The following is a 56314-nucleotide window of genomic DNA, read 5'->3' on the forward strand; positions in this document are numbered from 1 at the left end:
CGTTCGCACCCCCCGGAGCCGCCCCCCGGGAACCCGTCCGAACCCGTCTCCAGCCGCCCGAGGCCGGCCACACCCGACCGAGGCCGGCCGCGGGCTGACCGGCGGGCGGACCCCGCTGTCCTACCCGACCGCTACGGTGGCGTCATGGCCACCCGCAAGCCCGCCCCGAAGGACCGTCCCTCCTACCGCTGTACCGAGTGCGGCTGGACCACGGTGAAATGGCTAGGCCGGTGCGGCGAGTGCCAGGCGTGGGGGACGGTCGAGCAGCACGGCGGCATGTCGGCCGTACGGACCACCGCGCCGGGGCGGGTCAGCTCGCCCGCACGGCCGATCGCGCAGGTGGACGGGCGGCAGGCGACCGCGCGCTCGACCGGGGTGCCGGAGCTGGACAGGGTGCTGGGCGGCGGCCTGGTGCCGGGGGCGGTGGCGCTGCTCGCGGGCGAGCCGGGGGTCGGCAAGTCCACGCTCCTGCTGGACGTGGCGGCGAAGGCGTCGAGCGCGGAGCACCCGGTACTGTACGTCACGGGTGAGGAGTCGGCCTCGCAGGTGCGGCTGCGCGCGGACCGTATCGGCGCGCTCGCCGACCACCTCTATCTGGCGGCCGAGACGGACCTGTCGACGGTGCTCGGGCACCTGGACGACGTGAAGCCGTCGCTGCTGGTGCTGGACTCGGTGCAGACGGTGGCCTCGCCGGAGATCGACGGCGCCCCGGGCGGCATGGCGCAGATCCGCGAGGTCGCGGGCGCGCTGATCAGGGCGTCCAAGGAGCGCGGGATGGCCACCCTGCTGGTCGGCCATGTCACCAAGGACGGGACGATCGCCGGGCCGCGGCTGCTGGAGCACCTGGTCGACGTGGTGCTGAGCTTCGAGGGCGACCGGCACGCGCGGCTGCGGCTGATCCGCGGGGTGAAGAACCGCTACGGCGCCACCGACGAGGTCGGCTGCTTCGAGCTGCACGACGAGGGGATCACGGGCCTGGCCGACCCGTCGGGCCTGTTCCTGACCCGGCGTGACGAGCCGGTGCCGGGCACGTGCCTGACGGTGACGCTCGAAGGCAAGCGGCCGCTGGTCGCGGAGGTGCAGGCGCTGACCGTGGACACCCAGATCCCCTCGCCTCGGCGTACGACGTCCGGCCTGGAGAATTCCCGGGTCTCGATGATGCTGGCCGTGCTGGAGCAGCGCGGCCGGATCAAGGCGATCGGCAAGCAGGACATCTACACGGCGACCGTCGGCGGGGTGCGGCTCACCGAGCCGGCCGCCGACCTGGCGGTGGCGCTGGCGCTGGCCAGCGCGGCGATCGACACCCCGCTGCCGAAGAATCTGGTGGCGATCGGCGAGGTGGGGCTGGCCGGCGAGGTGCGCCGGGTCACCGGTGTGCAGCGCCGCCTGTCGGAGGCGGCCCGGCTCGGCTTCACCCACGCGCTGGTGCCGACCGACCCCGGCAAGGTGCCCGCGGGGATGCGGGTGATCGAGGTCGCGGACATCGGTGACGCCCTGCGCGCGCTGCCGTCGAGGGCCTCCCGGGGGTAGCCGGCGGCAGGGGGCGCAGGCCGGTGATCGGCGGCCCGCGGCGCGGACGACGTAAACTCACTCCAAACCGCACCGACCGGAGGAACGCAGTGGCAGCCAACGACCGGGCAGGCGCCGCCCCGGCCCGCAAGGCAGCGGCGGACTCCGCCAGCAGGTCCGGCACCGGCCAGGACGGCGGGCTGATGCGCGCGTCGCTGAGCGCCGTCGCGCCCGGCACGGCCCTGCGCGACGGCCTGGAGCGCATTCTGCGCGGCAATACGGGCGGCTTGATCGTGCTGGGCATGGACAAGACGGTGGAGTCGCTGTGCTCCGGCGGCTTCGTCCTCGACGTGGAATTCACCGCGACCCGGCTGCGTGAGCTGTGCAAGCTGGACGGTGCGCTGATCCTGGACAAGGACATGACCAAGATCATGCGGGCCGGGGTGCAGTTGGTGCCCGACCCGACGATCCCCACCGAGGAGACCGGCACCCGGCACCGCACCGCGGACCGGGTCAGCAAGCAGGTCAACTTCCCCGTGGTCTCGGTCAGTCAGTCGATGCGGCTGATCGCGCTGTACGTGGACGGTCAGCGCCGGGTGCTGGAGGACTCGGCGGCGATCCTGTCCCGGGCCAACCAGGCGCTGGCCACCCTTGAGCGGTACAAACTGCGGCTGGACGAGGTGGCGGGCACCCTGTCGGCGCTGGAGATCGAGGACCTGGTCACGGTCCGCGATGTCACGGCGGTGGCGCAGCGGTTGGAGATGGTCCGCCGGATCGCCACCGAAATCGCCGAGTACGTCGTGGAGTTGGGTACCGACGGGCGGCTGCTGTCGCTCCAGCTGGACGAGCTGATCGCGGGCGTGGAGCCGGAACGCGAGCTGGTGGCCCGGGACTACGTACCGGAGCCGACCGCAAAGCGCAGCCGTACGGTCGGCGAGGCGATGGCCGAGCTGGACGCGCTGCCACAGAGCGAGCTGATCGAACTGACCACGGTGGCGCGGGCGTTGGGCTACACCGGCTCCCCCGAGTCGCTTGACTCGGCCGTGTCGCCGCGGGGTTACCGCCTGCTGGCGAAGGTGCCGCGGCTGCCGAACACGGTGATCGAGCGGCTGGTCGAGCACTTCGGCGGGCTGCAGAAGCTGCTCGCCGCCAGCGTGGACGACCTCCAGGCGGTCGACGGTGTCGGCGAGGCCCGCGCCCGCTCGGTCCGCGAGGGCCTGTCGCGTCTCGCGGAGTCCTCGATCCTCGAACGGTACGTGTAGGCGCACCGCCCGACGCCGGTCCCGCGGCCAGTCCCGCAAGGGCGGCAGCCCGCCCTCTGCCCTGCCGCGGGTCCCGCGGAGGCAGTCCCCGCCGCCGGCCCCCGCCCTCAGTCCTGCGACAGCACGAACGGCACGCTCTTGGCGCCGTAGCCCGGCAGTTGGGCCTGCGCCAGGTAGTTGCCCGGCGCGGCCTGCGCGCCCTTGGGGGCGGCGCACCGCGGGGAGCTGGTCTTGGCGCTCCAGCGCAGCGTGTAGGCGGTGGTGCCGTGCGCGGGCACCTGGAGCAGATACGCCGACGCGTTGGCCGGGCAGTCGTCGGACGCCCACACATGGCTGCTGTCGGGGGTCTTGGTGACGGTGAAGACCGCGCTGCGGGGGCCGAAGTCCAGCTTGCAGGTGACGGCGCCGGAGTTGGTGGCGCGCAGTTGGAAGACCGGGGTCTCGCCGGGCGCATAGGCGTTCTTCGCGCTGGCCAGGGACAGCGAGACCGTGCCGGGTGAGCAGGTGGGCAGCGTCGAGCCGGCCGGGACCTGGTCGTCGGCCGAGCCCGTACCCGCGCTCGCGGCGCCGCCGGCGGTCGTGGTGCCGCCCGCGCCGGCGCCCGCGGACGTACCCGCCGAGGTGCCACCGGTCGTACCGGCGGTGTCGCCGCCGGACGCGCCGGCCGCGGCGCCGGCCGAGCCGCCGTCGGAAGTGCCGTCGCCCGTACCGCCGTTGGAGTCCGTGCCGCCGTTCGCGGGGTCGGTGTCCCGACCGCCGGGGCGCCCGCTGATGTGGGTGCCGCTGGGCACGGGTCCCGCGGTGATGGTCGCCGCCGGGCTGTGCGAACCGGTGGGCGAGGAGGAGCCCTTGCCGTCGCTCCCACCGCCGCCGCCCGATGTCACCGCCCAGATCGCCAGCACGGCGATCAGCGCCACGACGGCGAACATCACTGTCCGCCGCCGCCAGTAGATGGTCGACGGGAGAGGTCCGACGGGATTGCGCAACGAGCCCACACCCGAACTCTAGGGGAGATCACCCGTGTGCCGCCGCAACACCCGCCGCTCGGTGGCCCGTCTTTGCCGATGATCACCTTTACGTCGGCAACCGGTCGCTGTCAGTGGCGTGTGCGAGGATCGCGAGGCGATGAGCACAGACCTCCACCACACCCCCGAGTCCGCGACCGCCACCGACCCGGCCTCCGCCGGCACCCCGCGTGCGGCCGCGCTGCACGACCTGGTCATCGACTGGTTCGGCGATCACGCCCGCGACCTGCCGTGGCGCCGCCCGGACGCGGGCGCCTGGTCGGTCATGGTCAGCGAGTTCATGCTCCAGCAGACCCCGGTGGTCCGGGTGCTGCCGGTGCACGAGCAGTGGCTGGCCCGCTGGCCGCGCCCCGCCGACCTGGCCACCGAGTCACCGGGCGAGGCGGTCAGAGCCTGGGGCAGGCTCGGCTATCCGCGCCGGGCCCTGCGGCTGCATGCCGCGGCCGGCGCGATAGCGCAGCGGCACGGCGGCGAAGTGCCGCGCGAGCACGCGGAATTGCTGGCGCTGCCCGGGGTCGGTGAATATACGGCGGCGGCGGTCGCGTCGTTCGCGTACGGGCGGCGGCACATCGTGCTCGACACGAATGTGCGGCGGGTCTTCGCCCGGGTCGTGACCGGCACGGCGCACCCGCCCAATGCGACGACGGCCGCCGAGCGCCGTACGGCGGCGGGCCTGCTGCCCGCCGACGAGGCGACGGCGGCGCGCTGGGCGGCGGCCACCATGGAGTTGGGCGCACTGGTGTGCACCGCCCGCTCCCCCCAGTGCGGGCAGTGCCCGGTGGCGGCGCTGTGCGCCTGGCGGCTCGCCGGTTCGCCCCCGCACGACGGGCCGCCGCGCCGCGGGCAGTCGTACGCCGGGACCGACCGGCAGGTACGCGGCAGGCTGCTCGCCGTCCTGCGCGCCTCACGGGGGCCCGTACCGCAGGCCGCGCTCGACGCGGTGTGGCACGAGCCGGTGCAGCGGGCCAGGGCACTGGACGGCCTGGTCGAGGACGGCCTGGTCGAACCCCTCGCCAACGGCGTCTACCGCCTCCCGGTCTGACCCCGCCCGCCGCCGACCGCCACCTTCCGCCGACCCGCCCGCGCGGCACCTCCCGCCGGGCGGGCCGCACCGCCAACCCCCTTGGCAGGGCACACAAGCCGCCCATTTATCAGCTACTTCACCCCCTTTGCCCGATTCGCTCGGCTGCCGTTACACAACCGATGGGTTGCTGTGCGTCCGCTGTGCTCTCGTGGTGGCGGAAGCCTGACATCCGGTCCGTAATTTCGAGGGACGCCGGGGGGAAACCTCCGGCTGCGACACGGCGAAACGCCCGGTCGCAGCGGTTTTCTGGGCGGATCGGGGCGGAGAGACATGGCGGCGAGCGGCACGGTATTGGAGTTCGAGGAGTACGTCAGGAGCCGGCAGGACGCCCTGCTGCGCAGCGCCCGCCGCCTCGTACCGGACCCGATCGACGCCCAGGACCTCGTACAGACCGCGCTGGTGCGCACCTACCCCCGCTGGGACGGCATCGCCGACAAGACGCTGGCGGACGCGTACATGCGCCGGGTGATGATCAACACCAGAACCGAGTGGTGGCGCAACCGCAAACTCGACGAGGTGCCGGTCTGCGACCTGCCCGAGCCCAGCGTCGACGACGGCGCCGAGCAGCGCGCCGACCGGGAGATGCTGCGGGACGTGCTGGCCGTGCTGTCCCCCAAGCAGCGGCAGGTCGTCGTGCTGCGCCACTACGGCCAGCTGACGACCGAGGAAACCGCGCAGGCGCTGGGCATGTCCACCGGTACGGTGAAGAGCACGCTGCACCGGGCGCTCGCCCGGCTGCGCCATGAACTGGAACACGGCAGTTACGGCTACACGCGACCGGAGGCGATGTGCGCCGCCTAAGACCCGGAACCGCCGCGATGGGCGCGCTGACCTGCGCGTGCGTCGTGGTGACGGGCTGCGGTACGACCGGAACCGGCGTCCGCAGGGAGGGTCCCGCGCCCTCCCCCACCGTGAAGCGGCCGTCCACCGCCATGGCGCCGGCCATCGCCCGCGATCCGCAGGCGCTGGCCACCATGGTCCGCCGGGACAGCAGCGTCAGCCAGGATGTGCGCGAGGACCTGACACCGTGCGCGGGCAACACCTATCCGATGGCCACCGACACCGGCGACCTCACCGAGGGTGACGGCCCCGACCTGGTGGTCAACGTCACGACCTGCGGAGACGGCCTCGGCGTGGCCGCGTACGTCTACCGTATGGTGAACGGCAAATACCAGAACGTCTTCGCCGACGAGCGCCCGCCGGTGTACGGCAGCGTCGAGGACGGGCAGCTGCAGATCATCCACGAGGTGTACAAGGTGGACGACCCGGTGACGTTTCCGACCGGGCAGGAGTCGGTGCTGTACGCGTGGCGCGGCGGCCGGTTCGTCCAGGTCTCCCGCAGCTACGCCGGCTTCGACGCGCCCACGCCGACCGTGCGGCCCGAGCCGACGTCCACGGATCCGGCGCCGCGGCCCGACTCCGACCCGCTCGACCCGGACCTGCCCGGCGCCTCGGCCTCGCCGTCGGCGGCCGGGCCGGCCGCCGGGCGGCGGTAGTCCATGGCCGCCACCCATGTCCTCTTCGTCGAGGACGACGACGTCATCCGCGAGGCCACCACGCTCTCCCTGGAGCGCGACGGCTTCCAGGTCACCGCCGCGCCCGACGGCCTGACCGGACTCGACGCCTTCCGCGCCCAGCGGCCCGACCTCGCGCTGCTCGACGTGATGGTGCCGGGTCTTGACGGGGTCAGCCTGTGCCGGCGGATCAGGGACGAGTCGACCGTCCCGGTCATCATGGTCTCGGCCCGCGCCGACGCCATCGACATCGTGCTCGGCCTGGAGGCCGGCGCCGACGACTATGTGACCAAGCCCTTCGACGGCGCCGTGCTGGTCGCCCGGATCCGGGCGGTGCTGCGCCGCTTCCGCGCCAGCGCCGCCGACGACCCGCAGGACGCCGGCGCGCTGCTGTCCTTCGGCGACATCGCGATCGACCCGGAGGGCATGGAGGTCACCCGGGCCGGCGAACGCCTCGCGCTGACCCCCACCGAGATGCGGCTGCTGCTGGAATTCGCCGCCACCCCCGGCACCGTGCTGTCCCGCGACCGGCTGCTGACCCGGGTGTGGGACTACGAATGGGGCGGCGACACCCGGGTGGTGGACGTGCACGTCCAGCGGCTGCGGGCCAAGGTCGGCCAGGACCGTATCGAGACCGTACGCGGCTTCGGCTACAAGCTGCGGGCCTGACCAGCGATGGCCCCGCGTTTCCCTCCCACCCTCACGCTGCGCTGGAAGCTCAGTGCCGCCATCGCCGCGGTGTCCGCGCTGGTCGTCGTCGTCCTGAGCCTGGTCGTGCACAACGCGGCCCGGGTCAGCATGATCAACAGTGCCAGGGACGTCCAGGACGAGCGGGTGCAGTCCGCGCTGCGGATCTACGAGACCAACGGCCGGCTGGTCTTCTACGCCACCCTCAACGACCCCGCCCTGCCGCCCGAGTTGAAGGCGTACGCCGCCAAGGGCCAGCGCGCCACCTTCGTCCAGCAGACCCGCTCGGGCCTGGTCGTCTGGGCCGAGACGCCGGCGGGCACCGGGAAGGTGCTGTCGCTCAAGACCGGCTTCACCGACCGCTATTCGGTGCTGGTCGACCTCGACAGGACCCTGGTGCTCGGCTCGGTCACCGTCGTGCTCGGCGGTACGGCCATCGGCGTGTTCGTCGGCGGGCGCATGTCGCGGCGGCTGCGGAAGGCGGCGACCGCCGCGCGCAAGGTCGCCGACGGCGACACGCAGGTCCGGGTGCGCGAGGCCATCGGCGGCCGGGGCCGCGACGAGACCGACGAGCTGGCCAGGGCCGTCGACGCGATGGCCGACGCGCTGCAACTGCGTCTTGAGGCCGAGCGGCGGGTCACCGCTGACATCGCGCACGAACTGCGCACTCCGGTGACCGGCCTGGTCACCGCCGCCGAGCTGCTCCCGCCCGGCCGCCCCTCGGAGCTGGTACGCGACCGGGTGCACGCGCTGCGCACCCTGGTCGAGGACGTCCTGGAGGTCGCCCGCCTGGACGGCGCCGCGGAACAGGCCGACCTCCAGGAGGTGGCCCTCGCGGAATTCGTCCGCCGCCGGGTGCCGGTGCTCGCCCCGCAGGCCACCATCACCGTCGCCGAGGACGCCGTCGTCCAGACCGACCCGCGCCGCCTCGAACGCGTCCTGGGCAATCTGCTGGCCAATGCCGCCCGGCACGGCGGCGCCCCCATCGACGTCCTGGTCGACGGCCCCTTCCTGCGGGTGCGCGACCACGGCCCCGGCTTCCCCCCCGACATGCTCCGCGAGGGGCCGAGCCGCTTCCGTACCGGCTCCACCGACCGCTCCGGCGGCGGCCACGGACTCGGCCTGACCATCGCCACCGGCCAGGCCCGCGTCCTCGGCGCCCGCCTCACCTTCCGCAACGCGCCCCTGACGGACGGCGGCGGCGCGGTGGCGCAGTTGCTGCTGCCGCGCTGAGCGTCACCGCCTGGACCGGGGGCGGGCCGGAGCAGTGCGCCGGCCCGGATCCCGGCCCGGGCTCCCGCTCGGGTCCCGGCTCAGGCCCCCGCCCTGGGCTCGGCTCACCCCTCCCCCGGCACGTCCAGGACGGCCTTGCCCAGGACGCGGCGGGACAGCAGGGCCTCGACCGCTTCCGGGGCGCGGTGCCAGGGGCCGCGCCAGCCGATCCGCGGGGTCAGGGCGCCGGCTTCGAGCAGCCGGACGAGCCGGCCGAGGTCGGGGCCGAAGGTGGGGCCGTAGACGGGGTTGCCGACCATGAAGACCTCCAGGCGTTTGCGGCCGCCCTTGCGGCGCTCCTCCTCGAAGTCGAAGGTGGTCGGTTCGAGGGAGGCCTTGCCGACGCTCTGGAGGACGCCGCCGTCCTCCAGCAGCCCGAAGGCCTCGGCGAGCTGCGGGCCGCCGACGTTGTCGAGGACGCCGAAGACCGGGGCGCCGACCTGGCCCGGGCCGATGACGACCTCGGCGGCGCCCAGTTCGCGCAGCCCTTCCCCGCGGGCCCGGCTGCCGACCGAGGCGATGACGTGGGCGCCGGCCAGGGCGGCGAGCTGCACGGCGAACCGCCCGACGCCCCCGGATGCGCCGGTGACCAGGACGCGGCGGCCGAGGACCGGGCCGAGGTCGCGTACGGCACGCAGCGCGGAGACGCCGGCGGCCGGCAGGGTGCTCGCCGTACCGAGGTCGACGGAGTCGGGCACGACGGCCAGGTGCCCGGTGTCGGCCGCACGCCGCTCGGCCCAGCCGCCGGCCGCCCAGCCGAAGGACACCACCCGGGCGCCGGGCGGCGGCCCGGACCCGTCGGCGGCCGGCTCCAGCACGACGCCTGCCGCGTCCAGGCCCATGACGGTGCCGGCCGGGGTGCGGTCGGCCGCGTAGGCGGCCTCGGCGAAGTTCAGCGACACCGCGTGCACCTCGATCAGGGCCTGCCCGGCCACCGGGACCGGCTCGGGGACCTCGCCCAGCCGGAGGCCGGACGGTGCCGCGGGGTCGTGGATCAGTGCGCGCATGGCGTTCCTTCGCGAGGGGCGTTCAGTGCGGGAGGGCGGCGTGCTGTTCGAGGTGGGCGGCCACCGCCGCCGGGTCCTCCAGCGGCAGCGGGTAGACGATCAGCCGGTCGGTGCCGAGGTCGGCGTAGCGCCGGGCGTTGTCCGCGTCGACCGGCGACATCTGCATGAAGCTGATCTCCAGCGGGCCGAGCCACCCCGGCCGTTCCACCTCGGCGGCGGCCCTGCGCAGCCCGTCGAGGTGCGCGGCCAGGTCGGCGGGGCCCGCCCCGTTGCCGAGCCAGCCGTGGCCGCGGGCGACGGCCCGCCGGAAGGCCGCGGGGCTGTGCCCGCCGACCACGATCCGCGGACCGCCGGGACCCATTGGCCGCGGGTGGGCGTCGACGTGCGCGAAGGACACGTAACGCCCCTGGTAGGAGGGCGCGGGCTCGTTCCACAGCGCACGCATCGCGTCGATGTACTCGTCGGTGCGCCGGCCGCGCTCGGCGTACGGCACGCCCACGGCGGTCATCTCGGGTTCGAGGTATCCGGCGGCGACGCCGAGCAGCAGCCGGCCGCCGCTGAGCACGTCCAGGCTGGCGGCCTGCTTGGCGAGGACCAGCGGATTGCGCTGCGGCAGGATGACGATGCCGGTGCCCAGCTCCAGCCGTTCGGTGACCGCGGCCACGTAGGCCAGGTGCACCAGCGGGTCGAGGATCGGGTCGGTCGGCTCCATCGGCGCGTCGGGGGTACGCGGGCTGGGCAGCACGACATGCTCGCCCGCCCACCACGACCGGTAGCCCAACTCCTCGGCCAGCCGGGCCATTCGTACCGTCTCGGCCGGTCCCAGCGTGGCCTTGGCGTTCAGTCCGTTGACGCCCAGTTCCATCGGCAACCACCTCCACCGATCATCCTGGGTCGGCACCGCGGCCCTGTCCAAGAGCTGCTGTCATAGCCTTCCGCTATGGATGTCCACGTCCGGGATCTGCGGTATTTCGTGGCGGTCGCGGAGGAGTTGAGCTTCACGCGGGCCGCGGCCGAGCGGCTGTCCATCGCGCAGCCGACGCTGAGCCGGCAGATCCGGCAGCTGGAGGCGTCGCTGCGGACACCGCTGTTCGTACGCGACCGGCGCGCGGTCGCGCTGACCGCCGCGGGACGGGAGCTGCTGCCGTACGCCCGCGGGCTGATCGAGCAGTGGGAGGCCGCGCAGGGTGCCGTGGCCGGCGCGGCGGCGGCGCACGGCACGACGCTGACCGTCGGCTTCCAGACCACCATCGGGCGCGGCCTCATCCCCGGCGTGACGGCGGCGATGGAGCGGCGGCTGCCCGGCTGGCGGCTGCGCTTCCGGCAGATCGGCTGGGCCGACCCGACGGCGGGCCTGGCGGGCGGCGAGGTCGATGTCGCCATCGCGTGGCTGCCGGTGCCGGGGGCCGGCCTGTCGGCGCAGGTGATCGCCACGGAGCAGCGCTGGGTGGCGCTGCCGGCCGGCCACCGGCTGGCCGGCCGGCCCAGCGTGCCGTTCGCGGAACTCGCCGACGAGCCGTTCGTCGCCCTGCCCGCGTCAGCGGGTCCGCTGCGTGCCTTCTGGCTGGGCGAGGACCGGCGCACCACCCCGGCCACGGTCGCGGCGACCGCGGAAACCGCCGACGAGGCCTTCGAGGCGGTCGCCTCCGGTCTGGCGGTGGTCCTCCTCTCGGCCGGCAACGCCGAGATCTACCACCGCGACAACGTCATCTGCCGCCCGGTCCCCGACCTCCCCCCGAGCGAACTCGCCGTCCTGTGGCGCACCCCCGACCACCGCGACGCCGTCCGCGTCTTCACGGAGGCGTGCTGCCGCTGCTGCGCGGCACCGTGACGTCACCAGGGGGCGGCCGATGCCGCGCCCTTGCCAACGGCCGGGTGCGTCGAGCGGCAGTGGCGCTCGGCATGTGCGGCCCGCCGGCCGGCCTGGCGTTCGCCACCGGCCGGGCGACGGCACCAGCCCAGGGCTACTCCGGTGACCGACCGGGCTCCGTCACGGAGGAAACCGCGCCGTTCCACATCGGTGTCGCCCGCCTCTCGTGTGTACGGCTCATACGGTTGCGCCGGGACGACAGGTGCCGGCACGCCCGTCGGGACCGCCGTCAGTATCGCCGTCGAGGGGGAGCGGGCCTACGTGCGGACGTACAGCGCCGCCTGGAAGGTCAGGCGGCTGCGGAACGACCCGCGGGTCGAGATCGCGCCGTCCACCGTGAAGGGGAAGCCGACCGGGCCGGCCGTCCGGGCGCGGGCGGTGCTGCTCACGGGTGAGGACGCCGCGCGGGCCGGGCGGGCGCTCGCGCGGAAGTATCCGTTCCTGCACGGCTTCCTCGTCCCCTTCATGCACCGCAGGAAGCACAGGCGACGCTGCACTACGCCCTCACCGTGCCGCCCGCCGAATAGAGCGGGCAGAAAGCCGGCAGCCCCCTCGGGCGGGAACCCGAGGGGGCTGCGGAGCCGGTGTCCGGGCGGGCCGGACCGCAGGTCAGAGCGCGTCGGCCAGCAGCGGCTCGTCCTCGGACTGGGCGGCCGGCTTCGCCGCCGCGCCGCGCAGCGGGCTCTCGATGATGAACCAGGCCGCGAGGAAGCCGAAGACGCTCACCACGGCGCCCCACAGGAAGACCACGTGCGTGCCGGAGGCCACCGCGTGGAAGTACGCGTCCTTGAGCGCCGGCGGGAATTTGGCGATGGTCGCCGGGTCGAGCTGCGCGCCGCCCTTCGTGGCGGCGGCGCCGGCCGCGGTGGAGTCCATACCGTGCTGGACCTTGTGCGAGAACAGCGCGCCGAACAGCGAGACGCCGAAGGAGCCGCCGATCGTACGGAAGAGCGTCGCGGACGACGAGCCGACGCCTATGTCGCGCATCTCGACGCTGTTCTGCGAGATCAGCATGGTGATCTGCATGACGAAGCCCATGCCCGCGCCCAGTACGGCCATGAAGAGGCCGGAGGTGAAGCGGGTGGTGTGGACGTCCATCGTGGACAGCAGGACCAGGCCGACCGTGATCAGCGCGCCGCCGATGATCGGGAAGGCCTTGTAACGGCCGGTGGCGGTGGTGACCCGGCCGGCGACCATGGAGACGGCCATCATCGCGAGCAGCATCGGCAGCAGCAGCAGGCCGGAGTTGGTCGCCGAGGCGCCCTGCACGGTCTGCTGGTAGAGCGGCAGGAAGGTCATCGAGCCGAACATCGTGAAGCCGACGAGGAAGCCGACCAGCGAGATCAGCGAGAAGTTGGAGCTGCGGAAGATCCGCAGCGGCATGATCGGCTCGGGCGCGCGGGTCTCGGCGAAGAGGAAGGCGGCCAGCGAGGCCAGGCCGAGCACCAGCAGGCCGATGATCTGCACGGAGCCCCAGGCGTACTGCGTACCGCCCCAGGTGGTCAGCAGCACCAGCGAGGTGATCGCGACGGTCAGCAGGACGGCGCCGAAGTAGTCGATACGGCCCTTGCTGGGCTTCTTGGGCAGGTGCAGCACGATGGTGACCATCGCGAGGGCGACGACACCGATCGGCAGGTTGATGTAGAAGCTCCAGCGCCAACCCCAGTTGTCGGTGATGGTGCCGCCGACCAGCGGGCCGCCGATCATGGCGATGGCCATGACACCGGCGATCAGGCCCTGGTACTTGCCGCGCTCGCGGGGCGGGATCATCTCGCCGATGATCGCCATCACGCCGACCATCAGACCGCCGGCGCCGAGGCCCTGGAAGGCCCGGAAGGCGATCAGCTGGTCCATCGTCTGCGCCATGCCGGACATCGCGGAGCCGGCCAGGAACAGCACGATCGAGGTGAGGAAGATCCCCTTGCGGCCGTACATGTCGCCGAGCTTGCCCCAGATGGGGGTGGAGGCGGCGGTGGCCAGGGTGTACGCCGTAACGACCCAGGAGAGGTGGTCGAGGCCGCCCAGCTCGCCGACGATGGTCGGCATCGCGGTGCCGACGATCATGTTGTCGAGCATGGCGAGCAGCATCGCGATCAGCAGACCCACCATCACCACACGCACACTGCGCTGGCGCGGCCCGCTCTCGGCCTTGGCGCCGGGCGGCGGCTCCGGCGTGGACGGCTTGGCGGTTTCGGTCTGGGACATGACCGGGTTTCCTCCCCCATGCGAGGGCGGTGTTCCAGTGGTGCTTACTTGCCGCCCGGTTAGTACGTTACGTAGCAGCAAGGTACGTTGTTTACTAGCCGGGCGTCAAGTAAGTGCGTAGCCTCGGAAGAAGGCCCTACCGTGTGGGTTTCGAGCCGGTCGCACTCCCCCCTCGGGAGGCGCGACGAAGTGCAGCAGGAAAGCGACAAGCCAATGGGCACACCGCAGCAGCCGCAGTCACGCAGGGGCGACACGCGCCGCCGTATCCAGCAGGTCGCGCTGGAGCTGTTCGCAGAGCAGGGCTACGAGAAGACCTCGCTGCGGGAGATCGCCGAGCGGCTCGACGTCACGAAGGCGGCGCTCTACTACCACTTCAAGACCAAGGAAGACATCCTCAGCAGCATCGCCGAGGACCTGGCCCGGCCGATGCGCGAGCTGATCACCTGGGCCGAGACCCAGCCGCGCACGCTGGCCACCAAGCAGGAGCTGCTGCGGCGCTACAGCGACATACTGTGGGGTTCGGTCGACCTCTTCCGCTTCTTCCAGGAGAACCAGGCGACCGTGCGCGAGCTGACCATCGGCGAGACCTTCCGCACCAGCGTGAAATCGCTGGGCGGACTGCTCAAGGACCCGGACGCGCCGATCGCCGCGCAGGTGCGCAGCGTCACCGCGCTCTACGCGATGCACGCCGGCATGTTCGTGACGCAGAACGTCGAGGGCGACCCCGAGGAGAAGCGCGCGGCCATCCTCGAAGTCGCCCTCGATCTTGTCGCCCAGTCCGAGGCGAGTCTCCTTACGGGTTGACCCGCCGGCGGCCGGTTGACGCCTCAGCGTCCGTCACGCGTTCACACCGTGGGCGCGCAGGAAGTGCAGCGGCTCGACGGAGGAGCCGTAGTACGGGGTGGTACGGACCTCGAAGTGCAGGTGCGGGCCGGTCGAATTGCCGGTGGAGCCGGACTTGCCGATCTCCTGGCCGGTGATGACCTGCTGGCCGACGTGCACACCGATGTGCGACAGGTGGCCGTACTGCGTGTACAGCTGCGACCCGTGCTTGATCACGATGTTGTTGCCGTACGCGCCGCCCCAGCCCGCCGTCACGACGGTGCCGGTGTGCGCGGCCCGCACCGAGGTGCCGGTCGGCACGACGAAGTCCTGGCCGGAGTGGGTGTTGACCCAGTGCTTGCCGACCTGGTGGTAGCCGGCGCCGAGCACGTAGTGGGCCGCCGGGGTCTCCCAGCCGGCGATCCGCGCCTTGCGGTCGGCGGCGGCCTTCTCGGCCGCCCGCTTCGTGGCGTCGGCAGCCGCCTTCGCCTTGGCCTTGGCCGCCGCGGCGGCGTCCTTCTGGCCGGCCGCCTGCTTCGCCAGCACGTCCGCGACGGTGCTCGGGGCCGAGGCGGCGACGGGCGCCGCCTCGTGCTGCGCACCGGCGGCGAACGCCGCGGTGGAGCCGAGCGCGAGCGCCGCGACCATTCCGCCGGTCACTACGGCCACCCGGCCGCGGTTGACGGACTTCGGGGTGCGGTTCTTCTTCGTCGAGAGCGAGAGCTTACGCATGCAGAAACAACCTCACTGGTGGGGGTACGGGGCCCGGGGTGCGGCCTCGCTCCACCTTGGTAACCCGGGCTGCGACGGCCCGGCAAACACCGGTCCTCCTACCGGGGGTCGTAGGTGCCGCCGGTCCGCGCCGGGGCGGAATCGGGGCCGAAAACCGGTGAATAGTCCGTTTCGCCCACCTGGTGGAGGGGCCTGGCGGCGACTAATCCCGGTAGTACGTGGCGCGCGTCACGTGCGGCACCTCACCCGGCAGGGCTTCCGACGCCCCTCCGGAGTGCCCCTCGCCCCGGTCCCGCGACCTCCCCCGGCGGGCCTGCCCGCGCGGTTTCCCGCGCCCTGGAGGGGTGGCGGACCTCGCCGCCGCGGGAGAGGACGTCCGCCCAGGGGCGCGGGCAGCCGGCCACCGCCGGAAGGTCCGGGGACGGGCCGGCCCGACCGGGCATGCAGAAAGGCCCCGGCCCCGGAGCCCTTGCGGGATCCGGGGCCGAGGCCCGGTGTTCTGTCGGCGCCGGAGGCGCTCAGCCCTCCTTGGAGAGGTTGGGGGTCTCGACCGGCGGGGCGTCCGCCACCGTGACCTTCTCCTCGCCGCGGAAGGTGAACGTCGCCGTCTCACCCTCGCCCTCGACCTCCACCACCACGATGTGGCCGGGGCGCAGCTCGCCGAACAGGATCTTCTCGGACAGCGAGTCCTCGATCTCCCGCTGGATCGTCCGCCGCAGCGGCCTCGCGCCCATGACCGGGTCGTAGCCGCGCTTGGAGAGCAGTTCCTTGGCCTCCAGGCTCAGCTCGATGCCCATGTCGCGGTCGCGCAGCCGCTCGTCCACCGCACCGATCATCAGGTCGACGATCTGGAGGATGTCGTCCTGGCTGAGCTGCGGGAAGACGATGACGTCGTCCACACGGTTGAGGAACTCGGGGCGGAAGTGCTGCTTGAGCTCGTCGCTGACCTTGTTCTTCATCCGCTCGTACCCGGACTTCGTGTCGCCCTGGGCCGCGAAGCCCAGGTTGAAGCCCTTGGAGATGTCGCGGGTGCCGAGGTTGGTGGTCATGATGATCACCGTGTTCTTGAAGTCCACGACCCGGCCCTGGGAGTCGGTCAGCCGACCGTCCTCCAGGATCTGCAACAGGCTGTTGAAGATGTCGGGGTGGGCCTTCTCGACCTCGTCGAAGAGCACCACGGAGAACGGCTTGCGGCGCACCTTCTCGGTGAGCTGGCCGCCCTCCTCGTACCCGACATAGCCGGGCGGGGAGCCGAAGAGCCGCGAGACGGTGTGCTTCTCGCTGAACTCGGACATGTCGAGCGAGATCAGCGCGTCCTCGTCGCCGAAGAGGAACTCGGCGAGCGCCTTGGACAGCTCGGTCTTACCGACACCGGACGGGCCGGCGAAGATGAACGAGCCACCGGGGCGCTTGGGGTCCTTCAGACCCGCGCGGGTGCGGCGGATCGCCTTGGACAGCGCCTTGACGGCGTCCTTCTGCCCGATGATGCGCTTGTGGAGCTCGTCCTCCATGTGCAGCAGCCGGGAGGACTCCTCCTCGGTCAGCTTGAAGACCGGGATGCCGGTGGCGGTGGCGAGGACCTCGGCGATCAGGTCGCCGTCGACCTCGGCGACGACATCCATGTCGCCGGCCTTCCACTCCTTCTCCCGCTTGGCCTTCGCGGCGAGCAGCTGCTTCTCGTTGTCCCGCAGGGACGCGGCCTTCTCGAAGTCCTGCGAATCGATCGCGGACTCCTTCTCCCGGCGCACTTCGGCGATCTTCTCGTCGAACTCGCGCAGGTCCGGCGGCGCCGTCATCCGGCGGATACGCATCCGGGAGCCGGCCTCGTCGATCAGGTCGATGGCCTTGTCCGGCAGGAAGCGGTCCGAGATGTAGCGGTCGGCCAGCGTGGCGGCCTGCACCAGGGCCTCATCGGTGATGGACACCCGGTGGTGGGCCTCGTACCGGTCGCGCAGGCCCTTGAGGATCTCGATGGTGTGCGGCAGCGACGGCTCGGCGACCTGGATGGGCTGGAAGCGGCGTTCGAGGGCCGCGTCCTTCTCCAGGTACTTGCGGTACTCGTCGAGCGTGGTCGCACCGATGGTCTGCAGCTCGCCCCGGGCCAGCATCGGCTTGAGGATCGAGGCCGCGTCGATCGCGCCCTCGGCGGCGCCGGCGCCGACCAGGGTGTGCAGCTCGTCGATGAACAGGATGATGTCGCCGCGGGTGCGGATCTCCTTGAGGACCTTCTTCAGGCGCTCCTCGAAGTCACCGCGGTAGCGCGAGCCGGCCACCAGGGCACCCAGGTCGAGCGTGTAGAGCTGCTTGTCCTTGAGCGTCTCGGGCACCTCGCCCTTGACGATCGCCTGGGCCAGGCCCTCCACGACGGCGGTCTTGCCGACGCCGGGCTCGCCGATGAGGACCGGGTTGTTCTTGGTCCGGCGGGACAGCACCTGCATGACCCGCTCGATTTCCTTCTCGCGCCCGATGACCGGGTCGAGTTTGGTCTCTCTGGCGGCCTGGGTCAGGTTGCGGCCGAACTGGTCGAGAACGAGCGAGGTCGAGGGAGTGCCCTCGGCCGGCCCGCCGGCCGTGGCCGACTCCTTGCCACCCGAATAACCGGAGAGCAGCTGGATGACCTGCTGCCTGACCCGGTTCAGATCGGCGCCCAGCTTCACCAGGACCTGGGCTGCGACGCCCTCGCCCTCGCGGATCAGGCCGAGCAGGATGTGCTCGGTGCCGATGTAGTTGTGGCCCAGCTGAAGAGCCTCGCGGAGCGACAGCTCCAGGACCTTCTTGGCCCGGGGGGTGAAGGGGATGTGGCCGGACGGGGCCTGCTGGCCCTGGCCGATGATCTCCTCCACCTGCTGGCGGACCGCCTCAAGAGAAATCCCGAGGCTCTCCAGGGCCTTAGCGGCGACACCCTCACCCTCGTGGATCAGGCCCAGGAGGATGTGCTCGGTGCCGATGTAGTTGTGGTTGAGCATCCGGGCTTCTTCCTGAGCCAGGACGACAACCCGCCGCGCGCGGTCGGTGAACCTCTCGAACATCGTTAATCGCTCCTCAGAGCGGTCGGGCAGTGAGGGGTCGGTCCCCTCCCTGTCCTTCCGCATGCTAGTCCCGCACAGCGGCGCCGCTCACGTATCCACCCCCGCTGCCGCGGGGAAGCTGCGCTACCGGCTGACGTCACTCCCACAACCTCGATGGTGCGAGACGATGTTCCCGCAGGCCAGGCGAATACCTCTTTATCAACTACGCCCGTGGCGAACGCCTGCCCCGCCTGCCGCCGCATCATCCCTTCCCACTAGGTACTTCTTACCCTCCGCGACCGACAGTCCACACCGGATGTCCGGCAGGTGTGCGCTACGGGCGAACAACCGTGCGCCGGGACGAACACTTCAAGCCGGACGCCCCCTGTCCGGAATCGTACATTCCGCACACCGTACGCGTTCACCCGTGAGCGGTACGTAACCCCGGTGCGCCGCCGCAGTTGCACGGGCATGGACTGGTACGAGCACGAGCTGGGGTGGCCGCTGTCGGGGGCGCTGCCGCCGGGGCTGGTCACCGGGGTGCGGTTCGACGCGCTCGATGTGCCGGTGGCGGTCGGGTACGCGCTGCTGAGCCGCTTCGCGCGGCCCGGCCGGCTGGGGCCGGTGGCGCTCGACGGGCGCCGGGTCCTGCTGCTGGTGGCGGCGGGCGCCGCGGACGAGCTGCCGGGGCTGCTGGAATGGCTGGAGTGGGGCGGCGTCCCGCTGGACGTGGCCGCGCTGGGCGCGGGGCAGGAGATGCGGGCGCCGGCGCACCCCGAGTGGGGCCGCCGGGAGGCCGCATACGACCGGTCGGAGCCGGTATGGCTGCGGCCTCCCCGACCGGGCGTCGAGGTGGAGGCCACGCTGCCCGCGCTGCGGTTCGCCCGAGGAGCCGATGGATCGGGGGTTCCCATCGGTCTTCCGGCGCTTGTCGCCGCGCTGGCGACGGCCTGCCACCGGAGCGCGCTGCGGGCGCACACCCAGGATCAGCCGTGGGCCTTCTCGTACGCCTCGCGGATCGTGGCCGGCACCCGGCCGCGGTCGTTGACCTCGTAGCCCTTCTCCTTCGCCCAGGCGCGGATCTTGGCGGTGTCGGGACCCGACGCTCCGCCGCCGCGTACCGCCTTGGTACGCCCGCGCCCGACGCGGCCACCGGTCCTGCGACCACTGTCCGTGTACGGGTTCAGCAGCCCCCGCAGCTTGTCGGCATTCGCCGTGGTGAGGTCGATCTCGTACGTCACTCCATCGAGGGCGAACGTCACGGTCTCGTCCGCCTCACCACCGTCGAGGTCGTCTACGAGAAGGACCTGAACCTTCTGTGCCACCGGCTTCCCTTTCATCGAAAACGGATTAACGGTAAAAGCAAAGCGCCTTTGCGTGAAAAACACAAACCCCTTGCACGAAGACGTCCGCCCGAGACCGTGCGATCCGGACAAACCGGAACGTCACAGTTGCAGCAGCATGCGGCTGTTGCCCAAGGTGTTCGGTTTCACTCGCTCCAGGTCCAGGAACTCCGCGACTCCCTCGTCATTGGAACGCAGCAGCTCTCCGAAGACATCGCCGTCCACCGGGGTGTCCCCGGTCTCACGGAAGCCGTGCTTCGCGAAGAAGTCCACTTCGAACGTGAGGCAGAAAATTCGGCGCACTCCCAGCCACCGTGCGGTCTGCAGCAACTTCGCCAGCAACTGGTGCCCGACACCCGCACCCCGCAGTGCCGGGTCCACCGCAAGCGTCCTGACCTCGGCCAGGTCCTCCCACATCACATGCAGCGCGCCGCACGCGACGACCGCCGCGTCCTCGTCCCGTTCCGCGACCCAGAACTCCTGGATGTCCTCATAAAGCGTCACCGTCGGCTTGTCGAGCAGGATGCGGTCACGCACATACGAGTCCAGCAAGCTCCGCACCGCGGGGACATCGGCGGTGCGGGCCCTGCGGATGGTGACGTCATTCGACACGAGGGGCATGGACGGACGCTATCGTCCTTCTGCTTCCGTCGGAGCCGAGGGGTCCACGGACTGGATGACGCGCATTGCGTCGCGGACCGCTTCACGCTGTTCCGGCGACATCATGCCGAAGAAGTGCACGAGGGCCGCGGCGGGGTTGTCGCTCGCGGCCCAGGCTTCGTTCATCAGTGCGGCTGAGTATGCGGCTCTTGTCGATACCGCCTCATAGCGATAAGCGCGGCCATCCGCCTCCCTGCGCAGCCACCCCTTCTGGCGCAGGTTGTCCATTACGGTCATCACGGTGGTGTAGGCGATGGTCCTGTCCCGCGCCAGGTCCTCAAGAACCTCACGAACGGTAACCGGACGGTTCCACGCCCACACCCGGGTCATGACGGCGTCTTCGAGGTCTCCCAATGGCCGGGGCACACTCGGAATACTAGGCGCTGGTAAGGCTGAATGCCCGGAATGCGAACCTGCCGGGGATTCGGGCTCAGCGGTCCTCCGCCGGCGCGGCCTGGCGCGCGGCCTCCGCCTGGGCGAAGGCGGCGTCCACTGCGGCGTCCTCCCGGGCCTTGTTGGCGCCGCCCTGGTGCTTGATCATTGTGACGATCACACAGGTGAAGAAGATCGCCATTACCAGCGGCGGCACGATCGCGGAAACATAGTCCATGCGGTCAGGGTAGCCACGCCGTCCCGGCGCCATGCATACGGGTGCCCCGGCAGCGGGGGGAACACCCGTATGGGCGGCGCGAAAGGCGCGGAAGGCGCGGAAGGCCGGTCCCGCGCGCCCCGGCCCCCCTCAGCAGGAGGCGCGGCGCGGGCCCACCAGGGCGGCCAGCGCGGCCATGGCGTCGTCGTCCTCGCGGCGGGGCGCGGGGCGGCGCCCGGGCGGCCAGATCTCGGCGGGGGTCGGCGTACGGCGGCCCGGGTCCGGTTCCGCGGGCTTCGGGGTGCCCGGCGCCGGCGGGGTCGCGGGCTTGGGCGCGGGTTCGGCGTCGGGCCTTTCGTCGGCGGCGGACGGGCCGGGGAGGGCGAGCAGGCGGCGCGGCGCGGGCATATGGGCCTCCAGACGCAGTCGTACGTCGTTGTCTGCCAGGTTTTCGCAGTGGCGCAGCAGTGCGGTACGCCGGTGGTACTCCGGGCTGCCGGTGGCCTGCGCGCGCAGCAGGCGCAGCGCCGCGAGGTCGTCGGCGCCCGGCAGGTATCCGGTGCCCACGGCGGCGGTGAGCCGTTCCAGGAAGCCGGCCGCGGAGCCGGGCAGCGCGTCGCGGTAGCGGCGCAGCTCCGCCAGCAGGAAGGCGCGCAGCCGTCCCGCCTCCTGGACCGCGTCGTCCACCGCCTCGGCGAGCCTGAGGTAGTCCTGGACGTACTCGGCCGGGCGGGGCACGGCGGCTGCGGTCGCCACAGCGCCCGCGGGGGTCCTGCTGGGGTGCAGCACCTCCGCGAGGGCGCGCCGCAGCACTCGCAGCTCGTCCGCGCTGAACGCCATGCCGCCTCGGTTTCCGTGTGGCGTAGGCATGACTGGACTTTAAGTGCTAAGCGGACAAATGCCCCGCAATACCCTCATCCCGGTGTGTTCACCCCGGGGTGAGGACAGCACGAGAGGTCGCGCCGCCGGCAGCCGGTGAGCCGAAGGACGCGCCGGAGGCGGAAAGGCGGCGGAAAAGCAATCAGGTGGTCGAGATATTGCGTTCGTAGACCAGGCGGAGCCCGATCAGGGTCAGCCACGGCTCGTGCGTGTCGATGATCGAGGCCTCGTTCAGCACCAGCGGGGCCAGTCCGCCGGTGGCGATGACCGTGACGTCGTCCGGGTCGGCGGCCAGTTCGCGGGCCATCCGCTCGGCGATTCCGTCGGCCTGGCCCGCGAAGCCGTAGAGGATGCCGGACTGCATGGCCTCGATCGTGTTCTTGCCGATCACGCTGCGCGGCCTGGCCAGCTCGATCTTGCGCAGCTGGGCGCCGCGCACCCCGAGCGCGTCCACCGAGATCTCGATACCCGGCGCAATGGCGCCGCCGATGTATTCGCCGCGCGCCGACACCGCGTCGAAGGTGGTGGCGGTGCCGAAATCCACCACGATGCACGGGCCGCCGTAGAGATGGACAGCGGCCAGCGAATTGATGATCCGGTCGGAGCCCACCTCCTTGGGGTGGTCCACCAGGATCGGCACCCCGGTCTTGACGCCGGGCTCGACCAGCACGGCCGGCACGTCGCCGTAATAGCGCCGGGTGACCTCGCGCAGCTCGTGCAGCACCGACGGCACCGTCGAGCAGATCGCGATGCCGTCGATGCCGTCGCCGAGGTCCCCCAGCAGCGGATGCATGCCCATCAGGCCCTGGAGGAGCACCGCCAGCTCGTCCGCGGTGCGCCGCGCGTCGGTGGAGATCCGCCAGTGCTCGACGATCTCCTCGCCGTCGAAGAGTCCGAGGACGGTGTGGGTGTTGCCGACGTCGATGGTGAGCAGCATCCGCCTCTACGCTTCCGCTCGCAGGTCGAGGCCGATGTCCAGGATCGGCGAGGAGTGCGTCAGCGCGCCCACCGCCAGGAAGTTGACGCCGGTCTCCGCATAGGCGCGGGCGGTCTCCAGGGTGAGCCGTCCCGAGGACTCAAGGAAGGCCCGGCCGCCGACAATGGCGACGGCCTCCGCGGTCTCGGCCGGGGTGAAGTTGTCCAGCAGGATCAGGTCGGCGCCGGCGTCCAGCACCTCGCGCACCTGGTGCAGGGTGTCGACCTCGACCTCGATCGGCACATCGGGGAATTCCTCCCGCACCAGCTTGAAGGCCTGGGCGACACCGCCGGCGGCCACCACGTGGTTGTCCTTGACCAGGGCCGCGTCCGAGAGCGACATGCGGTGGTTGGCGCCGCCGCCGCAGCGCACCGCGTACTTCTCCAGCGCCCGCAGGCCCGGGGTGGTCTTGCGGGTGTCGCGCACCTGCGCCCTGGTGCCCTCCAGCAGGTCCGCCCAGGCGCGGGTGGCGGTCGCGATGCCGGACAGCCGGCACAGCAGGTTGAGCGCGCTGCGCTCGGCGGTCAGCAGGTCGCGGGTCCTGGTGCGTACGGTCAGCAGCTTCTGGCCCGCCGCGACCCGGTCGCCGTCCTCCACGTGCCGCTCGACCTCGAACTCGTCGGTGCAGACGACCGACAGCACCGCCTCCGCGACCCGCAGGCCCGCGACCGTACCGGCCTCGCGGGCGGTGAAGTCGCCGACCGCGAGAGCCTCCTCGGGCACGGTCGCGACCGTGGTGATGTCCACGCCCTGGTCGAGGTCCTCCTCGATGGCCATGTGCGCGATGTCCTCGACCTGGATCGGGTCGAGGCCGGCGTCGGCGATCAGCCCGGCCAGGTCGGGGTCGAGGCCGCACTCCAGCGGGTCGATCCCGTACTCCTCCCCGTACTGCCCGTCCGCGCCGCAGCCGCAGCCCTCCCCGCAGCCGCCACCGCCGCTCGCCTCCTCCGGCGGGCCGAACTGCGGCAGCGGGAGGGCGACGGGCTGCGGGCGGTCGGGGCTGGTCACTGGTGCTCCTTTTGAGGCGGTGCCGGGGCGGTACGGGGTACCGGGCGGGGGCTACGGGCGCGCGGCCCGTACGTCCCCCGCCCCATCATCCCCGACGACGGCCGCCGCCCGCGCGGAGCGGACCGGCGGGAAGTCCGGGCCCTGCGTGGTGCGGACGTCGAGCGTGCGGTGCGGGGTGAGGCGTACGACGAGGTGCCGCCGCCAGCCGTGGTCGTCGCGGTCCGGCCGGTCCTCGCGCCAGTGGCAGCCCCTGGTCTCCTCGCGGCGCCGGGCGGCGGCGACCAGGACGCGGGCGACCAGACTCAGATTGGTGGACTCCCACGTCTCCACGCAAGGCTCGGCCGTCTTGCCTTCCCTGTCGTACGCCTCCACCGCCGCGGTGTGCAGCCGCTCCAGCGCGCCCGCCGCCACCGTCAGGGACTCCGCGCTGCGCAGTACCCCCGCGCCCGCGGTCATGATGCGCTGCACCTCGAAACGGGCCTCGGAGGCCAGCAGCGGGGAGCCGCCCGGCTCGGGGACCACCGGCGCCGCGGGCGGCCCGCTGCGGTCGGCCAGCACGTCGGCGGCGATGCGCTCGGCGTAGACCAGGCCTTCGAGCAGCGAATTGGACGCCAGCCGGTTGGCGCCGTGCACCCCGGTGCAGGCGACCTCGCCGCACGCGTAGAGGCCGGGCACCGTCGTGCGCCCGTACAGGTCGGTGCGGACGCCGCCGGAGGCGTAGTGCGCCGCGGGGGCCACCGGGATCAGCCCGGTCACCGGGTCGATGCCGTGCGCGCGGCAGGCGGCCAGGATGGTCGGGAAGCGCTCGGCCCACATCGCCGGGCCGAAGTGCCGGCCGTCCAGGTACATGTGCTGCGCGCCGGTCTCCTGCATCCGCCGCGTGATGCCCTTGGCGACGATGTCGCGCGGCGCCAGTTCGGCCAGCTCGTGCTGCCCGACCATGAAGCGGACACCGTCGGCGTCGACCAGATGCGCGCCCTCGCCGCGTACCGCCTCCGACACCAGCGGCTGCTGGCCCTCCGCGTCCGGGCCGAGCCACAGCACGGTCGGGTGGAACTGCACGAATTCGATGTCGCTGACCTCGGCGCCCGCCCGCAGCGCCAGGGCCACGCCGTCGCCGGTCGACACCGCGGGATTGGTGGTCGCGGAGAAGACCTGGCCCATGCCGCCGGTGGCCAGCACCACGGCCCGCGCGTGGACCGCGCCGACACCGTCGCGGCGGCCCTGGCCCATCACGTGCAAGGTGACGCCCGCGGTGCGGCCCTCGGCGTCGTTCAGCAGATCGAGGACCAGCGCGTTCTCGATCAGCTCCAGGTTCGGGCCGCCGTCCCGGGCGCTGCCCGCGGCCCTTACCGCGTCGATCAGGGCGCGGGAGACTTCCGCGCCCGTCGCGTCGCCGCCCGCGTGCGCGATACGGCTCCGGTGGTGGCCGCCCTCGCGGGTCAGCAGGATCTCGCCGCTGGCCGGGTCGGTGTCGAAGCGGGCGCCGGTGGCGATCAGCCGCCGCACGGCGTCGGGGCCCTCGACCACCAGGGTGCGGACCGCTTCCACGTCGCACAGTCCCGCGCCCGCGACCAGGGTGTCGTCCAGATGCTGCCCAGGGGTGTCGCCGTCGCCCAGGGCCGCGGCGATACCGCCCTGCGCCCAGCGCGTCGACCCGTCGTCCAGATGCGCCTTGGTCACCACGATGACCTTGGCGCCCGCGGCGGCGCAGCGCAGCGCCACGGTCAGTCCTGCCACGCCCGATCCGACCACGACCACGTCGGCGCTGATCGCCCAGCCGGGCGCGGGGGCGTGCAGGCGTATGCCGGTGCTGCTGCCGGCTCCAGATGCGTTCATTGCGCGGCTCCGAATTCCAGCGGGATGTTGTCGATCAGCCGGGTGGCACCGATCTTCGCGGCCACCGCGAGCACGGCGGGGCCTGTGTGGTCCGGCGCGGCTTCGGTGAAGTCGGCGGGGTCGATCAGGGCGCAGTAGTCGACGGCGACGGGCGGGTCCAGCGAGGCCGCGTGGTCCAGGATCACCCTGGCCGCGCGTACTGCCGCGGCCGGGCCGCGGGGGGCGGCCTCACGGCCGGTGAAGAGGGCCCTGGACAGCTCGCGGGCGGACTCCCGCTCCAGGTCCGACAGATAGCGGTTGCGGCTGGACATCGCCAAGCCGTCCGGCTCTCGCACGGTCGGGGCCGCCACAATGTCCACCGGGAAATTCAGATCCGTCACCATGCGACGGATCAGGGCGAGCTGCTGCGCGTCCTTCTGCCCGAAGACCGCACGCGCGGGGCAGGTCAGATGCAGCAGCTTCGCCACCACCGTCAGCATCCCGTCGAAATGCCCGGGGCGCGAGGCCCCCTCGAACCGCTCCCCCATCGGCCCGGCGGCGATCCGCACCTGGGGTTGGCCGCCGGGGTAGACCTCGTCCACGTCCGGGGCGAAGACCACGTCCGCGCCGGCCCGCGCGGCGATCTCGACGTCCGCGTCGAGGGTGCGCGGGTAGCGGGCCAGGTCCTCGTTCGGTCCGAACTGGAGCGGATTGACGAAGACCGTCACGGTGACCGGACTGGTGCCGGCCTGTGCGCGGGCCTCCCGGATCAGCGAGGCGTGCCCCTCGTGCAGCGCCCCCATCGTCATCACAACCGCCCCGGCCGGTGCCAGGTCCTCGGCGTGATGGACAACCTCGGTCATGCGGTGCCCCCGTCTCGTTGGGTGGGCTCGTCGGACAGCGCGCCGAGCAGCGCCTCCGCGTACTCGGCCTTGAGCATGCCGTTGGCCAGGGCGCGGTCGGCGGTCGCGCGGGCCATCGCCACGTAGGAGGGCACCGTCTCGGGTGCGTGCTCGCGCAGCTCGCGCAGGTGGGCGGCGACCGTGCCCGCGTCGCCGCGGGCCACCGGTCCCGTCAGGGCGCCGTCACCGGCCCGCAGCGCATTGTCCAGGGCCGCGCCCAGCAGCGGGCCGAGCATCCGGCCGGGCTCGGCGACGCCCGCCACCGTCAGCAGGTCCCTGGCCTGGGCCACCAGCGTCACCAGGTGGTTCGCGCCGATCGCCAGCGCCGCGTGGTAGAGCGGGCGGGCCTGCTCCTCCACCCACTCGGGCTCGCCGCCCATCTCGATGACCAGCGCCTCGGCCGCCAGCCGCAGTTCCCCCGGCGCGGTCACCCCGAACGAGCAGCCGGCCAGCCGCTGCACATCCACCGGGCTGCCGGAGAACGTCATCGCCGGGTGCAGCGCCAGCGGCAGCGCGCCCGCGCGCAGCGCCGGGTCCAGCACGGCGGTGCCGTACCGCCCCGAGGTGTGCACGAGCAGCTGCCCCGGGCGTACGGCGCCGGTCTCCGCGAGGCCGGCGACGAGGGCGGGCAGCGCGTCGTCCGGGACGGTGAGCAGGACGAGGTCGGCCACGGCCATCACCTGGCCCGGCTCCATCATCGGTACGCCGGGCAGCAGGACCTCGGCGCGGCGCCTGGACGCCTCCGACACGCCCGAGGCGGCGACGGGGCGGTGCCCGGCCATTCCCAGGGCAGCGGCCAGGGCGGGTCCCACCCGGCCGGCTCCCACGACGCCTACGGTCAGACGGCCGGGCCGTTCCTCCACCATTACGCCTCCCGCTGTGGGGTCACTTCTCGTCAATCGTACGCGAACTCCTTCGCGGTGCGCTCCGGGGTGGGGCCCGGGCCCCTGCGTGCTTGCCCCTCGCGGTGGGCCTTCGCACCTTGCGGTGCGCTTCGGCGCGCCGCGCAGTTTCCCGCGGCCCTGGGTGGGTGCCACTTGCGGCGCGTACGTGTCGGCCGCGGCGTCTCCGCTGAGCGCGCAGTTCCTCGCGCCCCAGCCTGGTGCCACTTGCGGTGGCGCCTCACACATGCGGTGCGTCGTGGTTGCCCGCGCAGTTCCCCGCGCCCCCAGGTGGGTGCCCCTTGCGGCGCGTACGTGTCGGCCGCGGCGTCTCGGCTGGGCGCGCAGTCCGCCCCCCCCCCAGAGCTTCGCCCGGGGGTATCCCTGGCGCCTCCTGACGGGGCGCGGTTCCTCTTCCGAGCGGGCGGGCGTTTCAGGGGCGCGGCCGGCTGGGGTGGGCCGCAACGGGGTCGTTACGACCGGCTCTGAGGGGCGGGCACCCCCAGAGCCGGGAGTGGGTGTCCACCCTGGGGCGTATGGGGAGATCGCTCCCGGGGCTGACCCCGGGACGCGATGCGGTACCTACGCTGGGCTATGTGCAGCGCGTCTACGAGTTCTTCCGCAAGCACCCGACGTGGGTCGACAGCTTCTGGGCCGTCGTCCTGCTCGCGGTGTGCGCGGTATGGATCGCCGCGGACGACTTCCCTTCGGTGGTGACCCGCGCCGCCGTCGTCCCGGTGTCGCTCGCACTCGCCGCCGTCGTGGCGCTGCGGAGGCGCAGCCCGGAGCGGATGCTGCTGCTGGCGATCGGCGCAGGTGTGGCCCAGCTCGCGCTGGACGTGCGGGCGCCCAATCCCGGCGACGCCGCGATGCTGGTGATCATCTACACGTGCGCGTCGAACGGCGCCCGCTGGTCGTCCCGGCTGGCGCTGACCGCCGGGCTGCTGGCGACGCCCGTCGCCATGGTGCGGTGGCCGCCGCACGACCGGTATTCGACGATCTGGACGACGCTGCTCCAGACCTTCTTCCTGACGGTGATCTTCGCGCTGGCGTGGGTGATCGGCGACCGTTTGCGCACCCGGCGGGCGTATTACGCACAGCTGGAGGAGCGGGCGGAACGGCTGCACCGGGAGCGGGAGGCGCAGTCGAAGGCGGCGGTGGCCGCGGAGCGGGCGCGCATCGCGCGGGAGCTGCACGATGTCGTGGCGCACAATGTCTCGGTCATGGTGGTGCAGGCGGACGGCGCCGCATATGTGCTGGATGTCGCGCCCGACCAGGCCAAACAGGCGCTCTCGACGATCTCCAGCACCGGCCGCCAGGCACTCGCCGAGATGCGCCGGCTGCTGGGGCTGCTGCGGGCGGGGGACGACGCGGGCGGGGAGTACGTGCCGCAGCCCGGGGTGGACCAGCTGGCGGATCTGATCGACCAGGTGCGCGGGGCCGGGCTGCCGGTGCGGTTCGAGGTGGCCGGCCAGGCCAGGCCGCTGTCGAGCGGCGTCGAGCTGACGGCGTACCGCATCGTGCAGGAGGCGCTGACGAATGTCCGCAAGCACGGCGGGGACGGGGCGAGCGCCAGCGTCCTGCTGGGGTTCGGGGACGCGGCGCTCGACCTGCTGATCGAGGACGACGGGCGGGGCGGGCCCGAGGAGCTGTACGAGCAGGGCGGCAGGGACGGGCTCGGGCAGGGCCTGATCGGCATGCGGGAGCGGATCGGCATGGTCGGCGGCACGCTGGACGCCGGGCCGCGCCCGGGCGGCGGTTTCCGCATCAGCGCGGTGCTGCCGCTGCGTACCGGCCGCTGACAGCGGCCGGGCAGGACGAAACAGGAGAGGGATCTGATGGCGATCCGCGTCATGCTGGTGGACGACCAGGTGCTGCTGCGTACCGGCTTCCGTATGGTGCTGGCCGCGCAGCCGGACATGGAGGTCGTCGCCGAGGCGGGCGACGGCGCCGAGGCGCTCGATGTGCTGCGCGCCACCCGGGTGGACGTGGTGCTGATGGATGTGCGGATGCCGCGGATGGACGGCGTCGAGGCGACCCGCCGGATCTGCGGCGGTGAGCGCGCCCGGGACGACGGCGGCCCGCGGGTGCTGATACTGACCACCTTCGACCTGGACGAGTACGCGTTCGCCGCGCTGCGGGCGGGGGCGGCCGGTTTCATGCTCAAGGACGTGCCGCCGGACGAACTGCTGGGCGCGATCCGGGCGGTGCACAGCGGTGACGCGGTCGTCGCGCCGAGTACGACCCGGCGGCTGCTCGACCGGTTCACCCCGATGCTGCCGGCCGCGGGCTCCGAGCCGCGGCACCGGGAGCTGGACAAGCTCACCGACCGCGAGCGCGAGGTGCTGCTGCTGGTGGCGCAGGGCCTGTCGAACGGCGAGATCGCCCGCAAGCTGGTGCTGTCCGAGGCCACGGTGAAGACGCACGTGGGCCGGATCCTGACCAAGCTGGATCTGCGCGACCGGGTGCAGGCGGTGGTGCTGGCCTACGAGTCCGGCCTGGTCAGGGCGGGCGGCGGCGGCCTCTGAGCGGGGCCGTTACGGCTCGGGCTCGGGCTCCGGGTCAGGCCGCAGGGCCACATCCAGCAGCCCGGGGAAGCGCGCGTCGAATTCGGCCCTGCGCAGCCGGTTGAGCCGTTTCGGCCCCGCGTCGCGCTGTTCGACCAGGCCCGCGGCCCGCAGCGTGGCGAAATGGTGGCTGAGCGCCGCCTTGCCGACCGGTACGTCGAAGGACCCGCAGGCGCGCTCCCAGTCGGCCGATCCGGCCAACTCGCGTACCAGCAGCAGACGTACGGGGTCGGCGAGAGCACTAAGCGCGGCCAGAAGGGGTACGTGCTCCGGATGGATGTGGTCCGGGGCCGCCCGGCGCGTCCGCGGTGCGGTCATGACGTCCTCCCGTGGGTACGAACGGAATCAGATCCGGGTTGCCGAGTGTTCGACCAGAACCATACACTCACCGGTGTTCGCTTTTCATTGAACAACTAGGGGGAAGCGCCATGCGCGCAATGATCTTCGAGGAGCTCGGCGGACCCGAGGTGCTGCACCTGGTGGACCTGCCGGAGCCCGCACCGGGACCGGGCGAGGTCACCATCGACGTCGCCTACGCGGGCATCAACTTCGCCGATGTCCTGGCCAGAGCCGAGGGCTACCGCGTGGACGCGCTGCCCTTCCGCCCGGGACTCGAGGCCTCCGGGCGGGTCCTGGCGGTCGGCGAGGACGTCACCGCGTTCGTTCCCGGCCAGGAGGTCACCTCCTTCATGCCCGGCGGCGGCTACTCGGAGATAGCCGTGGCCCCCGCCGCCACGACCTTCCCCGTGCCCAGGGGTCTCGACCTGCGCACCGCCGCGACGCTGCCGAGTGTGCTGCCCACGGCCTACGCCCTGCTGCACGACATCGCGCGGCTGCGCGAGGGCGACACCGTCCTCGTGCACAGCGCGGCCGGCGGCGTCGGCACGGTGGCCGGCCAGCTCGCCAGGCTCGGCGGGGCCAGCGCCGTCTACGGTGTCGTCTCCAGCCTCGACAAGGCGCCGCACGCGCTCAAGTCCGGCTACGACCAGGTGTTCCTGGCGGAGAGCTTCGACACCGAGGTGCTGGCCGTCACGGGAGGGCGGGGCGTGGACATCGCGCTGGAGCCCATCGGCGGCGGCAACTTCCGCCGTACGCTCGCCGTCACGGCCCGCTTCGGGCGGCTGGTCTCCTTCGGCAACTCCGGCTCCGCCGCGCCCTGGCAGATCGGCCCCGCCGACGTCTACCCGACCGGGCTCAGCGTCTCCGGCTTCTCCCTGATGGGGCTCGCCGCGGCCGACCCGCGGCGCCTGCGGCAGCTGGCCGGGGCGGCGTTCCAGGCGGTGAGCGAGGGGGGTGTCGAGCTGCCGGTCACCGCGGAATTCGCCCTCGCGGACGCGGCGGCGGCGCACCGGCTGGTGGAGTCCCGGACGACGACCGGCAAGCTTCTCCTCCGGAGGTAAGGGGGTGCCGCTCGCGGTGGCCTCGCCCCTTTCCCGCCGCCCCGGCCCGCGCCCCTTCGGGATTGCTAAGGTGGCCTGTCGCCCGCGGCCAGGCGGGGGCTCGTCTCGCAGTTCCGCCCCCAGAGCTTCGCCCGGAGGTACCCCCAGCGTCCCTTCGACGCTGCCACGTGCGGTGGCCTTCTCGCACCCGCGGTGCGTCGCGGCTGGCCGCGCAGTTCCCCGCGCCCCCAGGCGGGTACCACGTGCCGTGTCGCGTCGCACGTGCGGTGCGCTTCGGCTGGGCGCGCAGTTTCCCGCGCCCCCGCGGGGCTCGGTTCCTCTGCCGCGGAGGGCAATGATCAGGGGCGTGGGGAACCGCGGCGGCGGGAAAGAAGCAACGCCACCGCAGGGGGCGATCCCCCCGGGTGCGGGGAGGGGCCGGCTGAGGCTGAGGATCAGCCGGCGCGGCGGTGGTTGGGGCGGGCGGAAGCCGACCGGCTGCGCTTCTCGATGTACATCCGCTGATCCGCCGAGTGCAGCACCTCCTCCGCCGTCATCCCGCACCCGGCCCAGCCGATGCCGAAGCTCGCGCCGACGCGCACCGCGCGGCCGTCCACCCGGATGGGCGGAATGATCGCGTTCCGCAGCCGCACCGCGAGGTCGGCCGCGTCCGCGGGGGCGAGCCCGTCGGCCAGGACGACGAATTCGTCGCCGCCCAGCCGGGCGACGGTGTCGCCGTCGCGGACCGCGCCGGTGAGCCGGCGGGCGACCTCGATGAGGACGGCGTCACCCGTGTGGTGGCCGAAGCGGTCGTTGATGGACTTGAAGCCGTCCAGGTCGCAGAAGAGGACGGCGAGCCCCTTGCCCGGCGCCGCGTCCTTCTCGTCGGGCGCGACCGAGTGGATGTGCGAGTCGTAGCCGATCGCGCCGAGCGGCGCGGCCAGTTCCTCGGGCCCGTAGCCGTAGCTGAAGGCGAATTCGTCGGGTCCCTGCACCTCCGCGGCGAGAGCCGCCGCGTCCTTGTCCTGGGGACGGGAGCAGAGCCGGGAGGACAGCCGGGCGCGCAACTCCGCGCTGTTGGGCAGGCCGGTGAGCGAGTCGTGGCTGGCGCGGTGGGCGAGCTGCAGCTCGCGGCCCTTGCGCTCCTCGATGTCCTCGACGTGGGTGAGCAGGAAGCGCGGCCCGTCGGTGGTGTCGGCGACCACCGAATTGCGCAGCGAGACCCAGACGTAGGTGCCGTCGCGGCGGGCGAGCCGCAGTTCGGCCCGGCCGCCTTCCGCCGAGGTGCGCAGCAGCAGGCCGACGTCCTCGGGGTGGACGAGGTCGGAGAAGGAGTAGCGCCGCATGACCGAGGCGGTACGCCCCAGCAGGCGGCACAGCGCGTCGTTGGCCCGCAGCAGCTTGCCGTGCTGGTCGCCGCCCATCTCGGCGATGGCCATACCGCTGGGCGCGTACTCGAAGGCCTGCCGGAAGCTCTCCTCGCTGGCCCGCAGCGCCTGCTGGTCGCGCTCCAGCCGGACCAGGGCGCGCTGCATGTTGGCGCGCAGCCGGGCGTTGCTGATCGCGATGCCGGCCTGGAAGGCGTACATCTGGAGCGCCTCGCAGCCCCACGGGCCGGGGTGGCGGCCACTGGAGGGGCGGTCGACGGATATCACGCCGATGAGTTCGCCGCCGCCGCTCTGCGAGGACTGCATGGGCGCGTAGAGGCGGTCGCCGGGATGCCATTCGTCGGGGAAGCGCGGCAGCGGGCCCTCGGTGTGCCACTGCGGCACATCGTCGTCGATGAGGACCCAGCCCTCGGTGTGCGGGATGAAGCGCAGCGAGCCCCAGCGCTGCCCCATGGTGAGCCGCCGCTCCCAGGACGCGCGCGGGCCGACCTTGCCGGACAGCAGCGCCTCGCCCGCCGTGCTGCCGGCGAACGCCGCCACCACCAGGTCGCCGTCGGGCCGTACGAGGTTGACGGCCGCCAAGTCGTAGCCCAGCCCTTTGATCACCCCGTCGGCGACGGCCTGCAGGGTGTCGGCAAGACTGCGTGCGGTGTTGAGGTCCGCCACGACCTGGTGCAGCTGACGCAAGGTCGCGAGGCGGACATACGGCTCCGACTCGGTATCCATGCCCCTCTCCGCGCCCTCGACAGCAACTCCAGTGATTTTTGCGATACATCCGATGACACCGGTGGCACCGGTTTACACCGGCCACTGAATCACAGCGAGCTGTGCCGTCGGTACACAGGGTCAACAATTACTGCTGCTTGTGACTCAAGTCACATCATCCGGTAAGCGCGTGAATACGGAGGGTTCAGCTCTGGGCTGAGGAAGAGGTCCGGATATGACAGCGGACACAGCCCTATCCGCATCCTCATACCGACCCGTAACGTGATTGACGTGCTTCACACTTCACCAGACCGGCATCCTGGGAGCACCATGGCCCAGACCGTCGACACCGATGCCTTCCGCGCCGCGATGACCCGCCTGAGCGCGGGCGTCGTCCTCATCACCGCGCACGACCCGGACGACGGGCCGCGCGGCGAGGACGTCGGCATGACCGCGACCGCCTTCATGTCCGTCTCCCTCGAACCGCCGATGGTGCTGGTGAGCATCCGGACCGGGTCCCGGATGGACGAGCTGCTCGCACGGCAGCCCCGCTGGGCCGCCTCCGTGCTGAGCGAGAGCCAGCGGCACATCGCCGGGCGGTTCGCGCTGCGCGGGCGGATCAGCGACCGGCTGCTCTTCGAGGACATCTCCTATTACCGCGGCGAGCACTCCGGCGCCCCGATCCTGGGCGGCGCCCTGTCGATACTGGAGTGCGAGACCGCGCAGCGCGTGCCGGCCGGCGACCATGTGCTCGTGGTGGCCCGGGTGATCGCCGCCCGCACCCCCAGCGCCGACGGCGGACCGCTGACGTACTTCCGCGGCCGCTACCGCTTCCTGCGCTAGCCCGCCGCGCGACCGCCTCCCGCGCACCGGCTCGGCACCGGCCCGCGCGCCCGTGACAAGCCCGGGGCTAGTCCCAGCTGCCGCCGCTGCGCCCGCGCTTGGTCTCGCTGCGGCGCTTCTTGCCCCGGAGCCGCCGCTCATTGATGCCGCGCGGGATCTTCGTCGGCCGCCGCACCTTCGGCGGCGGCGCCGTCGCCTCGGACAGGAGCGCGGCCAGCCGCGCCGCCGCGGCCTCGCGGTTGCGCCACTGGGAACGGTGCTCGGACGCCCGAACGGCGATCACACCGCCGACCAGCCGCCCTTCGAGGCGCTCCAGCGCCCTGCGCTTCCACACCGGCGGCAGCGCCTCGGTCGCGCCGAGGTCGAAGCGCAGCTCGACCTGGCTGTCCGTGGTGTTCACGTGCTGGCCGCCCGGTCCCGACGAGCGGGAGAAACGCCACTGGAGCTCCGCCTCCGGAACGGAGACGGAACCGCGGATGATCAGTGGCCCGGACATGCCCCTATGATCCCGCGCCGGCCGCCCCGCAGTCACGGGATTTACCCGGAATGCGGAACCACGGCAGCGCCGGTCCGCGTTCAGGGGGATGACGGTAGTTTCGACGCCAACATCTACGACCAGACATAAGGGGACTTCCCATGGCGGTAAGCCTGTCCAAGGGCGGCAACGTCTCGCTGACCAAAGAGGCGCCCGGACTGACGGCAGTGACGGTCGGCCTCGGCTGGGACGTCCGTACCACCACCGGCACGGACTTCGACCTCGACGCGAGCGCCATCGCGGTCAACGCGGGCGGCAAGGTCTACTCCGACGGCCATTTCGTCTTCTTCAACAACAAGCAGACGCCCGACCAGACCATCGTGCACACCGGTGACAACCGCACCGGCGAAGGCGAGGGCGACGACGAGTCCATCAACGTCAACCTGGCCGGCCTGCCGGCCGACATCGAGAAGATCGTCTTCCCGGTGTCCATCTACGACGCCGAGGCCCGCAGCCAGAACTTCGGCCAGGTGCGGAACGCTTACATCCGCATCATCAACCAGGCGGGCGGCGCCGAGATCGCCCGTTACGACCTCAGCGAGGACGCCGCCACGGAGACCGCGATGGTCTTCGGCGAGCTGTACCGCAACGGGGCCGAGTGGAAGTTCCGCGCGGTCGGCCAGGGCTATGCGTCCGGCCTGGTGGGCATCGCCACGGACTTCGGCGTCTCGCTCTGACGCCTGTACGGCGGCCGGCCCCGCGAAGGCCCGTGGACGGCCTTCGCGGGGCCTTCGTACAATCTGGGACGATCGCCGGGTGATCGACCTCGGCTACGCCCTTTCCCGACGCTTCCCCGACCCGCCGCAGACCGACTACCGCACGGCGGACGTACGGGCACTGCGGCACGACCTCTTCTGCGGCGACGTCTATCTGGCCGAGGGCGAGCGGGAGCTGTCCACCGCCTGGGGCTGGGTGCCGGTGCTGGACTTCGCGTGGGCGCTGTGCGACATCGCCGAGCGGCTCGACCGCGACCCGGCGGGCGGCCGGGCGTCCCGGCCGCAGCACGCCGAGCTGGACTTCACCGAGTCCACCGACCGGCTGCGCTTCGTCCGCCGCTTCGGCTTCGTGGAGGTGACCGCGGACTGGCTGCCGTACGAGCCGCCGCTTCCCGTGCGCCACGCCGAACTGCGCCGCGAGGCACGGGACTTCCTGCACGACGTGGTCGCAGACCTCAGCGACATGCACGAGGGCCTGGGGCGCAACCCGGTGGTGTGGGACCTGCTCTTCCGCTTCCCGCGGGTCTGAGGCGCCCCAGCCGGGTAGGGCGCGGGGACTAGGCCGAATCGCCGATTGCCCGCGGGACCCCCCGGCGCTGTTGGGTGGGGGCATTGCCGTCAGCCCGGGAGGCCCCGCCATGTACGCCGTACGACTGCACGCCTTCGGACCGCCGGAGAATCTGCGGTACGAGGAGGTCGCCGACCCCGTGCCCGGTCCCGGGCAGGTGCGGATCGCGGTCGGCGCGGCCGGGGTGCACCTGGTGGACACGATGCTGCGCGCGGGGAAGTACGGCGGACCGATGGCGCTGCCCGACCTGCCGACCGTTCCTGGGCGCGAGGTCGCCGGGACGGTGGACGCGCTCGGTCCCGGCGCCGACCCGCAGTGGCTGGGGCGGCGGGTGGTCACCCACCTCGGGACGGTGCCCGGCGGCTACGCCGGGCTGGCGGTGGCCGACACCGCCCGGCTGCACGCCGTACCCGGCGGCCTGGACCTCCCGGCCGCCGTCGCGATGATCGGCACCGGGCGTACGACGATGGGCGTCCTGCGGCTGTCGGCGCTGGGACCCGACGACACCGCCGTGGTCCTCGCCGCGGCCGGCGGCATCGGCACCCTGCTGGTGCAGTACGCGGTACGCCTCGGCGCGAGCGTCGTCGGGGCGGCGGGCGGCCCCGGCAAGGCCGAGCGGGTACGGGCGCTGGGCGCGGACCTGGCCGTGGACTACCGGGAGCCGGACTGGACCGGGACCGTACGGCGGGCGCTGGGGGCCGAGCGGCCGGCGACGGTGGTCTTCGACGCGGTCGGCGGCGTTCCGGCCCGGGAGGCGGTACGGCTGCTGGCGCCCGGCGGGCGGCACCTGGTGTACGGGTGGGCGGCGGGCGGCCCCGCCGAATTCGGGGCGGGGGAGCTGGACGCGCTCGGGGTGGAGTCGCGCACCCTGGTGGGACCGGCGCTCGGGAAGCTCACCGGCAGCCCGCGGGCGCTGCGGGAGCTGGAGGCCGAGGCGCTGGCCGCGGCGGCGGACGGGAGCCTCGTACCGGCCGTGCAGACCTACCCGCTGGCGGACGCGGCGGCGGCGCACCGGGCGCTGGAGTCGCGGGGCACGATGGGCAAGGTGGTGCTGGTCACCTGACCCGCGGCGGGGGGCGTTCCGGTCGGCTTGGGAACTCCTTTACGCTCCCGGAGAGTTCTCGGAACGTAACGACCGCCTGTGCGAGGAGACCCCCGATGGCCCTGTGGGACCGCTTCAAAGAGTCCGCGAGCAATATGCAGACGCAGCTCAATGCCAAGAAGAACGACCTGAAGAGCGGCGCCTTCCGGGACGCCAGCATGGCGATGTGCGCGCTGGTCGCCGCCGCCGACGGGTCCATCGACCCGGCGGAGCGGCAGCGGGTGGCCGCGCTGATCGGCACCAACGAGGTGCTGCAGAATTTCCCGGCCCTGGACCTCCAGCGCCGTTTCGAGGACTACCTCGGCAAGCTGACCGCCGACTTCGCCTTCGGCAAGGTGGCGATCCTCCAGGAGATCGCCAAGGTGCAGAAGAAGCCGACCGAGGCCCGCGCGGTCATCCAGATCGGCATCGTCATCGGCGGCGCCGACGGCGACTTCGACAAGACCGAGCAGGCCGTGGTGCGCGAGGCGTGCTACGCGGTGGGCCTCAATCCGCAGGAGTTCGACCTCTGACCCCTCGCCGGTCCGTCCGATCGGCCGCACCGGCGGGAAGCGCATGCCCGGGACGCCCCCGCGCCCCGGGCATCGTCGTGGCCGGGGCCGGTCCGGCACAATATGGCCAGCGATCGGAGCAGCATCTGTCACATGCCGGCCGCACGTTGCCGATACCCGGTACGTTCTGCTCCGTTCGCGGGTAATACTTGCGTCGTGACACTCTGTGGCAGGCACAGATACTTGAGGTTTTCGGGGAACCTCGGGCGTACGGGGCGCCCTCCGGTATCCGAGTGACCGCCGGATCACCTATGGAGGAAGGCAGATGCTTCCCGTACCGAGTGAGGGGGCGTGCCCGACCGGGTCAGCGGGCACGTCGGGCGGAGTCAGCACCCAGCGGGACGAGGACACGGCGCTCGCGCTGTACGAGGCGCTGCGGGCGAAGGACGGCATCCCGCGGGAGGACCTCTATTCCGCCGCCGACCTCGATGACGCGCACGTCGTCCGCGGCTGGCGCCGGCTGCACGAACTGGGCCTGATCCAGGTGCGCGACGGCGTGGCCGAGGCCGTCGACCCGGATGCCGCGCTGGCCCGGGCCATGGACGGCTACCAGGCCAACGCGGCGGAGCAGTTGCGCAGCGGGGTGCGGCTGCAGCGGGTGACCGAGGCGCTGCTCACCGTCTACCGGCCCGCGGTGCAGCGCGAGACCAGCGAGGTCGCGGTGGAGTTCATCACCGGGTCGCGGCGCAAGCAACGCACCCGGCTCGACCTGACCGACGCGGCCCGCGAGTCGTGCGACTCGATGCACCCGGGGCCGATGCCGGCGATCGACGTCCTCGAAGCGTCGCTGGAGCACGACCGCACGATCATGGCCCGCGGCATCCGCAGCCGGGCGATCTACCCGATCTCGTGCCTGCACTCCCCCAAGTACGCCCGCTATCTGCACGATCTGGCGGACGCGGGGGTGGAGGTGCGGCTGGTCGACCACGCGCCCTTCGACATGCTCACCTTCGACCGGGACGCCGCCGTGCTCGCCGCCGACCCCGAGCGCCCCTCGGAGGCGGTCATCGTGATCCGCGGCGCCGCCCTGATGCGGTCCTACCTGGCGGTCTACGAGGACTGCTGGCTGCGCGGCCAGACGCTGGCGCGGGCGTCCGCGACCAATGCCGAGGACACCGAGATCACCACGCAGGAGCGGGTCATCATCCGGCTGATGGCGTCCGGGCTCAGCGACGACCAGATCGCCCGCAAGCTGGGGGTGCACCGGCGCACGGTCCAGCGGGCGGTCGCCAAGCTGATGGAGCGGCTGAATGCCACCAGCCGGTTCGAGGCGGGCCTGAAGCTCGCCACCGACGCGGAGTTCGCCACGACCTTCGCGGTGCAGTGAGGGGAACGGACACGGTGCTTCCCGACACCGGCGGTGGCCGGGACGAAGAGGCCGCGCTCGCGCTCTACCAGGAGCTGCGCAGGAACGGCGTGGCGTCGGCCGAGGGACTGCGGGCGGCCGCGGTACTTGACGAGGTGCGGGCGGCCGCGGCCGGCGCTGGCTGGAGCAGCTCGGCCTGGTGGCGCGCGTCGGCGGCCGGCCCCGGTCACCGGCCGGCGGCGGGCGGCCGGCCCGCCGCGGGCAGGTGGTCGGCCAGCCGCCGCAGCAGCGCGGCGATCGACCCCGGCAGCCCCGGGAAGGTCGAGATCAGCAGGTGCACGAGGGCGAAGCCGAGCGTCGCCGAATACGGCCGCGAGCCGGTGCGCAGCCACGCCGACACCGCCAGCCGCGCCACCCGGTCGGCGCCGGCCGAACCCTCGCCGTGCAGCCGGGCGGCGGCGACGGTGTAGAAGTGCGTGGCCGCGTCCCAGTCGCCGTCCAGCGCGGCGTCGCGCGCCGCCGCCTCGGCCGCCGCTGTCGCCCCGGGTCCCGGCCCGGCCGCGCACACCTTGTGCGGCATTCCCGCCGGGTCGCCCCAGCAGGGGTCGGGAGTGCGCCGGGCGGGCACCGGCAGCAGGGCGCCGTCGACCGGGTGCGCCGTGCCGTCCGCGGCCACCAGGAAGGTCTCCACGCGGCCGTCGGGATAGCCCACGGCGACCCGGGTGGGCCGCCCGTTCTCGCGGGCCTGCCAGGCCGCCGCCGACCAGGCAGGGTGCGTGCCGTCGGCGAGGTCGCGGGCCTGCGACATGACGGTGCCCCAGGTGTGCACGGTGCCGCCGGGCAGGACGGCGACGCTCACCGGGGGGACGGCGCCGCCCACGCCCTCGCGCGGCGGCGGCCCGAACCAGTCGCCCGACCAGTGCGAGGTGGCGGGCGGGATGACGGGCACGGCCACCGGGAGCAGCCGCTCGGGCCCGGTGCCGCCCGGCGCGGGTAAGGCCTCGCTCCTTTGCGGCCCGGTCACCTCAGCCGTCCCGCTGTGCGGCGGACACCGCGGCGGTGCACCCGCCACCGGACGCCGGGCGGCGGGAGGAGGCGGCCGGCGGCGCGGCCCCCGCACACAGGTCGTAGCACAGCGCGTCGACCGAGGCGCGGGTCAGCGGGGGCAGGACGGACAGCCGGGCGTGCGTGCCCTCGGTGGACAGCCGCCAGCGGGTGCACACCGCGGGCGCCGGGCGGGGGAAGCGCACGGTCAGGCCGTGCCCGCTGCGGGTGGCGCGGTAGCCGGCGGCGGTGAGGTGGTCGGCGGCGTAGCGGGCGGTGTCGTAGCACTCGTGGACCAGCGAGCGCAGCCCGTCGTAGCCGCGGTCCCGCAGCGCCGCCCACAGCAGCGCGACGGCCAGCGGGTTGGGGGTGGATCCGCGGCCCCTGGCGGCGCGGGCGCGGCCGGCGCCGACCAGCACCACCCCGCACGGCACGGGCAGGCCGAGCAGCCGGTGCGCGGTGAACGACAGGCTGTCGGCGCCGTCGCGCAGGTCCCACAGCACCGGGTGCGGTGCGAACGGTGCGAGCAGGCCCGCGTGGGCGGCGTCCACGTGGATGTGCACGGGTCCCGCCGGGGTGGCCGCGGCCCGTATCACGGCCAGGTCGTCGTCGCCGCCCTCGCCGGCCGAGGCACCGCCGATGGAGGCCAGCACGACCGCGCCGCCGGGCCGTTCGGCCGTCAGCAGCCGCAGGGCGTCGGCGTCCGTGGTGCCGTCCGTGCCGGCCGGCACCACGATCACGTCCATGCCGAGCCGCCGCGCGTGGCCGCGCGCCTCGTGATGGGCGGCGGCGGAGACGTACAGCGGGGCGCCCGGCAGCGCGTCGCGCCCGGCGCGCAGCCCGACCAGCAGCCCTTCGGAACCGCCGGCCGTGACGAAGCCCCGGGTGCGGCGGCCGTCGCCGAGTGCCAGGTCGGTGCAGAAGTCGACAACGGCCCGTTCGAAGGCGAGCACCGCTGCGCCCGCAGCGGCGGGGTCGGGCGCGGCGTCCGCGGGACGCGGACCGCCGTCGCCTTCGGGGCCGGGATCCGTGTCGAGGTCGGCCAGGGTCGCCAGCATCTCGGCGTAGTCGCCGTGGTGCGAGGCGGGGAAGTCGTCGAGGTCGGTGGCGTGCCGCTCCGCGGTCCGCAGCGCGGCGACCAGGGCGGCGAGCTGCCACCGGGTGTCGTCCGGGTCCGCCGCGGCGAACCCGATGAGGCCGCGCGGCTCGGGCGCGGCGGCGAAGGCCGCCCGGCCCGCGGGCGCCGCGGGCAGTGCTTGTGCGGGCAGTGCCACGAACGGCAGGTACGCCATGACGACCTCCGGGACGACAACGCGTGAGGTGGTGGGGGGCCGACGGGCCAGGCCGGCCCCCCACTCACCGCCGAGGACTCCCCCCCGGAACCGGGCGGAGCCGGCCGGCGGCCCTCGGCGGGCCCGGTCGCGGCGACTCGGGAAGCCGCGATCGGGAGCGGGTGGTGTTCCGGCACCCATCTGGGCGGGGTTTCCGCCGCGGTGAGTACCGCCGCGAGAATTCGTACCCGACGTCAGGTGCCTCCCGCTACGAACCCAAAGGTGCGTAATCTGGGTTGTCGGCCGCCGATTCGGGCCGCGCAGCCGCGCCCAGCAGGCACTTCGCCTGTCGGCGTGGGCTGTTGTCCAAAATGGGACACGTACCAATGTGGACAGACCCATTGGCGGGCCGTGGCGCAAGTGCGCCAATTCGGCCCGGTGGCGCAAACCTCCTGGTCGGTGACATGAAGTGCGGGCCCGTCCGGCGGAGTGTTGTTTCGGATTTCCGCAGTCCGTGCTCAAGTCCGCAGGTCAAAGAGGCGGCTACGGGGTTGGTTGACAGCCCTCCCGGCGAGCCAAGACCATCGAATGGCCAGTAATCGAACGGTGACGCGTTTGCATCACCTCGGCCGGATCTCGGGGGAGATGTCCATGGCACCGCGTCAGGGGGGTTCCCCGCCGCTGATCCACGGCTTCCTGCGCCAGGCCCGCAAGCACTACAGCGGTCCGGCGGAACGTACGGCCCATCCGGCGGGAAAGCGCCGCGGCGGGCTGAGCCAGACGGACGTGGCGCAGTGCATGGGCGTGTCGGCCCGGCTGTACCAGGACTGGGAGGGCGGCGTCCGGCCGATTCCGCTGCACCGGCTGGACGCGCTCGCGGAGGCCCTCGACCTCGACTCGGCCCGGCGCGACGAGCTGTGGTTCATCGCCAGCGGCGGCTTCCCGCCGCGCGGCCCGAGCCGTCCCGACCCGGACGCGGTCAGCGCCTGGACCAGTTATCTGCGCGCCCTGCCCGTGCCCTCGCTGGCCGTCGACGCGGGCTGGCGGATCGAGGAGAGCAACACCGCCTGGCAGCGGCTCTTCCTGTCGGCCGGCGAGCCCGCCCCGGGCAATCTGCTGCGGTTCGTGCTGTTCAGCCCGTACGCCCGCCGGCTGTGCGGCGAGTGGGAGGACGGCTGGGCCACCTCCTACCTGCGCCAGCTGCGGCTGGAGGCGGAGACCACCCGCAGCGCGGAATTGCGCCGCGTCATCGACGAGCTCCAGGACCACCCGGAGCTGGCGGAGCTGTGGCGCGCGGTGGACGAGTCCAGCCGGGTCGCCCTGCACAACGACGGGCAGGTCCGCATCATCGTGCCGCCGGTCGGCGGCCACCCCCAGCACGTACGGACCCTGGTGTCCTCCCCGGCCCACGATCCGCGCCGCCGCATGGTCACCTTCCTGCCGACCCGGCACACCGCGGACGCCGCGTAGGCCCCGGCCCCTGCCGCGCCCGGCTTCGGTGGCGGGCGGGGTGCCGAGCGGCGGCAGGGCGTGTCAGCGCCGCCGGTTCCGCCAGGGCGCCGGCCGTGGCGCCGCCGGCCCAGTACAGGTGGACGAAGACCTGGAGCCACAGAATGCGCCGGCTCGTAAAGTCCCGTGCGGCCGCACCGGCGGCGACCGCATAGACCTCGTCCGACAGCGCGAAGGTGCTGTACGCCTTCGCCGCCCGGCCGTCGACCCGGTGCAGCGGAAAAGACAGCGCGTAGAAGACATGCCGGACGTTCACCAGGAATGCGGTCACCGCGATCGAGGCCAGCGACGCGCCGGTGAGGACCAGTCCGAGGAAGAGGAATTCGAGCGATCCCGCGTAAATAAACCCGGAAAATACACTTCCCCACCACCACGCCAGCCCCGAATGCACCACCAGTATCCCGAAGGCCACACCCATCGGAAACGCGCCGAGCCCGACGGACCCGGAGTCCCCGGCCGCCACGGCCAGATCGGCCCGCAACCGCCGCAACCCGGCACGCGAACCCGGGACGGAACCGGGCGGGGGGAGGCCGACCGGGGCAGCCGGTGGAGGTGTCATCCGGTCATCATAGGATGAAAACCGGCTCATATGATTTTCATATATGACCGGATGATCATGAAGAGAGCAAGAAAAGTAATGCCGTGACGCATTGCGAGAACACTTTGTGTCCCTTCTGCGATCCCGGCCATACCGCGGGTACCGCCGTACCGCGCCTGGCCTCAGCCGACGTCCGGCGCGGTACGGACGGCCGGCGGCCCCCCGGGCCACCAGCCGGGCGGGGCCACGGAACGGTGCCCCGGTCTTCCCCGGCGTCCCGGGCAGCGGCGGTCCAGATTCCCCAGTCCTCGGGAAGAGTTCCCCTATCGATAGGGAACTGGCGAAATCTAGCCTCATGAGGTCCATCGCCGGACTTACCGACCGGTGGCCGCACCATCGATGAATCGCGCGCCGAAACGGGTTTATCTCTGTGTGAGTGGGATCAATCGAGGGAGTCGTCCGACCGGAAAAGCTCCGGCAAACTCCGCCGCCCCTACCTCTTTTCGACGATTTCCACGGCACCCCACAAGAAGTCCACCCCGCTGCCGAACAAAGGACCGATTGATGGAACGCACGATGGTGATCGCCCCCGGCCCGACCGCCAACGGCGATCTGCACCTCGGCCACCTGGCCGGCCCCTTCCTGAGCGCGGACGTCTGCGCCAGGTACGCCAGGGCCGCGGGCCGCGATGTGCTCTTCGGGACCGGCGTGCACTTCACCCAGAACTACATCGTGACCACCGCCAGGCGGCTGGGTGTGCCGCCCGAGGAACTGCGGATCAGGTCAGGTGAGCAGGTCGAGCGGACGCTCGCGGCGGTGGGGATCGAGCCGGACGGCTTCGTACGCTTCGACGACCGGTATGTCGCGGGCGTGCAGTACCTCTTCGAGCGGCTGCACAGCGCGGGCAGGCTGCGGCTGCGGGCGATGCCCTTCCCGTATGTGGCGCGCACCGGGGAATTCCTCACCGACGCCTACGTCCGCGGCGGCTGCCCGGTCTGCCTGTCCGAGGGGTGCGCGGGGCTGTGCGAGGGCTGCGGCCACTGGATCGCCTCGGCCGGGCTGATCGACCCGCGCTCGACGCTGGAGCCCGACGACGTGGTCGAACTGCGCGAGACACAGGTGCTGGTACTGCCGCTGGAGGAGCACCGGGAGGCGCTGACCGAATACTTCGCCGGGCTCGCCCCCACCATGCGGCCGCGCCTTGCCCGGCTGATCGAGGAGTTGCTGGCCCGGCCGCTGCCCGACTACCCGGTCACGCTGCCGATCTCCTGGGGCATCCCCGCGCCCTTCCCCGAGGTCGCGGGACAGGTGATCTACGCCGACGCCGAGATCATCGCCTGGAGCATGCACAGCTCCGCGCTGGCCGCCGAGCAGCGCGGCGAGACGCCGGCCGGCGACGACGCGCTGTGGTTCGCCGAGTCGGGCGCGAAGGTCGTCCTCTTCTCCGGCTCCGACGCCGGCTTCGCCTTCGCGGTGGTGGGCGTGGCGATGCTGATCGCGCTGGGCGGCTACACGCTGCCCGACAACTTCGTGACGAACGAGTTCTACGAGCTGGACAACGACAAGTTCTCCAGCAGCCGCGGCCACGTGGTGACCGGCCGCGAGCTGGCCGCCGAGGTGCCCAGGGACCTGATCCGCTTCTACCTGGCCGCGACAGGGCCCGACTTCCAGCGCACCAACTTCACCCGTGACGCGATGGACCGGGTGACCGCGTCCCGTCTGGTCGAGCCGTGGAACCGGGTGGCGGACAAGGCCGGGAGCTTCGCCGGCGGCGGGCCGCTGCCGGTCTCCGCGCGCTCCCGGGAGGCCGCCGCGCGGATCGCGGAGCGCTTCGGCGCCGGCTACGACACGCGGCGCTTCAGCCTGACCGCCGCGGCCTTCACGCTGACCGAGCAACTGGCCCGGCTCGACCGGTGGGAGGTGACCGCCGCCGACGCGGGCGACTTCTGCCACGAGGTGGACGTCTTCCTGCGCTGCGCCGCGCCGCTGCTGATCGACCTGGCCGGGCAGGCGCTGCCCGACCTCACCATCCCCGCCGCGTCACCGGCCACCGAGGTCACGCCCCGCGCGCTGCCACGGCTGACCGGGAACGCCCGGTGACCGCGAGGACAGCCGCCGCACAGGTGGTCGTGGTCGGCGCGGGCGTCACCGGGCTGCTGACCGCGGTGGAGTGCGTGCTGGCCGGCCACCGGGTGACCGTGCTCGACCGGGGCGCGATCCCCGACCCGTCGGCCAGCTCGTACGACCAGCACCGGGCGCTGCGCACCCTCGCGGTGGGCGACGACGAGGCCACCCGGCGGATGGGCGCGGCCCACCGCAGGTGGCAGGAGCTGGAGTCGCTGCTCGGCCCGGGCTTCTACCGGCAGGTCGGCGTCGTGACGGCGTGGCCGCGCGAGCGGCTGGCCGAGGTGACGCACTTCGCGGCCCGGGCGAGGGTGCCGGTCGAGACGGTCGGCCCCTCCGCGCTGCCGCAGCTCGGCTTCCCGGCCGGCACCACGGGCGTACGGGAGCTGCCCGCCGGGGTGCTGCTGGCCGGGCGGGTGCTGCGGGCCGCCGCCCGGTGGCTGGCGGCCCGGCCCGCGGCGGCGCTGCGGCCGTACTCCCCGGTGGCGGCGGTGGACGCCGGCACCGGCAAGGTCACGCTGGCCGGCGGCGAGGTGGTCGGCGGCGACGTGGTGCTGGTCGCGGCGGGCCCGTGGACCCGGGAGCTGGTCGGCCGGCCCGCGGTGCTGCACCGCCAGACCATGGTCTATCTGCGGGCGGCCCGGCGGCAGGCCCGCCTGTGGCGCAACGCGCCCGCGGTGGGCGGGATCGGCGCGGACGGACGGGCCTGGGTCGTACCGCCGGTGGCCGGCACGCTGCTCAAGATCAGCTCGGACGCGGTGTGCCGCGAGGTGGCCGGCACCGGCGCGGGCGCCGAGGACCAGACGCCGTGGGCGGAGCGGCTGGCGGCGGCGGGAATCCTGCGCGACCCGGCCGGCTACGAGGTGGTCGGGATCAAGGCGTGCCACTACACGGCCGACCCGGACACCGGCGGCGCCCGGCTGGACCGGCTGGGTCCTGCGGTCTGGGCGCGCACGGCCTGCGGGGGCTCGGGGTTCGCCTCGGCCCCGCTGGTGGCAGGACGGATGGCGGAAGCCGCGAGGGAGGCTGTGAAATGACGGACGAGGCGCAGGTAGGCGTGCTGGACACGCTGAGGGCGACCCCGATGCCGGTGCGTTATCTGCTCGGCGGCGTACTGGTCAACCAGCTGGGCGCGTTCGTGCAGACGTTCCTGGTGCTGTATCTGACGCACCGGCACCTGTCGGTCGACGCGGCGGGCCTGTGCCTGGTCGCGTACAGCGCGGGCACGATCCTCGGCACCATGCTGGGCGGTGAGGCCACCCAGCGGTTCGGTCCGCGGTTCACCATCGTGGCGGCGATGGCCGGCTCGGGACCGCTGGTCGCGGTGATCCCCGCGCTCAGCCGCTCGGGGCTGCTGGCCCCGCTGCTGGTCGTGGTCGCGCTGGCGGGACTGCTCGCCCAGGCGTACCGGCCGGCCGCCTCGGTGCTGCTCAGCGACCTGATGCCGGAGCGGCACCAGGTGATGGCCTTCTCGATGATGCGGATCGCGCTGAACACCGGGGCCGCGCTGGCGCCGCTGCTCGCGGCCGGGCTGATCCTGGTCGACTGGAACGCGCTGTTCTGGATCGACGGCGCGACCACGCTGGTCTACGCGGCGCTCGCCTTCGCGCTGCTGCCCAAGCACGCGGTGATCGCGGCGCAGGAGGCCGCCAGGCAGGACAGGGAAGCGGACCCGGCGGACGGCACGGACGCACCGGCGCCGATCACCGGGCGGGCCGCGTACCGCGCGATGCTGCGGGACCGCAAGTACATGTTCTATCTGACGGCGGTCCTGCTCGGCACGATCACCTACGTGCAGTCACTGATCGCGCTGCCGCTCCAGATCAAGGCCGACGACTACCCGACCGGGCTGTACAGCGCGGTGCTCACCGTCAGCTCGCTGGTGCTGATCACCTGCGAGCTGAAGATCACCACCTACATCCTGCGGGTGCCGACGCACACCGCGGTGGCGGTGGGGCACATGGTCAACTCGATCGGCTTCGCGGTCTACGGGCTGGCCGCGCACTCCCCCGCGTTCATCATGATCGGCGCGGTGTTCGAGGTGAGCGGGCTGATGGTCGCGGGCCCGAGCATGTTCGCGCACCCGGCCACCTTCCCCGCGGCGCTCAAGGCCCGCTACATCGGCACGATGCAGGCGACGGCCGGCCTGGCCGCGGCGCTCGGGCCGCTGTTCGCGGTCTTCGTGTGGACGCGCCTGGACCACGGCTTCTGGGTGCTGTGCGCCGTGGTCAACGGCGTCGCCGGCCTGCTGGCCATGGCCGGGCTGAACCGCGAGGAGAAGCAGGGCGCACCGCAGGACGAAGGCGTTCAGACCAAGGCGGAAGAGACCGTCGGAGGCGCAGCATGACAGAGCAGCACGTGACAGCACGGCCGACCGGGCCGGTGGTGATCGTCGGGTTCGTGGGGCTCACCATCCCCTTCATCGAGACCTTCCAGCCGGAGAACTCGGTGGTCTACGTCGAGGAGCCGGACGTCGCGCGCAAGCGGGACGCGCGCGCCAAGCTCGACGGTGTGGGGTACGCCCGCGACCTGATCGAGTGGGAGTACCACCTGGCCGGCAAGGCCGACGCTTTCCACAACACCCACCGGGACCTCGACCCGGCCGCGATCGTCCCGGCGGTGGAGTACGCCGTGCCCTTCGCCGCCCGGCTCGCCGAGCGCTACGGCCTGCCGGGACCGGGCCTGGGGGCCGCCCTCATCCTGCGCGACAAGGCGCTGCTGCGCGAGGTCAGCGCGGCGGCCGGCATCGTCAACCCGGCGAGCGTACGGGTGGCGGGACCCGATGACCTGCGGGCCTTCCTGCGCGACCACCCGGGTCCCGCGGTGCTCAAGCCGGCCAACCGGCAGGCGTCGCTGGGTGTGCGGGTGGTGAGCGACCCGGCGCAGGTGGACGAGGCCTGGCAGGAGTGCCTGGTCCAGGACGAAGGCATCTTCGTGCCCGACCGGCCGATGGATGTGGTCATGCTCGCCGAGCAGTTCGTCGAGGGCGACGAGTACAGCGTCGAGATGCTGGTGCGCGACGGCGAGCCGCTGTTCACCAACGTCACGGGCAAGAAGCTCTACCCGGGCCCCTACCCGGTGGAGCTGGCGCACATCGTGCCGGCCGACATCCCCGAGGAGCTGTCGGACCTGCTGGGCTCGCAGACCGCGCGGCTGATGACGGCGATCGGGTTCGGGCACGGAGTGGTGCACTGCGAGTGGATCGTCTCGGACGGCGTCCCCTACCTGGTGGAGTGCGCGGGCCGGATGCCGGGCGACGCCATCCTCGACCTCATCGAGGCGGCGTATCCGCTGGAGTTCATGCGCAGTTACTTCGCGCTGCTCAAGGGCGAGCCGCTGCCGGCCGAGCTGCCGGACCGCGCCAAGAGCGGGGCGGCCGTACGGTTCCTGGCGCCCGGGGCCGGCACCGTCGTGAGCGTGAGCGGGGTCGAGGACGCGGAGCGGGCCGAGGGTGTGCTCTTCGCCAACTGCGGTGTCCCGCCGGGCGCGTCCTTCGAAGGGGTGCGCAATTCCTGGGACCGGGTCGGCATCGTGATGACCCGCGCCGACACTCCGGCCGAAGCGCACCGTCTCGCCGGCGCCGCCGCGGCGCTGGTGCGCATCGACATGGCGCCGCCCGGCGAAAGCTTCACAGAAAAGCAATAACCGAGGTTTTGCCGATTCCCCGTTTCCAGGGAATGTTCCCCCTAGGACACGGGAATAGCGGCTCTCTAATATTGAAAGGCATCACTGACATCGAGGGGGCAATATGACTCACCGCGAGGTTGATGTTCTGGCGATCGGTGCGGGCCCGGCGAATCTGGCGCTCGCAGCGGCAATCGAGGAGTCCGGCTCCACGGAGCTGGCCGAGAACACCCTGCTGCTCGAACAGGCTCCGGACATCAAATGGCAGCGCGATCTGCTGATGCCCTGGGCCCGCAGCCAGGTGTCCTTCCTCAAGGACCTGGTGACCCTGCGCAATCCGCGCAGCAAATTCTCGTTCCTCAGCTTCCTGCACGACAACGGCCGACTCGACCAGTTCGTGAATCTGGGCACCTTCCACCCCTACCGGTGGGAGTTCTCCGACTACCTCCAGTGGGTGGCCACCTCGCTGGAGCGGGTGCAGATCCGCTACAGCGCCAAGGCGTCGAGCATCGTGCCCGACCGCGACAGCAACGACGCCATCGTCGGATGGACGGTGACGCTGACCGACGGCGACACCATCCGCTGCCGTGACCTGGTCATCGGCGGCGGCCGTGACGCCCGTGTCCCGGCCCCCTTCACCGAACTGCCCGCGGACCGGGTCATCCACAGCTCCACCTACCGCAGCCGTATCGCGCAGATCGACAAGGACCGGCCGCTGCGCGCGGTCGTGGTCGGCGGGGCGCAGAGCGCCGCGGAGATGTTCTACGCCCTGCACGAGAACCTGCCGCAGAGCCAGATCACCATGATCGTCCGTTCGATAGGACTCCAGAACTACCAGACCAGCAAATTCGTCAACGAGCTGTTCTTCCCGTCCTTCGTGGACGATTTCTACGACACACCGCAGGAAGTGCGCTCGCAGGTGCTGGACGAAATGCGTTTCACCAACTACGCGGGCCTCGCGCCGCCATTCCTGGACGAGCTGTACACCATGCTCTACCGCAATCGGATGCTGGGCGCACAGCGCTCCGAGGTGCGCGCCCTGACCGAAATCATCGGCGCCAGGATCGAGGACGGCGACGTCGTGCTCGACCTGCGGGACCGCAGGACCGGCAAGGAGTCGCCGCTGCGCTGCGACCTGGTGCTGCTGGGCACCGGGTACGACGCCCGTATGCCCGCGCTGATCCGCGACCTGGCCGAGCACGCGGGCCTGGACGAGGTCACCGTCAGCCGCAACTACCGCGTCGACCTCGGCGCGGCCACCCCTGGCGCGGTCTACCTCCAGGGCGTCAACGAGGCCACCCACGGCATCGCCGACTCCCTGATCAGCGTCCTGGCCCACCGCAGCCACGACATCGTCACCGACCTGCTGACCCGGCGCAGCACCTCCGACGTCGGGGCCGCCCGATGAGCCGCGGCACCCTGCTCGTGATCGGCAGCGGGCTGAAGGTCTACCGGGAGTATCTGGTCGCGCCGATCAGCCGCAGGGCGCGCGAGGCCGGGCTGGACACGGTGCTGCTGAACAACCTGAAGCCGACCTGGCAGCAGGAGTATTTCGACGAGGTCGTCGTCGCCAACGTCTTCGACTCCGAGGTGATGGGCGCGGCGGCGCGCGAACTCGCCGCCCGCCGCGATGTCGTCGCCCTGATGTGCTGGGACGAGCCGCTGGTGCTGGACGCGGGGCTGCTGGCCGCCGAGTTCGGGGTGCCGGGGCTGTCGGCCCGCGGGGTGCGCGGCTGCCGGGACAAGGAGCTGACCCGTGCCGAGCTGACCGCGGCGGGCCTGCACCAGCCCGGGTTCGGGCTGACCACCACCGTCGAGGAGGCCCGGGAGACGGCCGCGCGGATCGGCTACCCGGTGGTGCTCAAGCCGCGGGCGATGGGCGCGAGCATCGGGGTGGTCTTCGCGGCCGACGAGGCGGAGCTGGACGCGGCCTTCCGGGTCGCGCTGGCCGCCAGCGAGGTCGACCCGGGGCCCTACCGCGCCAGCGCGATCGTCGAGGAGTACGCGCCGGGCCCGGAGATCAGCATCGACGGAGCGGTGCACAAGGGCGAGTACCTGCCGCTGTTCGTGGCCCGCAAGTACAGCAGCGACCACCCGTACTTCGAGGAGATCGGCCACTCGGTGGACGCGGCCGACCCGCTGCTGGAGGACAAGGAGCTGATGCGGACCCTGGCGCGGGCGCACCAGGCGCTCGGCATCGAGGACGGCATCACGCACAGCGAAGTACGGCTGACCGACCGCGGTCCGCTGATCATCGAGATCAACGGGCGGCTCGGCGGCGACCTCATCCCGTACCTGGGAAGGATCGCCACCGGCATCGAGCCGGGTGAGGTGCTCTTCGACGTGGCCACCGGGCAGCGCCCGGACATCACGCCGACCCGGCGGGCGGTGGCGGGCATCAGGTTCGGCATCCCCGAGCAGGACTGCCTGCTGCGGTCGGTGCGGGTGCCGGAGCCCGGCGACGCGCCGGGCCTGGTGGCGGCGGCGCCGATGGCGGAACCGGGCAGCACCTTGCGGCTGCCGCCCGGCGGCTATCTGGCCCGGCACTCCTTCGTGGTGTGCGAGGCCGACGACGTGCCCGGCTGCCAGGACCGGCTGACGGGGGCCGCCGCGCTGGTCGGGCTGGTCACGGAACCGGTCGGCCCGGCCGACCCGCAGGCACCGTTCGCGATGCCGGCCGGCCTGCTGGACGTGGACGAGTGAACGGCGAGACCGCACACGCGAGGGGAACGGACACATGACGACGACCACGGCGACGGCCCCGGCCCACACCGGGGAGCCGGACAGCGCGGCGGAGATCCTGGCGCGGGCCGGCGCGCTGGCCCCGGTGCTGCGGGAGCGGGCGGCCGAGATCGAGCGGAACCGCACGCTGCCCGCCGACGTGGTGGAACTGCTGCGCGGCACCGGCGTCTTCCGGATGTGTTCGGGCCGGGAGTGGGGCGGCCCCGAGCTGACCTCCATGGACCAGACCCGGGTCGTGGAGAAGCTGGCGTACGGCGACGCCTCGGCCGCCTGGTGCGCGGTGATCGGCGCCAACACCGGTCTGATCGCGAACTTCCTCGACCAGGACATCGTCAAGGAGGTCTACCCGCGGCAGGACATGGTCACCGCGGGTGTGCTGGCCCCGGCCGGGCACGCCGAGCGGGTGCCCGGCGGGTTCCGGCTGTCCGGCCGCTGGTCCTTCGGCAGCGGCATCGACCACAGCGACTGGGTGAACTCGGGCGCCTTCGTCTTCGAGGACGGCAAGCCCTACGCCAGCCCCGACGGCAGCAACCCGCACGAGTCACGGCAGTTCCTGGTCTCCCGCGCGGACGTCGAGACGCTCGACAACTGGGACACCACGGGCCTGTGCGGCACCGGCAGCCGCGACTACACGATCACCGACGTCTTCGTGCCCGAGAACCACACCTTCACCTTCTACGAGCCGCGGGGCCGGATCAGCCCGCTGTCGCAGCCGGAGTCCTTCATGCGGGCGCTGTGCGGGGTGCCGCTGGGGGTGGCGCGGGCCGCCCTGGACCACGCCCGCGAGATCGCCACCACCCGGGTGGACCGGATGACCGGCACCGCCTGGTCCGACAGCTTCCGCGTCCAGGTCACCATCGCCGAGTGCGAGGCCGACTTCAACGCGACGCGTAACGGCGTCTACGGCAGCATGACCCGCCAGTGGGAGGTGCTGGAGGCCGGCGGCACCCTGGACGACCTCACCCCCGAGGAGCGCGCCGCCTCGCCGCTGGCGTGGCTGCACGCCTTCCGTACCGCCCGCTCCATCGTCAACCGGCTCTACGACCTGCTCCAGACCTGGTCCATCAACCGGTCCTCACCCATGGACCGCTGGCTGCGCGACACGGCCACGATGTGCCAGAACCTCACGGCGCAGGACGTCGTCCTGGAGTCGGTCGGCGCCTACCTGCTGGGCGGGCGGCCCAAGTTCCGGATCAGCCTCGGCATCACCACATGACACGTACGGCCGGGCCGCAGACCGGGTCGGGAGGAGGAGTCCGCATGACCAACCAGCTGAGGGGCGACGACATGGCGGTGACCGGGACCACGCAGGACCGGGCACCCGCGACCGCGGCCGAGATCCTGGCACGGGCCGAGGCACTGGCCCCGGTGCTGCGGGAGCGGGCGGCCGAGATCGAGCAGAACCGCAGGCTGCCCGCCGACGTGGTGGAACTGCTGCGCGGCACCGGCGTGTTCGGCATGTGCTGGGGCCGGGAGTGGGGCGGCCCCGAGCTGACCTCCGTCGAGCAGACGCGGGTGGTGGAGAAGCTGGCGTACGGCGACGCCTCGGCCGCCTGGTGCGCGGTGATCGGCGCCAACACCGGTATCTACAGCAACTTCATCGAGCAGGCGGTCGCCAAGGAGATGTTCCCGCGCCCCGACATGATCACCGCGGGGCTGCTCCAGCCCTCGGGCCGGGCCGAGAAGGTGCCGGGCGGCTACCGGCTGACCGGCCGCTGGCCGTTCGGCAGCGGCATCGACCACGCCGACTGGGTGACCTCCGGCGGCTTCGTCTTCGAGGACGGCAAGCCCTACGCCAGCCCCGACGGCAGCAACCCGCACGAGTCGCGCCAGTTCATGGTGCCGCGCGAGCAGGTCGTGACCATCGACAACTGGCACACCACGGGCCTGTGCGGCAGCGGCAGCTGCGACTACACGATCACCGACGTCTTCGTGCCCGAGGAGCACACGTACAGCTTCGGTGTCGTGCACGGCCGGCCCTCGCCGCTCTCCCAGCCGGACGCCTTCACCCGCGCCATGTGCGGGGTGCCGCTGGGGGTGGCGCGGGCGGCGCTGGACCACGCCCGGGAGATCGCCACCACCCGGGTGGACCGGATGACCGGCACCGCCTGGTCCGACAGCTTCCGCGTCCAGGTCACCATCGCCGAGTGCGAGGCCGACTTCAACGCGACGCGTAACGGCGTCTACGGCAGCATGACCCGCCAGTGGGAGGTGCTGGAGGCCGGCGGCACCCTGGACGACCTCACCCCCGAGGAGCGCGCCGCCTCGCCGCTGGCGTGGCTGCACGCCTTCCGTACCGCCCGCTCCATCGTCAACCGGCTCTACGACCTGCTCCAGACCTGGTCCATCAACCGGTCCTCACCCATGGACCGCTGGCTGCGCGACACCACGACCATGTGTCAGCACCTGATCGCCCAGGACCGCATCCTCCAGTCCGCCGGCGCCTACCTGGTGGGCGGCCGACCGGAGTTCGGCATCAGCCTCGGCATCGTCTAGGCCGCCCGGCCGGCCCGAAAGGTCCGGCCGGTCCATCGGTCCCACCCGATCCGGGCCGCCCAGCGGGTCCCACCGATCCGGCCGCTCCGACCGGCCCAGGGCGGGCCGCCCGTCCGGCCCGCCCGCCCCGCCCAGCACGTTTCCGTACATCCCGTGCCCGTCCGGTGCGCCCGGACGTCCGGCACCACCCACCACACCAGAGCCGCGGTCGCTGCTGCTCCGCCCTGCCCAGGAGCGGCGCCCGCAGCGGTCATTCGCCTGTGCGCAGGCCACGGGGAGGAGACCCGATGAGCAGAGGTCTTGTGCTTTTGGTCAACCCCAACAAGGTGCACCCACCGATCGCGCCCTACGCGCTCGACGTGCTCACCACCTCGTTGGAGGCCGCCGACTTCGAGGTCGAGGTGCTGGACCTCACCTTCCACCGGGAGGACTGGAAGTCCTTCCTGTCCGAGTACTTCGCCGAGCGCGACCCGATGCTGGTCGGCGTCACCATCCGCAACACCGACACGGTCTACGCCTTCGAGCAGCGCCCCTTCGTCGGTGAGCACAAGGAGATCATCACCGAGCTCAAGCGGCTCACCGACGCCCCGATCGTGGCCGGCGGCATCGGCTTCTCGACCATGCCCTTCGCCCTGGTCGACTACTTCGGCATCGACTTCGGCGTGAAGGGGCCGGGCGAGAAGATCATCTGCGACCTGGCGGACGCGCTGCTCACCGGGCGCGACCCCGGCACCGTCCCCGGGCTGCTGCGCAACACCGCCGAGGGCGTCGTGCGGGTGCCGCCCGCCGTGCTCACCGCACGGCACGGGAAGACGGTGGTCCCGCTGCCCACCGGGCAGTTCGAGCCCCGGGTGTGGCAGGTGGACAGCACCGCGTCGTACGTCCGCCGGTCGGGGGCCGCGTACAAGGTGGACAACCTGATGTACTACCAGCGCGGCGGGCTCGGCAGCATCCTGACCAAGAACGGCTGCACCTACCGCTGCTCGCACTGCGTGGAGCCGGATGCCAAGGGCACCTCGTTCGGGCAGCGCTCGGTGGTCGCGGTGGTAGACGAGATGGAGTCGCTGGCCGCGCAGGGCATCCTCGACCAGCACACCACCGACAGCGAGTTCAACCTGTCGGTCTCGCACGCCAAGAACGTGCTGCGGGAGATCGTCCGCCGCCGGCACTCCGACCCGGCCAACCCGCTGGGCGGGCTGCGGCTGTGGGTCTACTGCCAGCCCAGCCCGTTCGACGAGGAATTCGCCGCGCTGCTGGCCGCGGCCGGCTGCCGCGGGGTGAACGTCGGCTCCGACCACGTCAGGCCGGACATGCTGACCGGCTGGAAGGTGACCGAGAAGGGCACCACCTACTACGACTTCGCCGACACCGAGCGGCTGGTCCGGCTGTGCCGCGAGCACGGCATCCTCACCATGGTCGAGGCGCTGTTCGGGATGCCCGGCGAGACGCCGGACAGCATGCGGGCCTGCGTCGAGGCCTTCATGGCGCTGGACGCCACGGTGACCGGCTTCTCGCTGGGGCTGCGACTGTTCCCGTACACGCCGATGGGCATCGCGATGGCCGCGGAGTGCGACGGGGTCCGTACGGTGCCGGGTCTGCAGTCCAACACCGCCACCGGGCCGATCGTGCTCAAGCCGCTGTCGAAGTGCTCGGGTCCCGTGGAGTACGAGCGGCAGTTCATGTTCGACGAGCACGGCGACTTCCGGCTGGTCTGCTACTTCTCCCCCGACCTGCCGGCCGACTCCGCCGCGGTCGGCGACCCCTCCGCGCGCTGGAGCCCGTCGGTCGACCTGCTGTGGGACCTGGTGGACCCCGCCGACTACTTCCGGGTGATGCTGCCGACGCTGGCCGGCTCCAGCGAGCACGACAACAACTACGCCGACAACCCGTTCCTCACCGGCCTGAGCGGGCTCGGCTACACCGGCGCCTTCTGGTCCCACTGGCGGGAACGGGAGGAGATCCTGGCCCGCGCCAAGGACGGCGGCATGGCCGAGCCCGCCGACGTGTAATGCCCTGTTCACATATTCCACTGAAACACCTGTACGTGAATTCACGACTGTCCGTGTCCGCGACCCGTGATACGCCGTAGGCCGGCGCCATTAATGGCCTACGGCGTATCACGGAGCCGCACTGAAGCCCTTGCGGTCCGGTGTTCCCTGCCGCATCCTGGTACCGGTCGACCCTGAGCCACCATGAACAGCAAGTTGGGGGAAATCGAATTTAGAGGGGCACATGAGCCAGCAGGAAAACACC

52 protein-coding genes and 1 pseudogene (1 of these 53 cut by a window edge) are annotated in these 56314 nt (G+C 72.4%); 31 read left to right on the top strand and 22 right to left on the bottom strand.

Features of this window, described 5'->3' with window-relative positions:
* The first annotated feature begins 144 nt into the window (after positions 1 to 144).
* The gene (gene radA / locus V7E46_RS02890; protein WP_333766914.1) at positions 145 to 1530 is read left to right on the top strand and encodes a DNA repair protein RadA; all 1386 of its coding nucleotides are present in this window, start codon (positions 145 to 147) and stop codon (positions 1528 to 1530) included.
* 89 nt (positions 1531 to 1619) lie between these two features.
* Positions 1620 to 2771 carry a DNA integrity scanning diadenylate cyclase DisA gene (gene disA, locus V7E46_RS02895; protein ID WP_443053962.1) on the top strand — a complete coding sequence of 384 codons (1152 nt, stop codon included), beginning with the start codon at positions 1620 to 1622 and terminating at the stop codon, positions 2769 to 2771.
* Between the two features lie 107 nt (positions 2772 to 2878).
* On the opposite strand, the gene V7E46_RS02900 is transcribed toward disA, so the two are convergent.
* Complete coding sequence (locus tag V7E46_RS02900; RefSeq protein ID WP_333766915.1) at positions 2879 to 3766, bottom strand: hypothetical protein; 888 nt, start codon at positions 3764 to 3766, stop codon at positions 2879 to 2881.
* A 130-nt stretch (positions 3767 to 3896) separates the two neighbouring features.
* On the opposite strand from V7E46_RS02900, the gene V7E46_RS02905 reads away from it, so the two are divergent.
* From V7E46_RS02905 to V7E46_RS02925, 5 genes are all read left to right on the top strand, one after another.
* Positions 3897 to 4838 carry an A/G-specific adenine glycosylase gene (locus V7E46_RS02905; protein ID WP_333766916.1) on the top strand — a complete coding sequence of 314 codons (942 nt, stop codon included), beginning with the start codon at positions 3897 to 3899 and terminating at the stop codon, positions 4836 to 4838.
* Positions 4839 to 5150: 312 nt separating this feature from the next.
* Complete coding sequence (locus V7E46_RS02910) at positions 5151 to 5681, top strand: SigE family RNA polymerase sigma factor (protein WP_329175899.1); 531 nt, start codon at positions 5151 to 5153, stop codon at positions 5679 to 5681.
* A gap of 17 nt (positions 5682 to 5698) precedes the next feature.
* Entirely contained in the window at positions 5699 to 6376 is a 678-nt protein-coding gene (locus V7E46_RS02915) for a hypothetical protein (RefSeq protein ID WP_333766917.1), read from the top strand.
* A gap of 3 nt (positions 6377 to 6379) precedes the next feature.
* The gene (cseB, locus tag V7E46_RS02920) at positions 6380 to 7063 is read left to right on the top strand and encodes a two-component system response regulator CseB (RefSeq protein ID WP_333766918.1); all 684 of its coding nucleotides are present in this window, start codon (positions 6380 to 6382) and stop codon (positions 7061 to 7063) included.
* 6 nt (positions 7064 to 7069) lie between these two features.
* On the top strand, positions 7070 to 8314 hold the full coding sequence (locus V7E46_RS02925) for a HAMP domain-containing sensor histidine kinase (RefSeq protein ID WP_329175903.1): 1245 nt from the start codon (positions 7070 to 7072) through the stop codon (positions 8312 to 8314).
* 104 nt (positions 8315 to 8418) lie between these two features.
* Here the strand turns inward: V7E46_RS02925 and V7E46_RS02930 are convergent, their stop codons facing one another.
* Positions 8419 to 9360: a zinc-binding dehydrogenase gene (locus tag V7E46_RS02930; protein WP_333766919.1), complete on the bottom strand. Its 942-nt coding sequence runs from the start codon at positions 9358 to 9360 to the stop codon at positions 8419 to 8421.
* Between the two features lie 22 nt (positions 9361 to 9382).
* Complete coding sequence (locus tag V7E46_RS02935) at positions 9383 to 10225, bottom strand: LLM class F420-dependent oxidoreductase (RefSeq protein ID WP_333766920.1); 843 nt, start codon at positions 10223 to 10225, stop codon at positions 9383 to 9385.
* A 75-nt stretch (positions 10226 to 10300) separates the two neighbouring features.
* Between V7E46_RS02935 and V7E46_RS02940 the strand changes: the two genes are divergently transcribed.
* Both V7E46_RS02940 and V7E46_RS02945 read left to right on the top strand, forming a co-directional pair.
* The gene (locus V7E46_RS02940) at positions 10301 to 11191 is read left to right on the top strand and encodes a LysR family transcriptional regulator (protein WP_333766921.1); all 891 of its coding nucleotides are present in this window, start codon (positions 10301 to 10303) and stop codon (positions 11189 to 11191) included.
* Between the two features lie 300 nt (positions 11192 to 11491).
* Positions 11492 to 11659 (top strand): annotated as a pseudogene (locus tag V7E46_RS02945) (PPOX class F420-dependent oxidoreductase); the annotation flags it as partial.
* 180 nt (positions 11660 to 11839) lie between these two features.
* On the opposite strand, the gene V7E46_RS02950 reads toward V7E46_RS02945, so the two are convergent.
* Positions 11840 to 13435 carry an MDR family MFS transporter gene (locus V7E46_RS02950; protein ID WP_443053963.1) on the bottom strand — a complete coding sequence of 532 codons (1596 nt, stop codon included), beginning with the start codon at positions 13433 to 13435 and terminating at the stop codon, positions 11840 to 11842.
* A 213-nt stretch (positions 13436 to 13648) separates the two neighbouring features.
* Here V7E46_RS02950 and V7E46_RS02955 point away from each other — a divergent pair, with 213 nt between their 5' ends.
* Positions 13649 to 14239: a TetR/AcrR family transcriptional regulator gene (locus V7E46_RS02955; protein WP_333766922.1), complete on the top strand. Its 591-nt coding sequence runs from the start codon at positions 13649 to 13651 to the stop codon at positions 14237 to 14239.
* A 33-nt stretch (positions 14240 to 14272) separates the two neighbouring features.
* On the opposite strand, the gene V7E46_RS02960 is transcribed toward V7E46_RS02955, so the two are convergent.
* Positions 14273 to 14989, bottom strand: coding sequence for a M23 family metallopeptidase (locus V7E46_RS02960; protein ID WP_333766923.1), 717 nt, complete (start codon positions 14987 to 14989; stop codon positions 14273 to 14275).
* A gap of 518 nt (positions 14990 to 15507) precedes the next feature.
* The gene (locus V7E46_RS02965; protein ID WP_329175912.1) at positions 15508 to 18018 is read right to left on the bottom strand and encodes an ATP-dependent Clp protease ATP-binding subunit; all 2511 of its coding nucleotides are present in this window, start codon (positions 18016 to 18018) and stop codon (positions 15508 to 15510) included.
* A 426-nt stretch (positions 18019 to 18444) separates the two neighbouring features.
* Here V7E46_RS02965 and V7E46_RS02970 point away from each other — a divergent pair, with 426 nt between their 5' ends.
* Positions 18445 to 19053, top strand: a complete 609-nt coding sequence (locus V7E46_RS02970; protein ID WP_333766924.1) for an SCO3374 family protein — start codon at positions 18445 to 18447, stop codon at positions 19051 to 19053.
* On the opposite strand, the gene V7E46_RS02975 is transcribed toward V7E46_RS02970, so the two are convergent.
* The 10 genes from V7E46_RS02975 to V7E46_RS03020 all read right to left on the bottom strand — a co-directional run bounded on the left by V7E46_RS02975 (position 18984) and on the right by V7E46_RS03020 (position 27038).
* On the bottom strand, positions 18984 to 19322 hold the full coding sequence (locus V7E46_RS02975) for a histone-like nucleoid-structuring protein Lsr2 (RefSeq protein WP_327289400.1): 339 nt from the start codon (positions 19320 to 19322) through the stop codon (positions 18984 to 18986). The two genes, V7E46_RS02970 and V7E46_RS02975, sit on opposite strands and share 70 nt — an antisense overlap.
* 120 nt (positions 19323 to 19442) lie before the next feature.
* Entirely contained in the window at positions 19443 to 19961 is a 519-nt protein-coding gene (locus tag V7E46_RS02980; RefSeq protein ID WP_329175919.1) for an amino-acid N-acetyltransferase, read from the bottom strand.
* A 9-nt stretch (positions 19962 to 19970) separates the two neighbouring features.
* The gene (locus V7E46_RS02985) at positions 19971 to 20366 is read right to left on the bottom strand and encodes a BlaI/MecI/CopY family transcriptional regulator (RefSeq protein WP_333766925.1); all 396 of its coding nucleotides are present in this window, start codon (positions 20364 to 20366) and stop codon (positions 19971 to 19973) included.
* A 64-nt stretch (positions 20367 to 20430) separates the two neighbouring features.
* Positions 20431 to 20610 (bottom strand): hypothetical protein, encoded by a 180-nt coding sequence (locus V7E46_RS02990; RefSeq protein ID WP_329175923.1) that lies wholly within the window; start codon positions 20608 to 20610, stop codon positions 20431 to 20433.
* Between the two features lie 129 nt (positions 20611 to 20739).
* A complete protein-coding gene (locus V7E46_RS02995; protein WP_333766926.1) occupies positions 20740 to 21459 on the bottom strand; it encodes a hypothetical protein in 720 nt (239 codons plus the stop codon).
* Between the two features lie 151 nt (positions 21460 to 21610).
* The gene (locus tag V7E46_RS03000; protein ID WP_073501683.1) at positions 21611 to 22405 is read right to left on the bottom strand and encodes a type III pantothenate kinase; all 795 of its coding nucleotides are present in this window, start codon (positions 22403 to 22405) and stop codon (positions 21611 to 21613) included.
* A 6-nt stretch (positions 22406 to 22411) separates the two neighbouring features.
* Complete coding sequence (nadC, locus tag V7E46_RS03005) at positions 22412 to 23452, bottom strand: carboxylating nicotinate-nucleotide diphosphorylase (RefSeq protein WP_333766927.1); 1041 nt, start codon at positions 23450 to 23452, stop codon at positions 22412 to 22414.
* 51 nt (positions 23453 to 23503) lie between these two features.
* Positions 23504 to 25291, bottom strand: a complete 1788-nt coding sequence (locus V7E46_RS03010) for an L-aspartate oxidase (RefSeq protein WP_333766928.1) — start codon at positions 25289 to 25291, stop codon at positions 23504 to 23506.
* The gene (gene panC / locus V7E46_RS03015; protein WP_333766929.1) at positions 25288 to 26133 is read right to left on the bottom strand and encodes a pantoate--beta-alanine ligase; all 846 of its coding nucleotides are present in this window, start codon (positions 26131 to 26133) and stop codon (positions 25288 to 25290) included. The genes V7E46_RS03010 and panC overlap by 4 nt, the downstream gene beginning before the upstream one ends.
* A complete protein-coding gene (locus tag V7E46_RS03020; protein WP_333766930.1) occupies positions 26130 to 27038 on the bottom strand; it encodes a Rossmann-like and DUF2520 domain-containing protein in 909 nt (302 codons plus the stop codon). The genes panC and V7E46_RS03020 overlap by 4 nt, the downstream gene beginning before the upstream one ends.
* A 611-nt stretch (positions 27039 to 27649) precedes the next feature.
* Between V7E46_RS03020 and V7E46_RS03025 the strand changes: the two genes are divergently transcribed.
* On the top strand, positions 27650 to 28855 hold the full coding sequence (locus V7E46_RS03025) for a sensor histidine kinase (protein ID WP_333766966.1): 1206 nt from the start codon (positions 27650 to 27652) through the stop codon (positions 28853 to 28855).
* Positions 28856 to 28891: 36 nt separating this feature from the next.
* On the top strand, positions 28892 to 29581 hold the full coding sequence (locus V7E46_RS03030) for a response regulator transcription factor (RefSeq protein WP_333766931.1): 690 nt from the start codon (positions 28892 to 28894) through the stop codon (positions 29579 to 29581).
* 9 nt (positions 29582 to 29590) lie between these two features.
* Here the strand turns inward: V7E46_RS03030 and V7E46_RS03035 are convergent, their stop codons facing one another.
* Positions 29591 to 29938: an ArsR/SmtB family transcription factor gene (locus V7E46_RS03035; RefSeq protein WP_333766932.1), complete on the bottom strand. Its 348-nt coding sequence runs from the start codon at positions 29936 to 29938 to the stop codon at positions 29591 to 29593.
* 110 nt (positions 29939 to 30048) lie between these two features.
* On the opposite strand from V7E46_RS03035, the gene V7E46_RS03040 reads away from it, so the two are divergent.
* Positions 30049 to 31020 carry a quinone oxidoreductase family protein gene (locus V7E46_RS03040; RefSeq protein ID WP_333766933.1) on the top strand — a complete coding sequence of 324 codons (972 nt, stop codon included), beginning with the start codon at positions 30049 to 30051 and terminating at the stop codon, positions 31018 to 31020.
* Positions 31021 to 31454: 434 nt separating this feature from the next.
* Here V7E46_RS03040 and cdgB read toward each other — a convergent pair whose 3' ends face one another.
* Complete coding sequence (gene cdgB / locus V7E46_RS03045) at positions 31455 to 33113, bottom strand: diguanylate cyclase CdgB (protein WP_329175944.1); 1659 nt, start codon at positions 33111 to 33113, stop codon at positions 31455 to 31457.
* Positions 33114 to 33422: 309 nt separating this feature from the next.
* Between cdgB and V7E46_RS03050 the strand changes: the two genes are divergently transcribed.
* Positions 33423 to 33935, top strand: coding sequence for a flavin reductase family protein (locus V7E46_RS03050; protein ID WP_333766934.1), 513 nt, complete (start codon positions 33423 to 33425; stop codon positions 33933 to 33935).
* A gap of 67 nt (positions 33936 to 34002) precedes the next feature.
* Here the strand turns inward: V7E46_RS03050 and arfB are convergent, their stop codons facing one another.
* Positions 34003 to 34431 carry an alternative ribosome rescue aminoacyl-tRNA hydrolase ArfB gene (arfB, locus tag V7E46_RS03055; protein WP_333766935.1) on the bottom strand — a complete coding sequence of 143 codons (429 nt, stop codon included), beginning with the start codon at positions 34429 to 34431 and terminating at the stop codon, positions 34003 to 34005.
* A gap of 140 nt (positions 34432 to 34571) precedes the next feature.
* Here arfB and V7E46_RS03060 point away from each other — a divergent pair, with 140 nt between their 5' ends.
* The 5 genes from V7E46_RS03060 (at position 34572) to V7E46_RS03080 (ending at position 38734) form a co-directional block, all read left to right on the top strand.
* The gene (locus tag V7E46_RS03060; RefSeq protein WP_333766936.1) at positions 34572 to 35147 is read left to right on the top strand and encodes a TerD family protein; all 576 of its coding nucleotides are present in this window, start codon (positions 34572 to 34574) and stop codon (positions 35145 to 35147) included.
* A 79-nt stretch (positions 35148 to 35226) separates the two neighbouring features.
* On the top strand, positions 35227 to 35715 hold the full coding sequence (locus tag V7E46_RS03065) for a hypothetical protein (RefSeq protein ID WP_329175951.1): 489 nt from the start codon (positions 35227 to 35229) through the stop codon (positions 35713 to 35715).
* Positions 35716 to 35824: 109 nt separating this feature from the next.
* Positions 35825 to 36817: a zinc-binding dehydrogenase gene (locus V7E46_RS03070; RefSeq protein ID WP_333766937.1), complete on the top strand. Its 993-nt coding sequence runs from the start codon at positions 35825 to 35827 to the stop codon at positions 36815 to 36817.
* A gap of 95 nt (positions 36818 to 36912) precedes the next feature.
* Positions 36913 to 37368, top strand: a complete 456-nt coding sequence (locus V7E46_RS03075) for a tellurite resistance TerB family protein (RefSeq protein ID WP_329175953.1) — start codon at positions 36913 to 36915, stop codon at positions 37366 to 37368.
* Between the two features lie 304 nt (positions 37369 to 37672).
* The gene (locus tag V7E46_RS03080; protein ID WP_333766938.1) at positions 37673 to 38734 is read left to right on the top strand and encodes a helix-turn-helix transcriptional regulator; all 1062 of its coding nucleotides are present in this window, start codon (positions 37673 to 37675) and stop codon (positions 38732 to 38734) included.
* Between the two features lie 205 nt (positions 38735 to 38939).
* Here V7E46_RS03080 and V7E46_RS03085 read toward each other — a convergent pair whose 3' ends face one another.
* Both V7E46_RS03085 and V7E46_RS03090 read right to left on the bottom strand, forming a co-directional pair.
* Positions 38940 to 39737 (bottom strand): hypothetical protein, encoded by a 798-nt coding sequence (locus V7E46_RS03085; protein WP_333766939.1) that lies wholly within the window; start codon positions 39735 to 39737, stop codon positions 38940 to 38942.
* 1 nt (position 39738) lies between these two features.
* Positions 39739 to 41049 (bottom strand): pyridoxal-dependent decarboxylase, encoded by a 1311-nt coding sequence (locus V7E46_RS03090; RefSeq protein WP_333766940.1) that lies wholly within the window; start codon positions 41047 to 41049, stop codon positions 39739 to 39741.
* 630 nt (positions 41050 to 41679) lie between these two features.
* Between V7E46_RS03090 and V7E46_RS03095 the strand changes: the two genes are divergently transcribed.
* Entirely contained in the window at positions 41680 to 42498 is an 819-nt protein-coding gene (locus V7E46_RS03095) for a helix-turn-helix transcriptional regulator (protein WP_333766941.1), read from the top strand.
* Here V7E46_RS03095 and V7E46_RS03100 read toward each other — a convergent pair.
* Complete coding sequence (locus V7E46_RS03100) at positions 42458 to 43018, bottom strand: AzlC family ABC transporter permease (RefSeq protein WP_333766942.1); 561 nt, start codon at positions 43016 to 43018, stop codon at positions 42458 to 42460. The genes V7E46_RS03095 and V7E46_RS03100 overlap by 41 nt on opposite strands.
* A gap of 621 nt (positions 43019 to 43639) precedes the next feature.
* On the opposite strand from V7E46_RS03100, the gene V7E46_RS03105 reads away from it, so the two are divergent.
* The 10 genes from V7E46_RS03105 to V7E46_RS03150 all read left to right on the top strand — a co-directional run.
* Positions 43640 to 45175: a class I tRNA ligase family protein gene (locus tag V7E46_RS03105; RefSeq protein WP_333766943.1), complete on the top strand. Its 1536-nt coding sequence runs from the start codon at positions 43640 to 43642 to the stop codon at positions 45173 to 45175.
* A complete protein-coding gene (locus V7E46_RS03110; RefSeq protein WP_333766944.1) occupies positions 45172 to 46236 on the top strand; it encodes an FAD-dependent oxidoreductase in 1065 nt (354 codons plus the stop codon). Before V7E46_RS03105 ends, V7E46_RS03110 begins: the two co-directional genes overlap by 4 nt.
* A complete protein-coding gene (locus V7E46_RS03115) occupies positions 46233 to 47546 on the top strand; it encodes an MFS transporter (RefSeq protein ID WP_333766945.1) in 1314 nt (437 codons plus the stop codon). The genes V7E46_RS03110 and V7E46_RS03115 overlap by 4 nt, the downstream gene beginning before the upstream one ends.
* The gene (locus V7E46_RS03120; protein ID WP_333766946.1) at positions 47543 to 48844 is read left to right on the top strand and encodes an ATP-grasp domain-containing protein; all 1302 of its coding nucleotides are present in this window, start codon (positions 47543 to 47545) and stop codon (positions 48842 to 48844) included. The genes V7E46_RS03115 and V7E46_RS03120 overlap by 4 nt, the downstream gene beginning before the upstream one ends.
* A 103-nt stretch (positions 48845 to 48947) precedes the next feature.
* Entirely contained in the window at positions 48948 to 50231 is a 1284-nt protein-coding gene (locus tag V7E46_RS03125; RefSeq protein WP_333766947.1) for a lysine N(6)-hydroxylase/L-ornithine N(5)-oxygenase family protein, read from the top strand.
* The gene (locus V7E46_RS03130; RefSeq protein WP_333766948.1) at positions 50228 to 51526 is read left to right on the top strand and encodes an ATP-grasp domain-containing protein; all 1299 of its coding nucleotides are present in this window, start codon (positions 50228 to 50230) and stop codon (positions 51524 to 51526) included. The genes V7E46_RS03125 and V7E46_RS03130 overlap by 4 nt, the downstream gene beginning before the upstream one ends.
* 34 nt (positions 51527 to 51560) lie before the next feature.
* Entirely contained in the window at positions 51561 to 52781 is a 1221-nt protein-coding gene (locus V7E46_RS03135) for an acyl-CoA dehydrogenase family protein (protein WP_333766949.1), read from the top strand.
* 44 nt (positions 52782 to 52825) lie between these two features.
* Positions 52826 to 54061, top strand: a complete 1236-nt coding sequence (locus V7E46_RS03140; RefSeq protein ID WP_333766950.1) for an acyl-CoA dehydrogenase family protein — start codon at positions 52826 to 52828, stop codon at positions 54059 to 54061.
* A 287-nt stretch (positions 54062 to 54348) separates the two neighbouring features.
* The gene (gene tsrT / locus V7E46_RS03145) at positions 54349 to 56070 is read left to right on the top strand and encodes a tryptophan 2-C-methyltransferase (protein WP_333766951.1); all 1722 of its coding nucleotides are present in this window, start codon (positions 54349 to 54351) and stop codon (positions 56068 to 56070) included.
* Between the two features lie 223 nt (positions 56071 to 56293).
* Positions 56294 to 56314, top strand: partial view of a response regulator transcription factor gene (locus tag V7E46_RS03150; RefSeq protein ID WP_333766952.1) — the start only. Its footprint extends 825 nt past the window's final position; the window shows 21 of its 846 coding nt (coding positions 1-21); the start codon lies at positions 56294 to 56296; its stop codon lies off the right edge, out of view.

It is taken from the genome of Streptomyces sp. IBSBF 2435 (assembly GCF_036815005.1).
Classification (GTDB): domain Bacteria; phylum Actinomycetota; class Actinomycetes; order Streptomycetales; family Streptomycetaceae; genus Actinacidiphila.

Excerpts from the sequence above, each read along its gene's own strand:
- V7E46_RS03020 (WP_333766930.1), bottom strand. The coding sequence starts at position 27,038 with ATGGTGGAGGAACGGCCCGGCCGTCTGACCGTAGGCGTCGTGGGAGCC.
- V7E46_RS02940 (WP_333766921.1), top strand. The coding sequence starts at position 10,301 with ATGGATGTCCACGTCCGGGATCTGCGGTATTTCGTGGCGGTCGCGGAG.
- V7E46_RS02955 (WP_333766922.1), top strand. The coding sequence starts at position 13,649 with ATGGGCACACCGCAGCAGCCGCAGTCACGCAGGGGCGACACGCGCCGC.
- V7E46_RS03000 (WP_073501683.1), bottom strand. The coding sequence starts at position 22,405 with ATGCTGCTCACCATCGACGTCGGCAACACCCACACCGTCCTCGGACTC.
- V7E46_RS03035 (WP_333766932.1), bottom strand. The coding sequence starts at position 29,938 with ATGACCGCACCGCGGACGCGCCGGGCGGCCCCGGACCACATCCATCCG.
- V7E46_RS03125 (WP_333766947.1), top strand. The coding sequence starts at position 48,948 with ATGACTCACCGCGAGGTTGATGTTCTGGCGATCGGTGCGGGCCCGGCG.
- panC (WP_333766929.1), bottom strand. The coding sequence starts at position 26,133 with ATGACCGAGGTTGTCCATCACGCCGAGGACCTGGCACCGGCCGGGGCG.
- V7E46_RS02960 (WP_333766923.1), bottom strand. The coding sequence starts at position 14,989 with ATGCGTAAGCTCTCGCTCTCGACGAAGAAGAACCGCACCCCGAAGTCC.
- V7E46_RS02910 (WP_329175899.1), top strand. The coding sequence starts at position 5,151 with ATGGCGGCGAGCGGCACGGTATTGGAGTTCGAGGAGTACGTCAGGAGC.
- V7E46_RS02980 (WP_329175919.1), bottom strand. The coding sequence starts at position 19,961 with ATGCCCCTCGTGTCGAATGACGTCACCATCCGCAGGGCCCGCACCGCC.
- V7E46_RS03095 (WP_333766941.1), top strand. The coding sequence starts at position 41,680 with ATGGCACCGCGTCAGGGGGGTTCCCCGCCGCTGATCCACGGCTTCCTG.
- V7E46_RS03135 (WP_333766949.1), top strand. The coding sequence starts at position 51,561 with ATGACGACGACCACGGCGACGGCCCCGGCCCACACCGGGGAGCCGGAC.
- V7E46_RS03080 (WP_333766938.1), top strand. The coding sequence starts at position 37,673 with ATGCTTCCCGTACCGAGTGAGGGGGCGTGCCCGACCGGGTCAGCGGGC.
- V7E46_RS03090 (WP_333766940.1), bottom strand. The coding sequence starts at position 41,049 with ATGGCGTACCTGCCGTTCGTGGCACTGCCCGCACAAGCACTGCCCGCG.
- V7E46_RS02935 (WP_333766920.1), bottom strand. The coding sequence starts at position 10,225 with ATGGAACTGGGCGTCAACGGACTGAACGCCAAGGCCACGCTGGGACCG.
- V7E46_RS03040 (WP_333766933.1), top strand. The coding sequence starts at position 30,049 with ATGCGCGCAATGATCTTCGAGGAGCTCGGCGGACCCGAGGTGCTGCAC.
- V7E46_RS03030 (WP_333766931.1), top strand. The coding sequence starts at position 28,892 with ATGGCGATCCGCGTCATGCTGGTGGACGACCAGGTGCTGCTGCGTACC.
- arfB (WP_333766935.1), bottom strand. The coding sequence starts at position 34,431 with ATGTCCGGGCCACTGATCATCCGCGGTTCCGTCTCCGTTCCGGAGGCG.
- V7E46_RS02950 (WP_443053963.1), bottom strand. The coding sequence starts at position 13,435 with ATGTCCCAGACCGAAACCGCCAAGCCGTCCACGCCGGAGCCGCCGCCC.
- V7E46_RS03050 (WP_333766934.1), top strand. The coding sequence starts at position 33,423 with ATGGCCCAGACCGTCGACACCGATGCCTTCCGCGCCGCGATGACCCGC.
- V7E46_RS02925 (WP_329175903.1), top strand. The coding sequence starts at position 7,070 with ATGGCCCCGCGTTTCCCTCCCACCCTCACGCTGCGCTGGAAGCTCAGT.
- tsrT (WP_333766951.1), top strand. The coding sequence starts at position 54,349 with ATGAGCAGAGGTCTTGTGCTTTTGGTCAACCCCAACAAGGTGCACCCA.
- cseB (WP_333766918.1), top strand. The coding sequence starts at position 6,380 with ATGGCCGCCACCCATGTCCTCTTCGTCGAGGACGACGACGTCATCCGC.
- V7E46_RS02965 (WP_329175912.1), bottom strand. The coding sequence starts at position 18,018 with ATGTTCGAGAGGTTCACCGACCGCGCGCGGCGGGTTGTCGTCCTGGCT.
- V7E46_RS03130 (WP_333766948.1), top strand. The coding sequence starts at position 50,228 with ATGAGCCGCGGCACCCTGCTCGTGATCGGCAGCGGGCTGAAGGTCTAC.
- V7E46_RS03105 (WP_333766943.1), top strand. The coding sequence starts at position 43,640 with ATGGAACGCACGATGGTGATCGCCCCCGGCCCGACCGCCAACGGCGAT.
- V7E46_RS03060 (WP_333766936.1), top strand. The coding sequence starts at position 34,572 with ATGGCGGTAAGCCTGTCCAAGGGCGGCAACGTCTCGCTGACCAAAGAG.
- V7E46_RS03115 (WP_333766945.1), top strand. The coding sequence starts at position 46,233 with ATGACGGACGAGGCGCAGGTAGGCGTGCTGGACACGCTGAGGGCGACC.
- cdgB (WP_329175944.1), bottom strand. The coding sequence starts at position 33,113 with ATGGATACCGAGTCGGAGCCGTATGTCCGCCTCGCGACCTTGCGTCAG.
- V7E46_RS02930 (WP_333766919.1), bottom strand. The coding sequence starts at position 9,360 with ATGCGCGCACTGATCCACGACCCCGCGGCACCGTCCGGCCTCCGGCTG.
- V7E46_RS03140 (WP_333766950.1), top strand. The coding sequence starts at position 52,826 with ATGACCAACCAGCTGAGGGGCGACGACATGGCGGTGACCGGGACCACG.
- V7E46_RS02905 (WP_333766916.1), top strand. The coding sequence starts at position 3,897 with ATGAGCACAGACCTCCACCACACCCCCGAGTCCGCGACCGCCACCGAC.
- V7E46_RS03120 (WP_333766946.1), top strand. The coding sequence starts at position 47,543 with ATGACAGAGCAGCACGTGACAGCACGGCCGACCGGGCCGGTGGTGATC.
- V7E46_RS02995 (WP_333766926.1), bottom strand. The coding sequence starts at position 21,459 with ATGCCTACGCCACACGGAAACCGAGGCGGCATGGCGTTCAGCGCGGAC.
- V7E46_RS03075 (WP_329175953.1), top strand. The coding sequence starts at position 36,913 with ATGGCCCTGTGGGACCGCTTCAAAGAGTCCGCGAGCAATATGCAGACG.
- V7E46_RS03010 (WP_333766928.1), bottom strand. The coding sequence starts at position 25,291 with ATGAACGCATCTGGAGCCGGCAGCAGCACCGGCATACGCCTGCACGCC.
- radA (WP_333766914.1), top strand. The coding sequence starts at position 145 with ATGGCCACCCGCAAGCCCGCCCCGAAGGACCGTCCCTCCTACCGCTGT.
- V7E46_RS02990 (WP_329175923.1), bottom strand. The coding sequence starts at position 20,610 with ATGGACTATGTTTCCGCGATCGTGCCGCCGCTGGTAATGGCGATCTTC.
- V7E46_RS03070 (WP_333766937.1), top strand. The coding sequence starts at position 35,825 with ATGTACGCCGTACGACTGCACGCCTTCGGACCGCCGGAGAATCTGCGG.
- V7E46_RS02915 (WP_333766917.1), top strand. The coding sequence starts at position 5,699 with ATGGGCGCGCTGACCTGCGCGTGCGTCGTGGTGACGGGCTGCGGTACG.